Below are 57245 nucleotides of genomic sequence, written 5' to 3'. Positions count from 1 at the left end.
ACCAGCCACCAGACCGCGATCCGTACGCCTTCGTCCGCCCACTCCATGGCAGAGCCCCCGCCCTCGACTGGCGGCAGTGTGCCCCGCCCGGCGCTCGTCTATGCCACCCGGAAGCGGAGCTCGCACGTCAGTCGCCGCCGCCACCTCCGCCCCCACAACTGCTGCCGCCTCCGCCGCAACTGCTGCCGCTCCCGCACGAACTCGACGAGTCGTCCGACCAGGAGCCGCCTCCGCTGTGCGAAGAGTCCGATCTGGAGGAACTGCCCCGGGAACCCGCGGGCCTGCGCGGAGCGGGCGGCTCGACCGCCCCCCTGTCCACCTTTGCGCGTACCTTGTCCGGAAGCCCGTCCAGCACCCTGTCGACCCGCTGTTGGCACTGCCGGTTGAAGCGCCGCCAGCGCCGGGTGTACGCGCGCGGCCAGGCGAGGGCGCAGAGGGCGAACACCCCCCAGACCGGGATCCACAGCAGGACCCACCAGCCGTAGCCGCCACCCGGCGGGACCGGCGCCTGCGCCCACAGGCCATGGACGGACATCCCGGCGCTGAGCACGAACCCCGCGATGACGACGAAGACCCGGTTCCGCCGGTGCCAGCGCATACCCGGGGTGCGGTCGCAGAGCCGGTTCCGGTACTCCTTGAAGACCGGCTCGCCTCTGTACGCGTACATGTTGGCGAACTCGTACACCTTGGCGCCCTTGCTGCCCCGCTTCCGGATGCCGTCGAGCAGCGCGGCCAGCACCGGGTCGGACGGATTGCGGGCACCGCGGACGATGGTGAGCAGTCCCCGGTCCGATACGTCGACCGCCCGCTTCAGCACCAGGATGTACGCGGCCGTTCGCGCCGCATACTTGTCGAGGTCGGCATAGCAGGCCGCCTCCACCGGGCCGATGCCCTCTTCCCTGGCGCGGCGGATGGCCTCGCGGTGGGTCCGGTCCTTGTACCGGTTCCACCCGCCCAGGGCGGCGTTGACCGCGAGAAAGCCCAGCACCCACAGGAACGCTATGCGTCCGCCTTCGTTTGCCCACCCCATGACGGTGCCCCCTGCTCTTGACCGGCGATTGTCCGCCTGGACGGAACCTTCCCAGGCCGCAGAGGTGATGTGAAGGTGCCGCACTCGACGGAAGTGCTGTGAACTTCGTTTTCAGAGCTTCCTTTGAGGTATGCACGGGCCGTTGTGCGCCGGGCGCGCGTCGGGCAGCGTGTGCCCTATGCCGAAGCAGTCGTGGACAGCGGACCGAGTGGCCGACCAGACCGGGCGGTTCGCCGTCGTCACCGGGGCGAACAGCGGCCTCGGCCTGGAGACGGCGAAGGTCCTGGCGGGCCGGGGCGCGGAGGTGGTCATCGCCGTACGGAACAAGGAGAAGGGGGAGCGCGCCCGCGCGGAGATAGCCGCCGGGCTCTCGGCCGGACATCTCGACGGGCGGCTCCGGCTCCGTACGGTCGACCTCGCCGACCTCGACTCGGTCCGCGCCTTCGCGGACGGGCTCCGGGGCGAGTGCGACCGGATCGACCTGCTGGTCAACAATGCGGGCGTGATGGCCCCGCCCCGGTCACTCAGCCCCCAGGGACACGAGACGCAGTTCGCTGTGAACTACCTGGGCCACTTCGCTCTCACCGGCCTGCTGCTGCCCCTGATGACCGGCGACAACGCCCGTGTCGTCACGGTCGCCTCCGTCGTGCACCGCTTCGGCCGGATCCACTGGGACGACCTCACCGGCGAACGCGCCTACTCCTCCGCCGGTTTCTACTATCAGTCGAAGCTCGCCAACGCGGTCTTCGGCACCGAACTCCACCGTCGTCTGGAGAGCGCCGGGAGCCCGGTCCGGAGCGTCCTCGCGCACCCCGGCTACACCTCGACCAACCTCCAGCTCGCGGGCCCCAGTGGTCTGATGCGGGTCCTGGGCAGACTCGGCGCACTCGGCCGGGTCGGCCAGACTCCGGCACAGGGCGCGCTGCCCCAGTTGTACGCGGCCACCGAACCCGATGTCCGGGGCGGCGAGTACATCGGCCCGGACGGACTCCTCGAACTCCGCGGCGGCCCCACCCGCGTCCGCCTGGCGAAGGCCGCGACGGACGCGGAGACCGGCCGCCGGCTGTGGGAGCTGTCGGAGCGCCTGGCGGACGTACGCTTCCGGATCCCGGCCCGCCCCGGGAAACCGGACGCCCCCGGGGTGTGAGCCCGGGGGCGTTGCGGTGGTGAACCGTCAGTTGTGCGCGGCGTAGCCGATGAACCGGGTCCAGGCGGCGGTGCCGACGGAGAAGTGCGGCCGGGTGATGTCCTTGGAGTCGCGGACATGTACGGCGGCGGTGCCGGCGCAGACCTCGACGCAACTGTCGCCCTGTGCGCTGCTGTGGCTGGACTTGGTCCAGCCGACCTCGACGCAGTTGTCGCCTTCCGAGCCGCTGTAGCTCGACTTCACCCAGGCAACCTCGATGCAGTTGTCCCCCTGCGACCCGCTGTAGCTGGACTTGAACCAGGCCAGTTCGGTGCTGTCGCTCATAGTGCTCCTCGGATGCGGTTCAGCAGGCCCACGGAGTCCGGTGGGTTGAGGGCCTGTGAGCGGAGTGTCGCATACCGTTGATGGAGCACGGCGGCTTCATTTGAGTCGGAGATGAGGCGCCCGTTCCGCTGGCCTTCGGAGTACGCCAACCGCTTGCCGTCGGGTAGCTCCATCACGGCAATTGGCCCATCGAGGGCCGCATGGATTTCGGTTTCCGTCGGCATGATCTGGATGGTCACATTGCGCAGCTCGACCAGTTCAAGCAGCAGGTCGAGTTGCTCGCGCGCTACATCGTTCCCACCAAGACGGCGACGAAGTACGTGTTCCTCGATGATGAAGCTGAACTCGGTGTTGGGGCGCTCACGGATCAGTCGCTGTCGGTCCATCCGGGCATCGAGCCAAGCTTCCATCTGCTCGTCGGAAGGTGGTGGAAGCAGATTGGCGATCACGGCCTTGGCGTACGAGCGCGACTGGAGCAGCCCCGGTACCAGCCGGCATTCGTAGGTGCAGAGGATCGTTGCCTTCTTCTCCAGCCGTGCCCACTGGCGGAACCATGCCGCAATCCCAGGTTCCCGCCGCGTCAGATACTTCGCACCTTCCCTCAGTGCGCCCGTGCTCCCCGTCGCCTCTTCCCCGCGCTCCACATACGCCTTGTCCGGCATCCTGCGGCCCAGTTCGACAGACTCCACCGTGTGCTTCGAGAAGCGCACCACCTCGGCGAACTCCGCCCTCGTGTAGCCCGCGTGTTCTCGCAGGGCCTGGGCAACGGCTCCGAAAGTGCGCAGACTGTCGGACGGGTCCGGTTCCCGCTCCCAGTCGTCATCCTCGTGCGCCGGAGTCTCGTCGGCGTTGGTCATTCGCGGCCACCTCCGTGGTGCGTGACTGCGCGGGACGGAATGAGCCGCGCTGAACTCACCCAGCGTGACCAGGGCTTCACCGTACCGTCCATCGAACAGCTCCGTACGGTGAATCCGCGTACGGAGGTAACCCCTGGTAGGCGGCGGCATATGCCCGTCACCGTAGCCTCCATGAGCGCATCTGCCACTGGACTCCCGGTTACCGTACGTATGTTCGCGCAGCGGCTGATCTGTACGCCGCGCGGGGCGCGGCGGGCGCGGGTACTCACCCGGGACCACCTCCGGGACTGGGAGGTCCCGCACGATCCGGCCGAGCGGGCGGAGCAGGTCGTCGCCGAGCTGGCGTCGAACGCCGTCCGGCACGCCCGGGTGCCGGGGCGGGGGTTCAGGCTGGGGCTGCGGCTGGACCGGGTGGCGGGGGTCGTCCGGGTCGAGGTGACCGACGCGCGCGGGGAGCGGTTGCCGGAGCTGCCGCGGGAGGGTGTGGACGGCGAGGGGGAGTCGGGGCGCGGGCTGCTGCTGGTGGTCGCGCTCGCCGACCGCTGGGGGTGGGAGCCGTATGCGCCCAGTGGGAAGACGGTCTGGGCCGAGATCGACCTGAAGGCGCCCCCGGCAAGGGTATGACCTGCCATTTCGCCAGTCGTATGAAATCTCGGTACTGACCCTTTACGTGCATGCCCATGACAATCTACGGTGCTCCGCGTACACCCCCACCTCCACGTGAAGGAGTCGGCGATGGCCGGACTGCTGAGTGTTCTGACGGCGACACAGAAGCCACGAGTCCACCCGTACATGCGACAGCTTCTCGCCAAGGCCGAGGAGCTGCACGGCACGGACTCCGGGCCCTACCGGGGCATCCACAATCAGTACTTCCGGATGCCCGCCCAGGTGCCGGGCGCGGCCCGGAGCGAGCGGCACTACGACGCGCTCGGGGACTTACCCGCCGGGCTGGAGCGGTTATACCGGCGGGTCGTGGTGATCGACCTGCTCTCCGCCTGCTCCAGCGAGTGCGTCTTCTGCATCCGGGGGCTCTACGATCCGCACACCCGCAGCGGGTCGGAGCTGTCGGCCATCGTCGACTATCTGGCCGGTGACCCCCATCTCACCGAGGTCCTGATCACCGGCGGGGATCCGCTGATCTCGCCGAGGAAGCTCGGTGAACTGGTGGACGGGATCGCCGAGTCCGCTCCCGGGATCCAGGTGATCCGCATCGGCACCCGGCTTCCGGTGCAGAACCCGGCCGCGTTCGGCGAGAGCACCTACGACATCTTCCGCCGCCACGCGGACCGCTTCGCCTTCGATATCGCCGTCCAGGTCAACCACCCCTTTGAGCTTCAGCCCGAGGCGGTCGACGTCCTGCGGGAACTGAGCCGCTGCGGCGTCCGGCTCTACAGCCAGAACGTCCTGCTGAAGGACGTCAACGACGATCTGGAGACGCTGACCGAGCTGTACGACCGGCTCAGGACGCTCAGGGTGATCCCGCACTACCTCTTCCATGCGGTGCCCATGGTCGGCACCGACGACTTCCGGACCTCCGTCGCCCGCGGTATCGACCTGGCGCGGCAGCTCACCGCCAACGGGCGGATCAGCGGTCTGGGGAAGCCGATGTTCGCGCTGATGACGGCGGTCGGCAAGGTCGTGCTGTACGAGGGCAGCATCCTCGGCACGGAGGGCGGTGAGCTGACCGTCCGCACCGGGTACCGGCTGGACGACCGGCAGAAGTGGAATCCGGGCTACCAACTGCCGGACTCGGCCACGGTCAACGCCCGGGGGACGCTCGACGTGCGATACGTCGACGGCACCGGCTGACCGCCCCCGGCCGATGGCCGGAAGGACCGGACGACCGGGCGGCTCGTCCGGCCGGCCGGGCGGGCCGGCGGCGGGCCGCAACGGTCGCCGTCCCGCCTGGAACCGGCGGTCAGAACCTGATCCTGGCCAGCACCGGCAGATGATCGCTGCCGGTCTCCGCCAGAGCCCGGATATGGGTGACCTCCGCCTTTCTGGCCAGGACCTGGTCGATACGGGCCAGCGGCAGCGACGCCGGCCAGCTGAACGCCAGGGCGCCCGCCGGGGCGTGGAGCTGGGAGGTCAGCGGGGAGAGGCCCCGGTCGGCCACCGTGGAGTTGAGGTCGCCCATCACCAGCACCCGGTCGATCTCCTCGTTCTCGACGGCCCGGCCCAGATAGCGGGCGCTCTCGTCGCGGCGGGCCGTGCCGAAGCCCGAGGCGGGGGACATCCGGACGGACGGGAGATGCGCCACGTACACCGCGATCTCGCCCTTCGGGGTGTGCGCCGTGGCGCGCAGGCCGCGCCGCCACTCCTTGGGGACGTCGCGGGGACGGATGTCGACCGGGCGGATATCGGTGAGGGGATGGCGGGACCAGAGGGAGACCGTGCCCTTGACCGCGATATGCGGATGGGTGTCCGAGAGCACCTTGCGGTAGACGGGCAGGGCGGCGGGGGTGATCTCCTCCAGGGCGATCAGATCCGCGTCCGCGTCGGCCAGTCGGCGTGCGGTGCCCGCCGGGTCCGGGTTGACGTCGCTGACATTGTGCTGGAGCGCGGTCAGGTCGTACGGGGCGTTCTCGTCCACGACGAGGGCGCCGCCGTGGGCGACCAGCCAGGCCGCGCCCGGCAGCAGACACGCACCCAGGGCCAGGGCGTCGCGGCGCCACAGGGCGGCCAGGGCGAGCGGTACGGCGGCCAGCGGCAGCCAGGGCTGGAAGGTCTCCAGCAGACTGCCCAGCCGGGGCCCGGCGTTGGGGACCGGATCCGGGAAGAGGGAGACCAGGGCCAGCAGGGCGGCGAGACCGGTGAGGACCCACCCCCGGCGCCACGCGCCCCGGACCGGCCGCCACTTCCGGGCGGCGGGCTCCGGGGCCGTACCGTCAGGTCTCATACGCCACTCCTGTCACCGGGCTGCGGGATCCACGGAGACGACGAACCGCACGGGCGTGCGGTTCCCGGGGGTGGGGCGGGTGCGATGAGCGGCGGGCCGGACGCGGTGAACGGTCCGGGCGGGGGAGTGTTCCGCGCTCCGGGCCGGGGCCCGGCCGCGCCCGGCTCCCGCGCCCGGCTCCCGCCCCCGCGCGGGAGCGGGCCGCGCTCAGCCCACGTGGATCCGGGGGCGCCGCGCCGGGTCCGGTTCGGCGCGGCGCAGGACCTCGCGGACCACCGGTGCCGTCTCGCCCTCGCCGAAGACCAGGAACTGGAGCAGATGGCTCACCGGATGGCCCTCGGTCCAGGTGAAGTAGGCGTGCGGGATCTCCCCGGTCTCGTCCCGGAGCCGCATCAGGACCGCCGCGATGGTGTTGGGCACGGTCGGGCCGGTGACCCGCAGCCGCCGTACGCCGTACCGCTCGGAGCCGTGGACCTGGAGGTCCTCGGTGAAGTCCGAGGAGTCCCGGATCACGACCTCCAGGAAGAGCACCGGCCGCTTCCCGGGGATATGGGTCTCCAGCCGCTTGCGGTACTCCTTGGCGCGGTACTCCGCCTTGGTGTGTTCGGTGGGATCGCTGGCGACGATCAGCAGCGGGCCCTTGGCCGCCGCCTCGTGGACCAGGCGCTCCGCCGTGCTGTCGAAGACGACGTCCGCCGCCCGCAGCTCGAACGCCCGGTGGATCCGGGAGGCGAAGGAGGTGGTCACGATGGCGAAGATGAACAGCCCGGCGATTTTGATGCCGTCGGGGCGTTCGATCACATTGGTGACCGTGGTGTAGAGGAAGACGGCCGTGATGGTGCCGAAGCCGAGCACGGCCCGGCGGTCCCCGGCCTGGTGGGCGAAGACGGTGACCGCGAGGGCGGCCGAGAGCATCAGGACCAGCACCCCGGTGGCGTAGGCGCCGCTCTGCTTGTCGACATTGGCGTCGAAGTAGACCGTGATGCCGACGGCGATGGCCATGAACACCAGGACGAGCGGGCGGACCGCTCTGGTCCATTCGGGTGCCATGCCGTAGCGGGGGAGGAAGCGGGGCACCAGGTTGAGCAGCCCGGCCAGGGCCGACGCCCCGGCGAACCAGAGGATCAGGATCGTCGAGATGTCGTAGACGGTTCCGAAGACCTCGCCCAGCTCCTGATGGGCGAGATAGGCCAGGGCCCGGCCGTTCGCCGGACCACCGGACTCGAACGCCTGCTCGGGGATGAGCATCACCGTGCACAGGCTGGAGAGCAGCAGAAAGCTGCTCATGATCAGCGCGGCGGTGGTCAGCAGCTTGCGGGTGTCGCGGATCCGCCCGGCCGGGTTCTCGTACGTGTCCCCGGGATCGCCTTTGATCTGCGGCATCACCGCCACCCCGGTCTCGAAGCCGGACATGCCGAGGGCCAGCTTCGGGAAGACGATCAGCGCCACCCCGACGGCCGCCAGGCCCGAGGAGTGCTCGGCGAGCATCGCGTGCCACCAGTCGCCGACGACCACCGGTTCCGTGGCGATCCGGGCCGCCGACGCGGCGACCACCACGAGGTTCAGCGCCAGATAGACGGCGACCAGCGGAACGGCGACCCCGATGGCCTCCCGGAAGCCCTTCAGGAAGACGGCGCCGAGGAGGCCGATGAGGCCGAGGGTGATCCACAGGTTCTCGCCGTGCAGCCAGGCGGGGGCGTACGGGTTCTCGACGATATGCGCCGACGCGTCGGCGGCCGACAGGGTGATGGTGATGATGAAGTCGGTCGCCGCGAACCCGAGCAGCACCAGGACCAGCAGTTTCCCGGTCCACCAGGGCAGCATCCGCTCCAGCATGGCGATGGAGCCCTCGCCGTGCGGACTGCGGCGGGCCACCCGGCGGTAGACCGGCAGGGCGCCGAAGAGGGTCAGGGCGATCAGTACCAGGGTGGCCAGCGGGGAGACCAGTCCGGCGGCGAGGACCGCGATACCGGGGGCGTAGCCGAGGCTGGAGAAGTAGTCGACACCGGTCAGGCACATCACCCGGTACCAGCGGTGGCCCCCGCCGTCCGGGTGCGGGGTGCCGTGCGGGCCGGGGTGGCGGGCGGTCTGCTCGCTCAGCCCCTGGAGCAGCCAGGCACGGCAGCGGGCGGCGGGGGTGCCGGGGCCTCCGGACGGGCGTCCGGCGGGGCCTCCGGCGGCGCTCGCGGCAGGGCTTCCGGCGGTGCTCCCGGCGCGGCCTTCGGCGGCGGCGCGGGACCGCTCGCCGCCCCTGTCCGCTCCGCTCATCAGCGCTCCCGTGATCTCCGGCCGGATCACGACGTTCCGGGTGCCGCCGTCCGGTCCCTGACATCCTCACCCGCCCCGCTGTTCCCGGCAGCCCGTAGGAACCCCGTACAGGACGCGTCAAGAGCGGTCACCGGGACGTAAGGGACGTGTCAACGAGGGCGGCAAAACGTTCGGAAAGGGGTTTGCTCGAACAGTCCGAAACCGAGCAGTTCCCAGCAGAAACCAGGAGCTCACGATGGCCGATGTGGCCTTCGTCGTCACCACGATCGCGGTGTTCGCGCTGGTGGCCGTCATTGCCAAGGGGGTGGCGAAGCTGTGACCGCAGAAAACATCGTCGGCCTGATCGTCGCCGTCGCCCTTCTGGGCTATCTCGTCCTCGCCCTTCTGTACCCGGAGAGGTTCTAGCCCAGACATGAGTTCCGTACTTGCCGGCGTGCTCCAGCTGCTGGCGCTGATTGCCGCGCTCGCCCTGGTGCACCGTCCCCTCGGCGACTACATGGCCCGGGTCTACTCCTCCGACAAGCACCTCCGCGTCGAGAAGTGGATCTACCAGGGCATCGGGGCGAACCCGAACACGGAGATGCGCTGGCCCGCCTACCTCCGCGGGGTCCTGGCCTTCTCCGCCGTCTCGGTCCTCTTCCTCTATCTGCTCCAGCGGGTGCAGGGGTCGCTGCCGGGTTCGCTCGGGTTCGCGTCGATCGACCCGGACCAGGCGTTCAACACGGCCGCCTCCTTCGTCTCCAACACCAACTGGCAGTCCTACTACGGCGAGCAGGCCATGGGCCATGTCGTCCAGACGGGCGGCCTCGCGGTCCAGAACTTCGTCTCCGCCGCCGCCGGTATGGCGGTCGCGGTCGCGCTGGTCCGCGGCTTCGCCCGCAGCCGCACCGGTGAGCTGGGCAACTTCTGGTCCGATCTGGTGCGCGGTGTGGTCCGGATCCTGCTGCCGATCTCCGTGATCGGCGCGCTGGTCCTGGTCTCCCTGGGCGCCATCCAGAACTTCGCGGGTATCCACGAGGTCGGCCAGTTCATGGGCGGCACCCAGCAGTGGAACGGCGGCGCGGTCGCCTCCCAGGAGGTCATCAAGGAGCTGGGCACCAACGGCGGCGGCTACTTCAACGCCAACTCCGCCCACCCCTTCGAGAACCCCAACCCGGTCTCCAACCTGCTGGAGATCTTCCTCATCCTGCTGATCCCGTTCTCGATCACCCGCACCTTCGGCCGGATGGTCGGCAATGTCCGGCAGGGCTACGCGATCCTCGGCACGATGGTGCTGATCTGGGTCGGCTTCACCGCCCTGATGATGTGGACCGAGTTCGCGCACCAGGGTCCGGCCTTCCAGGAGGCGGGCGGCGCGATGGAGGGCAAGGAGGTCCGCTTCGGCATCGGCGGTTCGTCGATCTTCGCGGTGGCCACCACGCTTACCTCCACCGGAGCGGTCAACAGCTTCCACTCCTCCTACACCGGCTTCGGCGGCGGTATCACGATGCTGGGCATGCAGCTCGGCGAGATCGCCCCCGGCGGCGTCGGCTCCGGACTCTACGGAATGCTGATCATGGCGATCATCGCGGTGTTCATCGCCGGACTGATGGTCGGCCGCACCCCCGAGTACCTGGGCAAGAAGATCGGCACCCGCGAGATCAAACTCGCCGCCTGCTACATCCTCGTCACCCCGGTCCTGGTCCTCGGCTTCACCGCCCTGGCGATCGCCCTGCCGACCCCGCCGGACTCGATGACCAACACCGCCGCCAACGCGGTCGCGGGCTCGGGGGCGCACGGATTCTCCGAGATCCTGTACGCCTACACCTCCGGCGCCAACAACAACGGCTCCGCGTTCGCCGGGCTCAACGCCGACACCCCGTGGTTCAACACCACCATCGGGCTCGCGATGCTCTTCGGCCGCTTCCTGCCGATGGTCTTCGTACTGGCACTGGCCGGCTCGCTGGCCGAGCAGAAGCCGGTACCCGCCACCGCGGGCACCCTCCGCACCGAGAAGCCGCTCTTCACCGGGCTGCTCGTCGGCACGATCCTCATCATCACCGGACTGACCTACTTCCCGGCGCTCGCGCTGGGCCCGCTCGCCGAAGGGCTTGCGTCATGAGCACGATAACTCCCACCCGGGCGCCCCATTCGGACGTGCCCACCGGCCACAAGCCGGCCGACGGACGGGTCGGCGGAGGCTTCTTCGACCCCCGGCAGCTCCTGTCCTCCCTCCCCGGCGCGCTGCGCAAGCTCGACCCGCGGACCATGGTCAAGTCACCCGTCATGTTCGTGGTGCTGATCGGTTCCGTACTCACCACCGGGCTCTCGCTCGCCGACCCCGGTGACTGGTTCGGCTGGGCGATCACCGCCTGGCTCTGGCTCACGGTGATCTTCGCCAATCTCGCCGAAGCCGTCGCCGAGGGCCGCGGCAAGGCCCAGGCCGACACCCTGCGCAAGGCCAAGACGGACACCGTCGCCCGCCGGCTCACCGGTACGACGGAGGAACAGGTCCCCGGCACCGACCTGCGGATCGGCGATCTGGTCGTCTGTGAAGCCGGGGACGTCATCCCCGGCGACGGCGATGTCGTCGAAGGCGTCGCCTCCGTCGACGAGTCCGCCATCACCGGCGAGTCCGCGCCCGTCATCCGGGAGTCCGGCGGCGACCGCAGCGCCGTCACCGGCGGCACCAAGGTCCTCTCCGACCGGATCGTCATCAAGATCACCACCAGGCCCGGCGAGACCTTCATCGACCGGATGATCAACCTGGTCGAGGGCGCGGCCCGGCAGAAGACCCCCAACGAGATCGCCCTCAATATCCTGCTGGCCTCGCTGACCGTCGTCTTCCTGCTCGCCGTCGTCACCCTCAAGCCCTTCGCGGTCTACGCGGGCGCCGACGACCAGACGTCGATGATCGTGCTCAGCGCCCTGCTGGTCTGCCTGATCCCGACCACCATCGGCGCGCTGCTCTCCGCCATCGGCATCGCGGGCATGGACCGGCTGGTCCAGCGCAATGTCCTCGCCATGTCCGGGCGGGCCGTCGAGGCCGCGGGCGATGTGTCGACCCTGCTCCTGGACAAGACCGGCACCATCACCCTCGGCAACCGGCAGGCCGCCGAGTTCGTCCCGGTCCGCGGCTGCACCGCCGCCGAACTCGCCGACGCCGCACAGCTCTCGTCGCTCGCCGACGAGACCCCCGAGGGCCGGTCCATCACCGTCCTCGCCAAGGAGAAGTACGGGCTGCGCGAGCGCCACCAGGGCGAACTCGACGACGCCGAGTGGATCGCCTTCACCGCCCAGACCCGGATGTCCGGAGTCGACGTCGACGGCCGCAAGATCCGCAAGGGCGCCACCGGCTCGGTCGTGAAATGGGTGAAGGAGCAGGGCGGCGAGGTCGCCGCGGACGCCGACCGGCTCACCGACGAGATCGCCAACGCGGGCGGCACCCCGCTGCTGGTCGCCGTCGAGGACCGCGACGGCGCCCGGATCTTGGGCGTCATCCACCTCAAGGACGTCGTCAAGGAGGGCATGCGCGACCGGTTCGAGGAACTGCGCCGGATGGGCATCAAGACCGTCATGATCACGGGTGACAACCCGCTGACGGCCCGCGCCATCGCCGAGGAGGCCGGCGTCGACGACTTCCTCGCCGAGGCCACCCCCGAGGACAAGATGGCCCTCATCAAGCGGGAGCAGGCGGGCGGCAAGCTGGTCGCCATGACCGGCGACGGCACCAACGACGCCCCGGCGCTCGCCCAGGCCGACGTCGGCGTCGCGATGAACACCGGCACCTCCGCCGCCAAGGAGGCCGGGAACATGGTGGACCTGGACTCCAACCCCACCAAGCTCATCGAGATCGTCGAGATCGGCAAGCAGTTGCTGATCACCCGCGGCGCGCTGACCACCTTCTCCATCGCCAACGACGTCGCCAAGTACTTCGCGATCATCCCGGCGATCTTCACGGCCGCCTACCCCGGCCTCGACACCCTCAACATCATGCGGCTGGACTCGCCGGAGACCGCGATCCTCTCCGCCGTGATCTTCAACGCGCTGATCATCATCGCGCTGGTGCCCCTCGCCCTCCGCGGCGTGCGCTACCGGCCGACCAGCGCCGACCGGATGCTCCGGCGCAACCTCGGGATCTACGGATTCGGCGGACTGATCGCGCCCTTCATCGGCATCAAGCTCATCGACCTGATCATCTCCGCTATCCCTGGCATCGGGTGACGACCATGAACACCTCCGTACGGAACACGGGACGGCTCCTCTCGGCCGGCCTGCGGGCCCTGCTCGTCCTGACCGTCGTCTGCGGCGTGCTCTACCCGCTGGCGGTCACCGGCGTCGCCCAGACCCTCTTCAACGACCGGGCCAACGGCTCCGAAATCACCTCCGGGGGCAAGGTCGTCGGCTCCTCCCTGATCGGCCAGCAGTACCACCTGCCGAAGCAGAACCCCGACGACCCCGAGGAGGCCCCCCGGCCCGACCTCCGGTGGTTCCAGCCCCGCCCGGCCAACGGCCTGGGCAGCAACAGCGTCAACACCCAGTACTCGCTGATCCTCTCCGGCGCCACCAACCGGGCCGGGAACAACACCGAGCTCATCCAGTGGGTGAAGGACGCCAAGGCGGCCGTGATCGCCGACAACACCACGGCCGGCTACCGCCCGAAGCCCTCGGACGTCCCGGCGGACGCCGTCACCTCCTCCGGCTCCGGACTCGACCCGCATATCTCCCCCGAGTACGCGGAACTCCAGGTCCAGCGGGTCGCCGAGCGCAACAAGCTCGACCCGGACCGGGTGGCGAAGCTCGTGAATGACCACACCGGCGGCCGGATCCTCGGTTTCGTCGGCGAGCCGAGGGTCAATGTCCTCGAACTCAACGTCGCCCTGAAGGAACTGGGCGGCAAGGGCTGACGGACCGCCTCCGGCGCGGCCGCCCGCAGGGGCTGCCGGGCCGTGGCGCCCCCTTCGAACGTGCCGGAGCGGTGCCGCCCCCGGGTGCAGGGATTCCCCCGCACCCGGGGGCGGCACCGCTCCGCCGTGACCACCCCGCGGCGGCCGCGCGGGGCCGGAACCCGGGGCCGGGCGGAAGTGTGACGTGCGTCACGGCAACTGTGAAAACGGTTCGTTCCCGTCCGCCTCCGCCTCCTACTGTGCCCCCCATGCGCATGCCCCGAAGAACACGGTCCGGAGCCGGAGACCGCACTCCCGTCGGAGGGGCGGGTGCCGATCCCGACCCGGGTACCCCCGACCGCCGCGGCCCGGTCCGGTATCTGCGGTGGGCCGCGGCCCGGCAGCCCCTCAGGATCGCCTCCGGAACCCTCTACGCCACCCTCTGGCTCGGCGGACTCATCCTGATGCCGTATCTGATGTCCCGCGCCGTCGACGACGGCCTGGCGCACGGCGACAGCGGCACCACCGCCGCCTGGGTCGCCGCCCTCCTCGCCGCCTGTGCGCTCACCGCCCTCCTCGGCACCCTGCGCCACCGCACCATGAGCGGGGTCCGGATCGACGCCGCCTTCCGGACCGTACGCGTCGTCGTCCACCACTCCACCGCGCTCGGCGCCGCCCTGCAACGACGGTTCGGCGCGGGGGAGATGGTCACCGTCGGACTCGGCGACGCGGCCACCATCGGCAACGCCCTCACCTTCCTCGGCCCCGGCATCGGCTGCCTCATCGCCCTCGGCGCCGTCGCCGCCCTGCTGCTCGCCGTCTCCCCGACCCTCGCCGCCGTCGTCCTCCTCGGCGTACCGGTCATCGCGCTCAGCGTCGGCCCTCTCCTCCGCCGTCTCCAGAGCGCCGAAGCCGTCTACCGCACCCGGCAGGGGGAACTCGCCGCCCGCTTCGGCGATATCGCGGGCGGGCTGCACGTCCTCAACGCCATCGGCGGCAAGGAGGAGTACGCCGCCCGCTACCGGCAGGACTCCCGCGCCCTGCGCGACGAGGGCTACCGCATCGGCACCGTCACCAGCTGGATCGGAGCCCTCGCGGTCGGGCTGCCCACCCTCTTCCTCGCCGTGATCACCTGGATCGCCGCCCGGATGACGGCCCAGGGACAGCTCACCACCGGCGAACTCGTCGCCGTCTTCGGCTACACCGCGGTGCTCAACATCTCCGTCTCGTACCTCATCGAATGCGGCGACGACATCAGCCGGGGGCTCGTCGCGGCCCGCCGCGTACTCGCCTTCCTCGCCCTCGAACCCGACACCCCGCACGGCGAACCCGCCCCCGGGGACGCACCGCCGGACCGGCCCGCCGCCCTCCACGACCCCGGCTCCGGCGTCACCGCCGTCCCCGGCACCCTCACCGCGCTCGTCTCCGACCGGCCCGCCGAAACGGCCCTCGTCGCCGACCGCATCGCCGGATTCACCGCCTCCGCCGCCACCTGGGGCGGGGTCCGCCTCGACGGGATCCCCTCCGGCGCCGTACGCGAGCGGATCCTCGTCGCCGACAACGACGCCGCGCTCTTCGCCGGGCCCATAAGGAAGGTGGTCTCCGGCCGCCACGACCGGACCACGGACGACCGTATCGCCGCCGCCCTGGAGGCCGCCTTCGCCCACGACATCGTCCGCGGGCTGCCCGGCGGCCTCGACGCCCCGGTCCGCGCGGGCGGCCGCAATCTCTCCGGCGGCCAGCGCCAGCGCCTCCGCCTCGCCCGGGCGCTGCTCGCCGACCCAGAGGTCCTGGTCGCCGTCGAACCCACCTCCGCGCTGGACGCCCACACCGAATCCGCGGTCGCCGGCCGGCTCGCCGCCGCCCGGCGGGGCCGCAGCACCGTCGTCACCACCACCTCCCCGCTGGTACTCGACCGGGCCGACACCGTGCACTACCTGGTCGACGGCAAGGTCGCCGCCACCGGCAGCCACTGCGAACTCCTCGCCCGCCAGCCGGGATACCGCAGGCTCGTGGCCCGCGGCGGGGACGAAGAAGCGCCGTACACGCCGGATCCGGCGCTCCCGGCCGGGGCGGCCGCACCGGCCGGGCACCCCGGCGGGCGCACCACACCGGACGGGATCCCGGGTACGGAACCCGCGTCCGACGGGGCCGGCCGCACGGACGGCGACCGTACGGATGGCGACCGGACGGGGGCCGCCCGATGAGCGCCCCCGTAAGGACCGCCCCGAGCGGTGCCAACGCCGCCCTGCCCATCGCCACCGGCGCCGAGGTCCGGCGGGCCGCCCTGCGGCTGATCCGCGCCGACCGGCGCGCCTTCGGCACCGTACTGCTCCTCAACTTCCTCGCCGCCGGGACCGGCCTCGCCGCCCCCTGGCTCATCGGCCGGATCGTCGACGAGGTCCGCGGCGGGGCCGGGGTCGCCACCGTCGACCGGCTCGCCCTCGCCATCGTCGGCTTCGCCGCGGCCCAACTGCTGCTGATCCGCTGGGCCCGGCTGGCCGGCCACCGGTTCGGGGAACGCAGCCTCGCCCGGGTCCGCGAGGAGTACGCGGAACGCGCCCTGGCCGCCCCCGCGTCCGTCGTCGAACGCGCCGGAGCCGGCGACCTCACCAACCGCGGCACCACCGATGTCGCGATCGTCGGCGCCACCTTCCGCGACGCCGTCCCCGACGTCCTCGTCAACGGCGTCCAGTCGCTCTTCGTCATCGGCGCCGTCTTCGCCCTCGACCCCCTGCTCGGCACCGTCGGGCTGCTGAGCCTGATCGGCGTCTGGGCAGCCACCCGCTGGTATCTGCGCCGCGGCGGGACCGCCTACCACGAGGAGGGCACCGCGAACTCGGCGCTCGCCGAGGAACTCGCCGCGACCGCCGCCGGATCCCGCACCGTCGAAGCCCTCGGCCTCCAGCGGGAACGCACCGAAGCGGCGGAGACCGCCGTCCGCGAGTGCCTGCGCACCCGCTTCCGGACCCTCTTCCTCCGGAGCGTGTTCTTCCCGAGCATCGATATGGCGTTCCTTCTTCCGGTGGCGGTCGTCCTGCTGCTCGGTACCGCTCTCGTCGACGCCGGGACCGTCACCCTCGGCGCCGCCGTGGCCGCCGCGCTCTATCTGCGCCAGCTCGCCCAGCCGCTGGACGCCGTCCTGATGCGGGTGGAGCAGATCCAGGGCGGTGCGGTGGCCTTCGCCCGCGTCGAGGGACTCGGCCTGGTCGCCCCGACCGCCCCCGACGGGGACGGGGACGGCGCCGGGGTGCCGGACCCCGACGGCGACCGGATCGTGGTGACGGACGCCCACTTCGCGTACGACACCGGCGAGGACGTCGTCCGGGGCGTCGGACTGACCGTGCGCCCGGGGGAACATCTGGCGGTCGTCGGACCGTCCGGCGCCGGGAAGACCACGCTCGGACGGCTGCTCGCGGGCCTCGAAGCGCCGCGGCGCGGCTCCGTCACCGTCGGCGGGGTCCCCGTCGCCCGGCTCGGCCCCGAGCAACTGCGCCGCCATATCGCGCTCGTCACCCAGGAACACCACGTCTTCCTCGGTACGGTCCGCGACAATCTGCGGATCGCCGCCCCCGGCGCCGACGACGAACGGCTCCGGGCCGCGCTGGCCGCCGTGGGCGCCGCGGAGTGGGTGGACGCCCTGCCCGACGGCCTCGGCACCGAACTCGGTCCCGGCGGCCTGACCCCGGACGGTGCCGGGTCCCAGCAGCTCGCGCTCGCCCGGGTCGTCCTCGCCGACCCCCACACCCTGGTCCTCGACGAGGCCACCGCCCTGCTCGACCCCAGGACCGCGCGCCGTACCGAACGCGCCCTGGCCGCCGTCCTCACCGGCCGTACCGTCATCGCCGTCGCCCACCGGCTCCAGACCGCCCATGACGCGGACCGGGTCGCCGTCATGGAGGACGGCCGTCTCACCGAGATCGGCACCCATGACGAACTGGTCGCGGCGGGCGGCGCCTACGCGGCCCTGTGGGAGTCCTGGCACGGGGGACCGGCCGAGGCGCCCGAGGAGGAGCCGGTGCCCGGGCCGCGTCCCCGCTCCCGCCCGCCGCTCACGGCCGATCAGTAGGAGTCGACACGCTCGCCGTCCGGAACCCGGTAGCAGCCGGAGAGCACCCGGACGGCGAGCTTCGGCCGGTCGTTCTCCGCCATATGGACGATGGTGACGCCGAATTTGAGCCCGTCGTTGTCGGCGGTCAGACTGAGGTTCCTGTTCCGGCTGCTGTCGCGCTCGTACCCGACGACCTTCCAGCCGTTCGCCGGCAGCTCGGCCCTGAGCCGTTCCATGACACCCGCCAGCTCCGCGGGGGTGGCCGGGTAGAAGCTCCACGGGTGGAGCGTCTGGAAGTACGTCTCCGGATCCTTTCCGTCACCGCATTCGGTGATCCGCACCCCGGTCTCGGAGGCATCCCCCTTGACCTTGATGAGGTCCAGCAGACCGCTGGAGACCTGTTTCGTCTCCGTGACGGCCTCGGTGGTGGTCCTCGTGCCCGCCGGGGGAACAGGGTTGTCCGGCTTTCCGGAGTCGCTCATACCGCATCCTGTGATCAAGGTGAGTGCCAGTCCCAGCGCGAGGGCCGCGGGCCCTTTCTCAGTCTTCAAGCTTCACATTCCCGTGTCGTCCGGCCACGACCTCGGCCTGGTTGAAGAGCGAATCCTTCTCGGCCTTCCAGTAGTCGCTGTGGCCCTCCGTGTCCGTGGTCATCTGGTTCGCCCCGAACGCGGGGTCGCTGGGAATGATCCACGGAACGGATTCGGAGGCGAGCCGCTGGCTGCCGCCGTGTCCGTAACGGCCGATGTCCGGCACCATGTCCCCGGGCGCCTCCTGGTTCCAGACCCGCCCCTTGGGCACGTCCAGCTCCTCCGCGGAGCCCACCTGCACCCCGGGGCTGCCCGCGAAGACGACGTCGTCGGCGTTGAGATCGCCCTGGCGGGCCGCGGAGCCGATCAGGGTCGACCCGTACGAATGGCCGATGACCGTGGTGTGACCCGGGCCGTCCGCGGTCCTGGCGGCTTCGAGCCCGTCGAGGAACCGGTTGAAGCCCGGCGCCCCGTCGTCCGCGTAGTGCCGGAAGGGGGCGTCCTTCACGGGGCTGTCGGGTGTGTCGTACCCCAGCCAGGTGATCGTGGCGACGGACTCGCCGTCCGCGGCGTCGCTGGCGGCTCCCCACAGGGTGGTCATCCGGCTGATGTCGCCGCCGATCTTCTCCAGGCTCGCGCCGGTCCCGGGGACGTACACCGCCGTATGGTCGGCCGTGTCCGGGTTTCCGTTGGCGATGATCGCCCGGCCGTCGTCGTCCGTGCTGAAACCGAGGAGGTACGCCTCCGGGAGACCCTCGGTGCCCGTGGCGTCGAAGCGCTCCTCGATCCGCCGCATCCCCTTGAGCCCCTGGTTCAGCCGCTTCTCCTCGCCCTCGTACTTCCGGACCCACGCCAGGTACTCGTCGGAGTACACCTTCACCGGTCCCCGGGCCGTGTTTATCCAGGTGTGCTTGTTCTCCGGCGCGGGCGGGATCGCGTTCAGCGCGAGCTGGTACTCCCCGTGCTTCTGGGCGAGGACCGTGCGGTTCGCCTCGTCGCGGACGGCGGCCGGGAGGCCGTCCAGGGCTCCGGCGCTCGCCGGGTTCAGGGTGACGAAGGCATTGCGCTCGTCTTCGGAGAGGCCCTTCCACCAGGCCGCGTTCTCGGCGGGCGAGGCGCCTTCCGGCGGGCCCTGGAGGGCCGCCGGATAGGTACCGGCGGCGTCCCGCACCCCGCGGGTGTCGGAGCCGGTGTCCGCCCAGTCGCGCGCGGAGACGGTGAGATCGTCGTCCGCCTTCAGGGCGCGGAGCTTCGGGGCCCACTTCTCGTCGGCTGCCGTCGCCTCCGCCAGCGCGTCGACGACGCGTTCCGCGATGGCCTGGGCATGCGCCGCGTGCGGGTTCGGGTCCAGGTTGGCGGCCTGCCGCCCGACGGACCGGGCCTGCGGGCTGTCGGCGCCGTAGCCCCGGGCGGAGCCCGCCCCGGGGATCCTGCCGTCGACCGGGTCCGGGCCCGCCGGATAGCTCACCGTCCCGTCGGGGTTCACCGTGAAGCCCCGGGCCCCGGCGTCCGCGAGGGCCGCGTCCAGCTTCCGCTTGGCCGCGCCGAGATCGAAGGCGAAACCGTTCAGCGCGGTACTGATCAGACCGCATTCGACCTGGGTGTACTGGAAGTTCTTGGCCAGCTCCCGCACCTCGCCCAGCGCGGCGTCGAAGGCCTCGCCCTGGAGGCGCGCCTTCCGCATCCCGCCGATCACGGAGGCTTCGAGCCCGTCCTTCGAGGCCTGCGCCATATCGGCGACGGCGCGGTAGCCGTCGGCGGCGTCCTCGAACTCGGCGGGCTTCAGATTCCTCAGGGTCGTCAGATCCACTGCGCCGTCACCGGCCCGCCGGGACGCAGGCGACATCGTCGCGGTCCGAGAACTCGGCCCGGAGCTTGTCGATTTCGCCCTGCACGGCCTGGTCGGTGAGGAGCAGGTCCCGGCCGACCTGGTCCAGGATCCGCTGGAGACTCCCGCAGCGGCGGCTCACCTCCTCGGCGTACTTCTTCCAGGAGCCGTGGAGTTCCTTCTGGGCCGCCGCGCCGAGGCACCCCTCGGCCGTCCCGAGGCCCGACTGTCCGTCTTCCAGCTTGCCGAGCGCGGTGCCGATGCCCTTGCGCAGCGAGCCGACGCCTTCACCGGCCGCGAGCCAGGCCTGCCGGCTGGACTGCACCCCGCCGGTGACCGAGCTGCCGGCCGGGCCGGTGTCCTCCGGCGGCAGCCCGTTCAGCCGCATCCCGGCGGCGTCGCGTGCCGCCACATCCGCCTTGATGTGCTCCCACTCGTCCCATGCCATGCGCATCCCCCCGGTTGCGGTCTTCCGACCTGTGGACTTTGCCAAGACCCTACCTGCCGGGGAGAAGTGACTACGGGTCAGTCACGTGATGCCACGGGCCCGCCGGATGCCGGACGCCGGGGACGACCGGAGCGGCCTCGGGCCTGCCGGGTGGTGCCGGGGACGACCGGAGACGACCGGGGACGACCGGAGCCGCTTCGGGCCCGCCGGGTGGTGCCGGGGACGACCGGAGGCCGCCGCCCCAGGGTTCCTGGAACGGCGGCCTCCGTATGCGCTGACCGACGGCTGTCGGCTGTCGGCTGCCGCGTGCTAGCCGGGCTCGGCGGGCGACTTCGCCGCGGGCCCCGGAGCACCGCCCGGGGCCGCGTCCGCCGCCGGGCCCGCGACCGGGTCCTCCACGGCCACCGGGTGCGCGTGCGGCTCCACCACCGAGACCGGCACCTCCTTCAGCGCGGGAACCTTGCCCGCGTCCGTGAACCGCAGCAGCAGCGGCTCGGTCCAGCGCGCGGCCAGCGGCCCCAGGATCACCAGGATCAGGACGTACGCCGTGGCGATCGGACCGATCCTCGGCTCCGAAGCCACCGCCAGACCGGCGATCACGATGGAGAACTCGCCGCGCGCCACCAGCGCGCCGCCCGCCCGCAGCCGCCCCTTCGGGCCGATGCCCGCGCGCTTGGCCGCGTACCAGCCGGTCCCGATCTTGGTGGCGGCCGTGACGACGGCCAGCAGCAGGGCGGGGAGCAGTACCGGCGGGATCTCGGTGGGGTCGGTCGAGAGGCCGAAGAAGACGAAGAACACGGCCGCGAACAGATCCCGCAGCGGGGTGAGCAGCTTGCGGGCGCCCTCCGCGACCTCGCCGGACAGCGCGATACCGACGAGGAACGCACCGACGGCCGCCGACACCTGGAGCTCCTGGGCGACCCCCGCGACCAGCAGGGTCAGCCCGAGGACCACCAGCAGCAGCATCTCCGGATTGTCGGAGTTCACCGCTTTGCTGATGACCCGGCCGTGGCGCAGCGCCAGATAGAGAACGATGCCGACCGTACCGAGGGCGATGAGGAGGGTGACGCTGCCGCCCGCGAGGCCGACGCCCGCCAGCAGGGCGGTCAGCAACGGCAGATAGACCGCCATCGCGAGATCCTCCATCACCAGGATCCCGAGGATGACCGGGGTCTCCCGGTTGCCCAGCCGCTCCAGATCGGTGAGGACCTTGGCGATGACCCCGGAGGAGGAGATCCAGGTGACACCCGCCAGCGCCACCGCCGCCACCGGGCCCCAGCCCAGCAGCAGCGCGGCCACCGCGCCCGGCAGCGCATTGAGGACGAAGTCCACCAGCCCCGACGGGTACTGGGTCTTCAGGCTGCCGACCAGCTCGGAGGCGCTGTACTCCAGACCGAGCAGAAGCAGCAGCAGGATCACGCCGATCTCCGCGCCCACGGCGACGAAGTCCTCACTGGCGCTCATCGGCAGCAGCCCGCCGGTGCCGAAGGCCAGCCCCACCAGCAGATACAGCGGAATGGGGGAGAGCCCTATCCGGCCCGCGAACCGGCCTATCAGACCCAGCCCGAGGATGATCGCCCCGAGTTCGATCAGCAGGGTCGTGGTCTCGTGCACGGCTCAGCCTTCCGCGATGATGTCGCAGAGGGCGTCCACACCCTCACGGGTGCCGACGGCCACCAGGGTGTCCCCGAGCGCGAGCCGGAAGTCCGGCGCGGGGGACGGATGGGCCGAGGTGCGCCGCAGTACGGCGACCACCGAGGCGCCGGTACGCGACCGGGCCCGGGTCTCGCCGAGCAGCGACCCGATGTACGGGGAGCGCGGGCCGATCTGGATGTGCTCGGTCACCAGGTCGATGCCGTCGGTGCGGACGGCGTCGATCGGAGCGGGGTCGATGAGATGCGCCAGCGCGGTGGCCTCCTCGGAGGAGAGGGGGACCTCCACCACACAGGCGTCGGGGTCGTTCGACTTGTAGAAGCCCAGGAACCGGCGTCCGTCGTGGTGCACGACGACGGAGATGTGCCGACCCGCCTCGGTGGTGAAGTCGTATTGCGTACCGACTCCCGGCAAAGGGGTCCGACGGGTGCCCATGGTCGCCTCCCGGGGCGTGGCTGTGCCGCCCGGCGGCCGGAGTGCCGGCGGGCGGCGGGAAAGTGCTGTACCCCGGTATTTTACGGTGTACGTGACAACAAGCCCCGGGCGCGGTGCGGCCCGGGGGTCCGCCGGGCTCCGGAAGGCCGCCGCGGCGGTCCGTGCCGGCCGGCCTGACGCCGTCTCAGCCGCCGCCGGAGCCCGCCTCCCGGGCCGCCCCCGCACTCTGCCGCCGGTCCCCGGCCGGCAGACCGGGCACGGTCTCGTCCCGGAACCCGCCCGGCACCCGGGCCGCGGAGCGCGGCACGCCCTCGCGGCGGCGTCCCTCCACGGTCCGGGGTGCATTCCCGTGCGTCACACGGCGGAACCGGGCGCAGAGGCCCGCCGTGACCGGTCCCGCCCGGCGATGGCCGCGGCGACCTCTTGGACAGCTCTGCGAACAAGGTCGCTGTAGGGATCCTGAGGAAGCCCGGCGGCGTGCGTCCCGGCGGCATCGATATGTTCGGTGGCGGCTTCGAAGGAGCCGAGCCGACGGTAGTCGTCGGCGAGGTTGAGGTGCAGGGAAGGAAGGAAACCGGAGATCTGGAGGCCGGCGTGGTGCTCCTGGACGCGCTGCTCGGTCACGGCGCCGGCAGCGTCCAGAGCCCGGATGTTCCAGGCGAGGGCCTGGGCGGGATCTTCGTAGAGATCTGCCAGATAGTGGGCCAGCGAGCAGCGGTGCAACGGGTCGCCGGTGACACCGATCGCGGACCACAGGGCCAGCAGTTTGCGGCGGGCGGAGGCGCTGTTGCCGGCCTGTCCCTCGGCGACGGCGTGGCCTATCGCTTCCATCGTCGGGTCGGGGGCGGCGGGTGCGGTGGTCATGGACTGTTCCTCGTCGTTCTTCTCAGGCGGAGTGGCCGGACTTGACGGGCATGGCGAGGGTGGTGAGATCGCCGCGGTCGGCGGAGCGGATCGTGACGGGCTGATCGTGTCCCCGTAGGTCGAGCAGTACGTCGGGGCCGATCGCGGTACTGACCGCGGGATAGAGCGTGGTCAGCTCGAACCGGATCCGGAGCGCCCGGCCTGTCACGGTGGCCCCGAGGGGGATGCCGGGGTGCTCGTCGTCCGCTGCCGTGACGCTCACTCCGTGGGAGGTGAGATGCAGCCCGAGACGCTCGCCGGGGTGTTCCTCCAGGGCTTGCAGGAGGAGATCCTTCGAGACCGTCGCACGAGTGCTGACCTCGCCCAGTGACGCGAGCATCAGCCGATGGTCGGGATACTCCCCGGGCAGCAGCCGGCAGTGCCGGTCCTCCTGGCCGGCCACGCGGAACCAGATCCCGTTCGAGGCCGCTTCGAGTCGCACCAGCGGGCTGCGGCGGCACGCCGCGACCGCGGCCCGCAGCTCGTCGCCATGGACCGTGCCGGCCCATGTCCGGCCCGGTGGTTCAGCCGGTACCAGGGTTCGGGTGGAGAGCCGGTACCGATCCGTCGCGGTCAGGGTGACCGCCGCGGGATCTGCCTCGATGCGCAGACCGGCGAGTCCCGGCGGCCCGGGCTCGTACGCGGCCGCGGTCAGGACCTGTTCGACCGCGGCCGCCAGCACGGGACCCTTCACGGCCGCGATGGGAAGACCTGGGGCATTGCCGAGAGCGGACTTGATGACGGCAGCCTTCCGCTGCACGGCTGCCGCGTCCCCGATGACCTTGGCGACATGCTCATCGAGGAGCCGGGCAGCCTCGTCGGCCCCGGAACCAAGGACAGCACCGACATCGGCCAGAGGCATGGCGAGCTCGCGAAGCCGGCGCAGTGCGGTCGCCCGGGCCACCTGCCCGGCGCCGTAGTAGCGGTAGCCCGAGACCGGGTCGACTTCGGCAGGGGTCAGCAGCCCGGCGTCGGCGTAGAACCGCAACGCGCTGGAGGTCAGACCACTGCGCCGGGCGAAGGCCCCGATCGGCATCAGTTCATCTTCTGGCACCGCTCCATCATCAAGCTTCGACCAACTTGAAGGTCAACGCCGACGAGCAGCGGCATCAACCGAGCAGCGGCATCGACCGGGCAGCGACTTCAACCGAGTAGCGACTTCACCCTCATGCCAGGAGCAACCAGGGCTTACGAGGGCTGCTGCCGGGCGAGGGCGTCCACCGCCGCCGACACCCGGTCCCAGGTCTCCGTGTCGCGTTCCAGCGGGGGGAGTTCCACCGGGGGAGGGGCCGCGGCGGACCAGGCGCGGGCCACGGCGACCGGGTCGGCGCCGGACCCGGCGGCCGCCGCGGCGAGGGCGGCGGCGCCGAGGGCCGTGAGATCCGCGTCGGCGGGGACGATCAGGGGGCGGCCGGAAAGGCGCCGTACCGTCTCCACCCAGTGACGGCCGCGGGCCCCGCCGCCGATCAGCCGCAGCGGCACGGCCGCGGGGTCCGGGGCCGGGCAGGTGCCGGTACCCGCTTCCGGGCCCGGGCTTGTGGGCGCACCGGCTTCCGCCTCCGGGCCCCGGCCCGTGCCGGTGCCTGCTTCCGGGCCGCGGCCCGTGCGCGTACGGGCCTCCGCTTCCGGTCCGCGCCCCGGACCCGTCGGCGCACCCGGGTCCGGGCCCGTGCCCGCCTGGTCCGTCCGTGCCCCCGGGGCGCTGCCCCCGCCCGGTGGGACCGCCGCGCCGGATCCGCAGACCGCGAGGACCTCGTCCAGGGCCCGCAGTACGGTCACCACCGCGCCCTCGTAGGCCGCCCCCAGGATCTGCTGACGGGTGGTGGTGTGCCGCAGCCCCGTCAGCAGCCCGGAGGCCCCCGGCAGATCCGGGGTGCGCTCGCCGTCGAGATACGGCAGCAGCACCAGGTCCCCGCCCGCCTCGGCCGCGTCCCGCCCCAGGCCCAGCAGGGCCGCGATCCGGTCCACGGCGAGCGTGCAGTTGAGGGTGCAGGCCAGCGGGAGGTACGTGCCGTCGGTCGCCGCGAAGCCCGAGAGGGCCGGGGTCACCGGCCGGGCGCGGGTCGCCGCGTACACCGTGCCCGAGGTGCCGAGGCTCAGCACCGGCCGGTCCAGCAGCCCCGCGCCGCCCAGCCCCAGCCCCACCGCCGCGGCCATGTTGTCGCCCGTGCCCGCGGCCACCGCGATCCCCGCGGGCAGCCCGAGGGCCTCCGCGGCGGCCGGACGGAGGGAGCCGATCCGGGTGCCGCCGGTGGGTGCGACCCCGGGCAGCAGACCGGCGTCCAGACCGGTGAGGTCCAGGAGCTCCGGGTCGTAGGCCCCGGTCGCCGTGGCGTACCAGCCCGTCCCCGAAGCGTCGCCGGGATCCGTCGCCGCGACTCCGGAGAGCCGCTCGGTGAGGTAGTCGTGGGGGAGGCGTACGGCCGCCGTGGCCGCCGCCGCGCGCGGTTCGTGCTCCCTCAGCCAGCGCCATTTGGCGGCGGTGAGCGCGGCGACCGGCGCCGAGCCGGTCCGCCGGGCCCACTCCCGCGCCCCGCCCGGCAGCGCCCCGGCCAGCGCGGCGGCCTGCGGTGCCGGCCGGGTGTCGTTCCACAGCAGCGCGGGCCGGACCGGCCGCCCGCGCCCGTCCAGGACGACCAGCCCGTGCTGCTGGCCCGCGACCGCGATCCCGGTCACCGCCGAAGGCCGTACGCCCGACTCCGCCAGCCCCTGCGCGACGGCCTCGCGGAGCGCCCGCCACCACCCCTCGGGGTCGCTCTCCCGGGCCCCGGCCGTGCCGGTGACCTCATGGGCGGCCCGGCCGACCGCGAGGGTGCGGCCGGTGGCCGCCTCGGTGAACACCGCTTTTGCCGACTGGGTCGAGCTGTCCACACCGATGACGACGGCCTGAGCGGGCATCGCCCCACCTCTCCGGGTCGCCGACAGAGCCGGCCCTTGATTTGGAGTTCCGGCGAACAAAATACGGCAACCCCTGTTCAGCCAACAGATGTTGGAGGTCTTCTGTAAATCTCGTGCCGTCTGCATGATTAGTCAGTGGTACGAACAAATCCCGGCAGCCCATGATCCGAGGTGGTCAGCGCCATGACGGAGTTCCTTCCCACCCCCGACGACCGGTTCAGCTTCGGCCTCTGGACCGTCGGCTGGCAGGGCCGCGATCCCTTCGGCGACGCCACCCGCCCGGCCCTGGACCCCGCCGACACCGTCCACCGGCTGGCCGGACTCGGCGCCTACGGCGTCACCTTCCACGACGACGACCTGATCCCCTTCGGGGCACCGGAGGCCGAACGGGAGCAGCGGATCGACCGCTTCCGCGCCGCCCTGGACGCCACCGGCCTGGTCGTCCCGATGGCCACCACCAACCTCTTCACCCACCCCGTGTTCAAGGACGGCGCCTTCACCGCCAACGACCGGGACGTCCGGCGGTACGCGCTCCGCAAGACGATCCGCAACATCGACCTCGCGGCCCGGCTCGGCGCCCGGACCTATGTCGCCTGGGGCGGGCGGGAAGGCGCCGAGTCCGGCGCGGCCAAGGACGTCCGTGCCGCGCTGGACCGGCTGAAGGAAGCCTTCGACCTGCTCGGCGAGTACGTCACCGAACAGGGCTACCCTCTCCGGTTCGCCGTCGAGCCCAAGCCCAACGAGCCCCGCGGCGATCTGCTGCTGCCGACCGTCGGCCATGCCCTGGCCTTCGTCGAACGCCTGGAGCGGCCCGAGCTGTTCGGGATCAACCCGGAGGTCGGCCACGAACAGATGGCGGGCCTGAACTTCCCGCACGGCGTCGCCCAGGCGCTCTGGGCCGGAAAGCTCTTCCATATCGACCTCAACGGTCAGAGCGGCGTCAAGTACGACCAGGACCTCCGGTTCGGCGCGGGGGATCTGCGCTCCGCGTTCTGGCTGGTCGACCTGCTGGAGTCGGCGGGCTACGAGGGGCCGCGCCACTTCGACTTCAAACCGCCGCGTACGGAGGACCCGGCCGGGGTGTGGGCATCGGCGGCCGGCTGTATGCGGAACTACCTGGTCCTGAAAGCCCGGGCGGCCGCCTTCCGGGCCGATCCGCGGGTACGGGACGCGCTGCGCGCCGCCCGCCTCGACCAACTGGCCGTACCCACCGCCCCGGACGGCCTCGCGGGGCTGCTGGCCGACCCGGCGGCGTACGAGGAGTTCGACGCGGAGACGGCGGCGGAGCGGGGGATGGCCTTCGAGGCACTGGACCAGCTGGCGCTGGACCACCTCCTCGGCACGGCGTAGCGGGCCGGGCCGGGGGATCCGGGCGGGCCCGGGGCTCCGGACCGTGGCCGGATCCCGGCCACGGTCCGGCCGGGGTCAGCTACCGGCCGCCCGGGGGCCGTACGCCAAGGGGTCGGTCAGCACGTCCTGGACGACCATCGCCGCCGCGCCGCGCACCGCGTCCGTCGCCGGGGAGGCCGCGCGCAGCCGCGCCGCCGCCACCGGCCACAGCCCGGACACCACCCGGGCGGCCAGCTCCCGGGCGGCGGGCGGCGCCAGCCAAGGACTCAGCGGGCGGTAGATACCGCCGAGGACGACCGCGTCCGGGTCGAAGAGATTGACCGCGCCCGACAGCACCCGGCCCAGCATCATCCCGCCCCGGGCCAGGGCCAGCAGGGCCCGTTCGTCCCCGCAGCGGGCCCGGTGCGCCAGCTCCGAGACGGCCGTCGCGCCGTCCGACTCGTCGAGCCCCGCGGCCCGCAGCAGCGCCGACTGGCCCGCGTACTGTTCGAGACAGCCCCGGGAACCGCACCGGCACTCGGGGCCGTCCGGCGCCACCAGGGCATGGCCGATCTCCCCGGCGAACCCGTGCGCCCCGCGCAGTAGTTCACCGCCGAGCACCAGCGCGCCGCCGACCCCGATCTCCCCGCTGACGTACAGAAAGGTCCGGGCGTCCCCGAGCCCGCCGAACCACAGCTCCGCCAGCGCCGCGAGATTGGCCTCGTTCTCGGCGCGCACCGGCAGGACCGGCCGGTGCGGGCGCTGCGCGGTGAGGGCCTCGGCGAACAGGCTCTCGGCGAGCACCCGGCTCCAGCCGAGATTGGGGGCGGAACGGACCGTACCCGCGGACACCAGGCCGGGCAGGGCCAGCGCCGCGCCGACCGGGCGCAGCTCCTGCTCGTCGGCCGAGGCCAGGGCGCGGGCCGCGATCCGGGCGGCCCGGGCCAGCACCCGGGCGGGCGCGCCGCCGCGGTTGTCGAGGTGTTCCACGAGCCGTACGCGATCCGTGCCGGCCAGGTCGACGACGCAGACGGAGACATAGTCGACGTTGATCTCGACGCCGAGGCCCGCGACTCCGGTTCTGGCCATTTTGAGGACCGTGCCGGGCCGTCCGGCCTGACCGCTGAAGGTCTTCCCCGACTCGGAGAGGAACCCGGCCTCCAGCAACTGCTCCACCAGGGAGGAGATCGCGGCCCTGGTCAGGCCGGACCGGGCGGAGATCCCGGCCCGGGTGGTCTCTCCGGCGTCGCGGACCGCGCGCAGCACCAGGCTCAGATTGTGGCGCCGTACGGTGTCCCGGCCCGCCTTGGGCTCCAGCGGATCACGGCCCGGGCGGACCGGGGAACGGCCCGGGGCGAGCCTCAGCCGTTCGAACGCCTCCGGTACCGGCGGCGGGCCCGCGGCGAGCGGGTGGCCCCGGTCCTGGCCCGGCCGGTGCGGCGGCACGGGCGCGGTCCCCGCCCGGAGGCCGGGGCCGCGGTCGTCGGCGGTTTCGCGCGCGGCTGCCGCCCGGGGCGCCGCGGCGCGGACGGCCGGGGTGTGCTCGGGTCCCGCCGGGCGGACGGCGGGGGTGTGCTCGGGCCCCGCGGCGCGGACGGCGGGGGAGTGCTCGGCGGTGCAGCGGTCGGCCGGGAAGCCGCTCCGGGCCGGTGGTATCCGCTCCACGGCGAGCGGGAGGCCGGTCGGTATCCGCTCCACCGCGGGCGGGAGGCCGGTCGGTATCTCCTCGGGTACGCCGTCGCCACCCGGCGGCCGGTCCTCCGGGCGCCCGGAGGGATCGGGGTGATCGGGCCGCGCAGGGCGCGCGGTGTCGTCCACGCGGCCTCAGCCCTGGGGTCCGCGGTAGCCGAGGCCGAGGGATGCCTCGATGCGGCCGGCCAGTCCGTCGCGCGGCGGAGCGGTGCGCCCGGCCGCGCCGGCCCCGGCCAGCCAGGTGCGGCAGCGGCTGCCGAGCAGGACGCCGAAGCTCTCCGCCTCGTTCTCCTCCGCCTGGTCGAACCGGGTGCGCGCGGCGACCCTGAGGACCGTGTCCCGCAGGTCGGTGTCGTCCGACAGCAGCCGCGCGGCGACGGCCGCGCCGTCCACGTGGTGCGTACAGTGGCCCGCTTCCATATGCCACAGCTCATGGCCCAGGATGACGAGCTGATGGGCGGGCGCGGTGCGCTCCTCGATGACGATCAGGTCCTGGTCGGCCATGTCGAGCCAGAGCCCGCTCGCCGTGCCCGCGGGAAAGGCGGCCGTACGGTGGCGGACCGGGCGGCCGCGGTGGGCGCTCATCGCCTCGCACAGGGCCGTGTAGAGGTCCCCGGGCCGGGCGGCGGGGGCGGGCAGGTCGATCGCGCCGACCAGTTCGCCGCAGAGCCGACGCATCCGCTTGCCAATGCTCACCGTTCTCCTCCCCTCCCGACCGCTCCCGTCGGTGCCGGCCGCGTCCGCGCGGTGCCGCCACCGGCCTCCGTGCTCCCTATCGTCGCGCGGAAAGGGGCCGGGAATGAAGTCACGTTTCCGTCTGGTTCGCGCCGCCGAAGGCGCCGGAATCGGCCGATTCACTCGGTCGGGCGGGCTTGACGCTCTCCAGGAGCATGTCCAGCCACTCCGTGACCTTGTCGCGGTGCTTGTCGGTGGGCAGTTGCGCGGCGCGCCAGGCGATACCGCGGACCCCGTGGTCGAGAAGGAGCCGTTCCAGCGGATCGCCCTCGCCCGACCAGTCCTTGAGGAGCTTCTGCTCGGTGCGGAGCAGGGCGTCGTTGAGCGCCTCGCAGTCCTCGGCGGTGAGGAAACCGGCATGGACGCCGAAGAACCGCTGGATGGCGTCGCAGTGTTCCATCGTCGGGCGGCGGTCGCCGTTGATCAGGGCGCCCGCCTGCTGCCGGGACATCCCGGCGCCGTCGGCGATCTCCTGCTGGGTGTAGCGGCGGCCGTTGGGCTTGAGCCGGGTGCGGCGGAGCAGGTCGAAGCGCTGGAGGAAGCGCGCCTGGAGATCGGGTTCCCCGGCCGGGCGGCCGTCGAGGAGCGCGGCGGCCACCTCGGGCGGCACACCGGACGCCTCCGAGAGCTGCTGGACGTCGAAGACCTCGCCGTGGCTCAGTCCCAGGCGGTCCGCGAGTTCGGCGACCCGGGAGACCGACGCCGCCAGAGTGTCTGCGGCTGCCGGACCCGGAACCGAGAAGCCGTCTGTCACCAGTAGGTCTCCTAGATCACGCGAGAGGGCTCCGCACACAGTTGGCTGCCCGGAGATTAACGGTTCCGGAGCCGGGCAACCAGCTTTTGCCACATCTGTGGCGAGAATCCTTCGGTCGGGGGCGCGGAATGCCACGATAGTTGACATGCTCTGCCGAGCAGGAGCAGGATCGCGGGGCGGGGTGAAGATCAGCAGACGCCGCCGCGGCGGGAAATTCGAGAAGGGTGGCGTTCTCGATGACACATGAGACGGGGGCCGACCGTCCTGGTGTCCACGGGCGTCGGGGGTGCACGGCGGCCGGTGGCGGCCGGGGCACGCTCCGCGCGAGGAGATTCGCCGATCTGGTGCGCGGACGCCGTGAGGAACTCGGGCTCAGCGTGGCCGATGTGGCGGCGCGCCTGGACATCAGCATCCGCACCTACGGCTCCTGGGAGCGCACCCCGGCCAACGAGTGGTCCGAGGAGCGGCTGCACGCCCTGGTGAAGGCGCTGGAGATGACGGACCAGCAGGGCGGCTGGCTGTTCCGGCTCGCCGTGGACCGGGAGATGCCGGCGCCGCAGCACACCCCGCCCGCCCGCCGGAAGGACATCCTCCCGCTGGGGCCCGCGCGGCCCTCGGGCGCCGCCTTCCCGCGCCGTACGCCGGTCGGTCCGCTGCTGCCCTTCCCGCCGTCCACCGGCTCGCTGCCCAAGTCCGCCGCGCCGGAGCCGCCCGGGGACCCGGCCACCCAGGCGTATCTGCGGGACTATGCGGTGATGATGGACGCCGTACCGCTGCCGTCGGTCCTCTTCGACCGGCGCTGGGACGTGACCCACGCCAACCCCGCGTACCAGGAGCTGTTCCGGGACGTCAGCCCGCATCCGACGGCGATGCCCGAGCAGAACTTCCTGCGGTTCGTGCTCTTCCACCCGGACGCGGGCGCCGTGCTCGGCGACCGCGAGACGGGCTGGTGCCTGCCGCTGCTCGCCCAGTTGGAGACCGCGCTGGAGCGGTACGCGGACGACAGTGTGCTTCAGGCCATTCGCCAGGAGATCGAGGACGACCCGATCATGGACGCGGCGTACCGCTGCGGTCTGCCGCACTGGGTCCGGGCGACCGGCGCCGCCGCCGTCCACCACGACGGTGCCGTGCGGACGGTGTACCACCCCGACCCCCGCTGGGGCCGGGCCGAGTGCCGGATCGTCGACGAGACCCCGGCGACCCTGGAGGACTGCGGCTTCACCCGGATGACGATGGTGCTCCGCGAGCACCGGGCGCCGACCCCCGGCGCCCCGGAGGCGCGGCGCAGGGTGTCCCGGCCCCATCTGAGGGCCGTCGGAGGGGCCTGACCGCCCCGGCGCCCCGCCCGGGCGGCGGGGCGCCTTAAAAGTACTGACAGGGCGTCCGGAGCCGCGGCGGCAACCGGAATTGGACGTTCCGTAGTGGGCGGGCCTTGTCAGGACCGGGCCCTGGCACGAACATGTCCGCATGTCTCAGCAGCTCCCCGCCGCAGTGGTGCGGGCCCGCCGCGCGCCCGGACGGTGCATGTGGCCGGCGCGGACCCCCTGAGAGCCGCGCGGCCGGCCGCGCCCGGTCCGGGCCCGCGACGCTGCCCCCGGCGTTTCCGAGGTCCGGGCCCCCGTCTTCCCCAAGCAGGGGCCCGGACCTCTCCCCCTTCCCCATTCCCCCCGTTTCCCCCGTCCGCTGCGGATCACCGTGTCTGCCCGGGCGCCGTCGTCGCCCGGGACGGTTCATCGCAGCGAAGCCACGGCCCATTCCGCGGCGAGCACCAGGGCGACCCCGGCGCCGAGGACCGCCGTGGCGACTCTGGTCCGTCCGGCCTTGCTGAGCACCAGCGCGCTGCCCGACATGATCAGCGCGACACCGTAGAAGCCCATCGTCAGTACCGAATGCGTGCTGCCGAGGCGCAGGGTGAGAACCGTCCCCACCGCGATCATGATCACGGTGGAGAGGACGATGCGGACCCGGCGGGCCTGGCGTGGTGTGAGCCCCTCGTGTTCGGGGGCCGGACTGGCTTCCGACTTGGCTTCCGACATGCGCGGAAGCCTATCCGTCCGGCCTCCGCCGGGGGGCCGGGCGAGCGGATCCGCGGTGATCGCCGGGGCAGTCGCCCGGACGGTCGCCGAGTCCGGCACGGCGGCGGCCGCGCCGTGGCCCCGTCCGCCGCGGGACGGCACCGGCCGGAGCGTACGCGGCCGTCCGGCGCCCCGGCTCCGGCCCCGCCCCGGGCCTTGAGGATCATGGTGCCCATGAGTGACGACGCCGGGGGGACCGGCCGGGCCGCGGAGAGCCGTGAAACGCGTCAGCACACCCCCTCCGCCCCCCGCGGAAAGGACGCTCCGTACGGCACGCTCGCATGGGCCAGCTCGGCCCAGACCGTCCGGCCGGAGCCGTACTGGGCGGAATGCGCCCCCCAGGCCCGGGAGACCGCCTCCACGAGCAGCAGCCCCCGTCCCCGCTCCTCCGCGTCCCGCGAGTGGCAGACCTGGGGGCCCGAGGGCGCGCATCCCTGGTCCCGCACGCTGATCCGCAGATGCTCGACGTCGTTGAGCAGCTCGCAGGAGATCAGATGGCTGCCGCTGTGCACCACGGCATTGGTCACCAGCTCGGACATCACCAGCATGGCGGTGTCGTGCGCATCCCCGCCGATACCCCAGCAGCGGAGCCGGTCGCGGGTGAGCCTGCGGGCTCTGGAGACGTACTCGACACGCGCCGGCAGCTCGAAGCCGTACCGATGGTGGTCGGCTTCCGAGCACGGATCCAGGAGGGGGACATGGCGCGTGTCGTGGTTCACACCAACACTGTCCCGCTGCAATCGACATTTTGGCAAGGGTCACTGTGAATTTTTCAGAGTGGGCATATTCAGCGACACTGGGTGCGTGGCACACTGCTCGCACCAGCACTTGGGGAGGTCTTCGAAGTGAGTGAACCGCGGTCCGCCCCCACGGTGGGGCAGGTCGTTCTCGGCAAGCGCCTGCAGGATCTGCGCGAGCGCGCCGGGCTCAAGCGCGAGGAGGCCGCCAAGGTCCTCCGCGTCGCCGCGGGCACCATTCGCCGCATGGAGACCGCCGAGGTCGCGCTGAAGATCCCGTACGTCCAGCTGCTCCTGGACGCCTACGGCATCAGCGAGGAGGAGGCACGCGGGTTCATCGAACTGGCCGAGGAGGCGAACAAGCCCGGCTGGTGGCAGCGCTTCCACGATGTGCTGCCCGGCTGGTTCAGCATGTACGTCAGCCTGGAGGGGGCCGCCAGCCTCATCCGGGCGTACGAACCGCACTTCGTCCCCGGCCTGCTCCAGACCGAGGACTACGCCCGGGCCATCATGCTCAGCGGTGCCATCGGGCAGACCGACCCCGAGGACATCGAGCGCCATGTGGCGCTGCGGATGGAGCGGCAGTCACTGCTGCTCCAGCCCGATGCTCCCCGGCTTTGGGTGATCATGGACGAGACGGTCTTCCGCAGGCCCGTCGGCGGTCCCGGCGTGATGCGCGAGCAGGTCGAGAAACTGCTCGAAGGCGCCGAACTGCCCCATGTCACCCTTCAGATCGCGGAGTTCGCTTCCGGACACCACCCCGGCACCTACGGGCCGTTCGTGCTGTTCCGGTTCGCGGTCCCCGAGCTCCCGGACATGGTGTACAGCGAGTACCTCAGCGGTGCCGTCTATCTCGACGCCCGGCCCGAGGTCGCCTCGCACCTTGAGGTCCTGGACCGCATGGCGGCCCAGGCCGCGACTGCACAACGCACGAAGGAGATCCTCAACGATCTCCGCAAGGAGCTGTGAATGGATCACATATACAACGGCATGCCGGCCACCGAGCTGGGCGAGGCGGGCTGGCACAAGCCGTGGAGCGGCGGGAACGGCGGCAACTGCTTCGAGACCATGAAGCTGGCCGACGGCCGGGTGGCCGTGCGGCAGTCCGCCGACCCCGACGGCCCGGCGCTGATCTACACACCCGGCGAGATCGCCGCGTTCATCCAGGGCGCCAAGTCCGGGAAGGCCGACTTCCTGCTGACCTGAGCGGACCCGGCGGGGCGCGGGCGCGGGTGCAGCCGCGGAGCGCGGCCGGGACACGGGCCGAACAACGGCGTGCGGGCGGAAGCCGCGCACGCCGTTCGTCATTTTCCGGGGGCGGTACGGGGCCGTACCGGGCCGTCCGGGGCCCTACTCGCCGGTACCGGCCGGGAACGGGGCGCCCCGCGGGCCCGGCGCGTCCACTCCCCGGGCGCACCGCGTGGCCGGTACAGCGGTCACCTAGGGTTCGCTCCGTGCCCGACGACATATCACTGACCACACTGGTACTGCTCGCATTCGCCGCCGCGGCGGCGGGGTGGATCGACGCGGTCGTGGGCGGCGGCGGACTGCTGCTGCTCCCCGCACTGCTCCTCGGACTGCCGCAGGTCCCCGCCGCCCATGTCCTCGGCACCAACAAGGCCATCGCCATCGTGGGCACGGCGGGCGCCGCCACGACCTATCTGCGCCGGGCCGCGATCGACGTACGGACGGCGGTACGCATCGGACTCGCGGCCCTCGCCGGATCCATGGCGGGCGCCTTCTTCGCGGCCGGCATCAGCAGCGCCGTACTCCGCCCCGTCATCATGGCCGTCCTGCTCGCCGTAGCCGCGTTCGTCCTGCTCCGCCCCCGCTTCGGCAGCGCCCCCGACGGCCCCCGGCCCGAGGTGACCAGGGCCCGGACGGTGGCCGCGATCGTGCTGGTCGGCGGAGGTATCGGGTTCTACGACGGGCTGATCGGCCCCGGCACCGGGACCTTCCTGGTGCTGGCGCTCACCGCCGTACTCCATCTCGACCTGGTCGGGGCGTCCGCTACCGCCAAGGTGGTCAACGTCTGCACCAACGCGGGCGCGCTGGCGATGTTCGCCTACCAGGGCGCCGTGATCTGGCAGCTCGCGGCGGTCCTCGCGGTGTTCAACCTGCTCGGCGCCACCGTCGGCGCCCGGATGGCGCTGAGCAAGGGCAACGGCTTCGTCCGGGGCGTCCTGCTGACCGTGGTGCTGCTGCTGGTCGCCCGGCTGGCCTTCGACCAGTGGGCCTGACCGTGCAGGGCCCGGACGGCACAAGGCCCGGACGGCGTAGTGCCCGGACGGCGTACGGTGAGGAAGATCGTCCGGCGCAAGAAGGGAAAACACCATGGACACGGCGGAGAACGGGCACCCGTCCGGAGGCGGTTTCGTCCGCGACGGCGTATGGCACTCCGTGCCGCGCCGGGAGACCCCGGACGCCCCCGCCGAGGCCCTGATCCTGGTGGACGTCCAGACCGCATTCCTCACCGGCCCGGACGCCGTCCCCGGCGCGGCGGGGCTCGTCACCCGGCTGTCGGCGCTGCTGGAGCGCGCCCGGGCGGCGGACGCCGTCGTCGTCCACCTCCGCAACGACGGCGAACCGGGCGCCCCGGACGAACCCGGAACGCCCGGCTGGCAACTGCACCTCCCGGTCCGGGAGTCCCCCCGGGAGAGCGTCGTCCGCAAGGAGAGCGACGACGGCTTCGAGGACACCGGCCTCGGTGAACTGCTGGACGGACACGGAGTGCGCAGCGCGGTGATCGCGGGAGTGCTCTCCGAGATGTGCGTGAGCGCGACGGCCCGCGGCGCCCTCGACCACGGCCTGCGGGTAGTTCTGCCGCACGACACCCATACGACGTACGCCCTGGACGACCTCCCGGCCCCGGTCGTCTCCCGCGTCGCGGAACACGCCCTGGGCTCGGACCCCGAGTTCGTCACCACGGCGGCCGCCGTCCCCTTCACCGCCCCGCGGGGCGCCTGAGGCCGGACCCCCCGGCCACGACGGCCGGGGGCACGGACGAGCGGGGCCGGGGCATTCTCGCTGCGCCGACGGGATGCTCCTACAGCTGTCAGAGGGCGACGTTCAGGCCCCGCGGGATGGAGTCGAGCACGATGTCGCGGACCGACTGGATCTTGTTCCCGTCGAACTGGTATTTGCTGAAGGCCGGGCCCGTGATCCCCCGCTTCTGGCCGCCCGTGAGCAGCCAGACCGTGTCCGAGGACGGTGACGTGATCAGATGGGCGTCGTGGGTCAGATGGCCGCCGACCGGGATGTTCTCGAAGTCGTACACGACCTGGATGTTCCAGTTGTAGAACAGGTTGTTGTACGTGACCATGTTGGGGACCCCGTAGCGCTTGTTGTCGATCATGACCCAGACGCCACTGCTTCCCGAGAGGTTCTGCACCCGGAGGCCGTTGACGATCTCGTTCTGGGCCTTGAGCTGGGCGAAGGTCTTGGCGGTGGCGGTCTTGGCAGCGGCGGACTTGGCGGCGGGCTTCTCGGCAGCCCCTGCCGTCGGGGCCGCGAGACCCAGCGGCACGGCCAGCATCAGGCTGATCGCACCAATGGTGGCGCGGCGGCGAAGGGTTCCGGGCATTTTTTCCTCCCCAGGAAATCCACGCGGGGGCGACCGGGCCCGTGGTGCGCCCGGCCCCCGCGGTTCTCGTTGACGGGCTTCATGCTGGTCGTCCCGGTGTCCCGGGCACATGAGGCAGCGGTCCCGTTCCGCAGGGAGACCACGTGTCGGACCGGGCGACGATCCCCGCCGGACAATTCGGGCAGCCATTCGATCGCCGGTACCCGTCCGTGGTAGACCGGACGCGGACAGTGGGCCGGAAGATCGACGGGGGAGCCGGTGCGGGGACGACGGCAGCTCAACTACCGCGACGCGGTGGCCATTCTGACGGGGGACAGCGCGGGGCTCGCCGCCGCCGACCGGGCGCTCGGGGGAGTGCTCTCGGTGGCGACCGGCGGAGTCAGCGACGCCGTACTCAATCTGCTCGACGCCCAGGGTCGGATGCTCCGGATGGGCCGCGAACTGACGGCCGGTCTGCGCGGCGGCCTCACCGAGGCGGACCGCGCCACCCGGTCGGAGCGCATCACCGCGGCGCACACCGTCATCGTGGTCACGGCGTGGTTCGAGACACTCGGCGAGGCCGAACTCCCTTTCAGGCTCCAGGACCTGGAGCTGACCGGAAGGGAGCAGGTGGCCATCACGGGCGGGGGCTCGCCGGGTGACGACTTCTTCCGGGCCTTGGTGGAGTACCCGATCGGCCCGCCCGCGCCGCATTCCCCGTACGAGGAGAACCTCCGGGGGATCCGGATCCAGTACGTCGGATTTCAGGCGTCTCTGGTCCGGTTCGTACAGGGACTCGCCCTCTACGAGCAGCTCGACGACAGGGCCCGGAACCTGGTGGCGCGGATCGACGACACCCTCATCGCCCGGGCCGTCGACCGCTATGAGGAGCTGTACGCCCAGCTCGCCCAGGAAGTCCCCGAATTCGGCTTCTGGTCCGGCCAGACCGACCACCAGGCCACCCGCAGCACCGTCCGCCGCTCACTCGACGGTATCGAGGCCGCGCTCACCGGCCTCAGCGCCGCCGCGGCCCCCGGCCATGCCGCCGCCGCTCTCACCACCGGCTACCACGCCGCCCTCACCCGGCCCATCCTCTCCGAGGGCAACGCCCCCGCCGGAGTGACCCTGCCCAGCCTCGCCGAGGGCTATATCGACCCCCTCTTCCGGCTCCGTGAGGTCGTACCCGGCGCCTCGGACCCTGCGGACGAGGACTGGTGGTCGCAGACCGGGGTCCGGGCCGATCTCACCGAATGCCTGGCCGGACTGCTCACCCAGCCCGCGTACACCCGCACCCCCCTGGTCGTCCTCGGCCAGCCCGGCGCGGGCAAATCCGTCCTCACCAAGATCCTCGCCGCCCGGCTGCCGTCCGCCGGATATCTGCCGGTCCGGATCCTGCTCCGCGAAGTGCCCTCCAACGCCGAAATCCAGGACCAGATCGAATACGCGATCCGCGCCGCCACCGGCGAACGCGTCACCTGGCCGGAGCTGATGCGCGCCGCCGGGGACGTCGTCCCCGTCCTCCTCTTCGACGGCTACGACGAACTCCTCCAGGCCACCGGCGTCAGCCAGTCCGACTTCCTGGGCCGGGTCGCCCGCTTCCAGCAGCGCGAGGCCGACCAGGGCCGGCCCGTCTACGCGATGGTCACCAGCCGTACCGCGGTCGCCGACCGCCCCCGCTACCCGGAGGGCACGGTCGCCCTCCGCCTGGAGCCGTTCAGCGATGTCCAGGTCGAACTCTGGCTGGAGTGGTGGAACCGGATCAATGCCGGCTATCTCGCGAGCCGGGGTCTGAACCCGCTGCCCGCCGAGGTCGCCGTCCGCCACGGCGAACTCGCCTCCCAGCCGCTGCTCCTGCTGATGCTCGCCCTCTACGACGGCACCGACAACGCCCTCCAGCGGGCCACCGGCGGCGGGGTCGCCCTCAACGAGGCCGCGCTCTACGAGGAGCTGCTGACCTCCTTCGCCACCCGCGAGGTCCTCAAGTCCGCCCCCGGGATCGGCGAACGCGCCCTCGCGGACCGGGCCGAACAGGAGTTGCAGCGGCTCTCCCTGATCTCCTTCGGCATGCTCAACCGCCGCCGTCAGTGGATCACCTCCCAGGAGGCAGAGGCGGACCTCACCGCTCTCCTCGGCCGTACCGCGGCCGCCGGGGACGATTTCCAGGCGCCCCTGAACCAGGGCGAGATCGCCCTCGGCCGGTTCTTCTTCGTCCAGCGCTCCCAGGCGTACCGCGACACCGAACGGCTCGCGACCTACGAGTTCCTCCACGCCACCTTCGGGGAGTACCTCGTCGCCCGGCTCGCCGTCCAGCTCCTGGAGGGGCTGCTCGGACACCGTCCGGCACTCGCGGTGGGCCGTACCCGGGTCGACGACGACCTGGTGTACGTCATCCTCTCGTACGCCACCCTCGCCTCCCGGCAGATACTCCGCTTCGCCGCCGCCCGGATCGACCGCATCGCCGCCCCGGACCGCGAACGCCTCGGCGAACTGCTGCTGACCGTGCTCGCCGACCACCGCACCCGCACCGAGCACCGCTACGCCGACTACCGCCCCGAGACCCGCGCCACCTCCTCCCGCCACGGCCTCTACTCGGCGAACATCGTCCTGCTGACGGTCCATGTCACCGGCGGCCTGCGGGGCCGGGAGCTGTTCCCCGACGCCGACAAGCCCGAGGCGCTCTGGCACCGCCGGGTCCTGCTCTGGCGGGCCGCGTTCCGCGAGGGCGAGTGGACCGACTTCGCCATGGCCCTCCGGATCCGCGAGACCTGGCACGGCGACCGGCAGGACCTGGAGATCGAACCCGCCTACGGCTCCGCCCCGGAGTGGCGCTCCGTCGACGTCCACTGGCTGTTCAACCGGAGCGGACGCGACCGGGAGGGCCAGACCCTCGGGTTCATCCGCTCCCGGCCGGAGCAGATCCGCCACAAGATGCTGGTCTCGGGCGGCGCCAGCGATGCCATCGTGCTCCATGCCGCCGATCCGTACTTCGAGGCCTTCCCGGAGGCGGTGACCACGTTCATCGACACGGCGGACGGGCCCGCGGTCTCCCTCGCCCATGCCCTGACCAGCCTGCTGCTCGCCGGAGTGGAAGGAGGTAGGGACCTGGCCGCCGAGTACGAACGCATCGAGGAATACCTGAAGCGTGGCTCCCGGTCGCCGGCCTGGGACGTGATACGTGCGCTCGTCCTGCGCCAGTTGGAGACGGATGTGACGCGGCTTCCCGCCGAGCTGGTGCTCCGCCTGACGGATCCCGCCAATCTCCAGTGCTGCAGGGTCCTGCTGCGCGGGCTGGACCAGCACAACGGCCACGACGTGTACCGGCAGCGGCTCCTGGAGCTGCTCGGCATTGTGATGGAGTACGAGGCGGCGGGACTGGTGCAGCTGTGCGAGGAGCCTCAGGGGCCCAAGGCCCGTGCCGTGCTGTGCGAAATCCTTCACCGGGAGCTGGAAAGCGGGCGGTCTCCGGTCTTCGAAGGTGAGGACGGGGCATCTCTCAGAAGCCGCGCCGAGAGGTTCGTCGGAGAGATCGTTCCCTACGGGGAACTCATCGACCGGCCGCAGGGCTCCCCCGCCCCCGCCGATTAGTCCCCCGCCCGCCCCCGCCCGACAATGGACCCATGGCCTCTCGATCCGCGCGCTCCCGGCGCGCCCCCGCCCCCGGTGAGCTGACCGCCGCCACGCTCTGTCCCTGCGGGCTGCCCGCCGTCTACGGCGAGTGCTGCGGGCGGTTCCACGCGGGCGAGGCCCAGGCGCCCACCGCGGAGCTGCTGATGCGCTCCCGCTACAGCGCGTTCGTCGCCGGGGACACGGCGTATCTGCTGCGGACCTGGCACCCCGCCACCCGGCCGCCGCAACTGGAACTGGACCCCCGGATGGTCTGGGAGGGCCTGGAGATCACCGGCACCACCGACGGCAGCGCGTTCCACACCGCGGGGACGGTCACCTTCCGGGCCCGCTACCGGCAGCGCGGACAGCGCGGCGAGCTGCACGAGCGCAGCACCTTCGAGCGGGTGGGCGGGGCCTGGGTCTATGTCGACGGGACGTTCATCGAATAGCGCGGCCCCCGGCACCCCGGGGGATCAGTGGACGCTGCCCGGCAGGATCATCAGCCGGGGGTTGTAGGCCGCCAGCACTTTGTTCGCGCGGGCCACCGCCGACAGCAGCTTCTCCCGGTCGGCCGCCTGCGAGCCATGGAACGGACTGCGCAGCAGGCCCATCTCCCGCGCCGCGCTGTCGGCTTCCATCTCGGCCATCAGTACGCGTTCGGGCATACAGGAACCGATCAGCGCCGCGACACGGTCGGGAATCGGTACGGGAACGAGCGGCGACGCGGTCACGGTGTCCAGTCCTTCTTCTGCTCCGGCCGTCACCGGCCGCCCCATTGAATTCGCCCCGTACGCGGGCGCGTCGGCGCCCGGCCACGGGGAAGGCGATGCCGGAACCCGGCCGGCCCCCCGTCCGCGCGGTGCGGAGCGGGAGCCGGCCCGCGGGTGGGTGCAAGGACCTGAGACGGGCGGAGCGACGCGACGGCCCTCGCCCGCCGTGCCCCGGTCCGGTCCGGGAACGGCCGGAGCGAGGCTGTCGTACGGGAGATGCGCACCGCGGGGCCCGCCCGGGCCCGTGCCACCGGCAGTACCGGCGACATACCTTACGACAATGTGCACCGCACACCCGAATCGATCATCATACGACGCCGGGGAGTTGACGGCCAAGGGCGCCTCGCCGGTGCGCCGGGCGGTCCGGCCGGAACGTGCCGGTTCAGCGGCCGCCCGGTACCGAGAGCGTGTGCCGGAACACGCCGAGCGGATCCCAGCGGGCCTTGGCCCGGCGCAGCGCGGCGGCGTTCTCCTTGAAATAGAGCGTCTGCCAGCCGGTACCCGAGGTGTTGAGGGCGGGGTCGGCGAGATCGGTGTCCGGGTAGTTGATGAACGTGCCGTCGCTGTTGCCGCCCGGGGCCGGGACACCGGCGGTGTCCGCGTACACGTCCCGGTAGAACGCGCGGATCCAGTCCAGGCCGGCCGCGTCGTCGGCCGGATCGTTCCAGGCGGCCAGGTAGAGCAGTTTGAGGACGGAGTCCCGCTGGGCGGCGGCCGTGGCGGCCGGGGCGACCGCATTGACCTGCCCGCCGTAGGTGCAGAGCGCGACACTGCCGTACGGCGCGGTGCCCGGAAGGCTCAGATGGCGGTGTACGGCGGCGAGCTGACGGGCCGTGAAGCGCCGCCGGAGATAGCCCGACTTCACTTTGATCCGCAGATCGCCGACGGAGTTCTCGCCGGAGCCGCGCAGGGCGGCCGTCAGCCAGGGCAGCCGCCGGGAGCTGCGGGAGACGGGCGGGGCGGTGCCCTCCGACATCGCGGTGACGAGTCCGTCCAGCAGCCGTTCGGCCTCCGGGCCGTCCATGGCGACCTGGCCGAAGAGGAACGGCCCGCCCCCGGCGCTCCGGCGGCCGAGGGCGAGTTCGGCGTACAGCGCGGCGGCGGGAATGCCCGGGGCCGCGTTCCGTTCGGCCCAGCGGCCGTAGTTGTCGGCGAGCCGGACGAAGGCGGCCTCGTCCAGCGCGGCCCAGTCCCAGTGGGCCGAGAAGGTGAGCGCGGTCGCGGGCGGTACCGGCAGCAGGCGTTCCGGCGGGGTGGCCGCCGTGGTGCCGGGGGAGCGGAACCAGTAGCGGGTGGCGATCCCGAACGTACCGCCGCCCCCGCCGGTGTGCGCCCACCACAGATCGCGGGCCGGGTCGCCGGGCTCCCGGCGGGCAACCACGGCCCCGGCCCGGCCCGCGCGGTCCACCACGACCGTCTCCACCGCGTACAGATGGTCGGAGAGCAGTCCGTACAGGCGGCAGAGCGGGCCGTACGCCCCGCCGGGGACATGGCCGCCGACGCCGACGTCGGGGCAGTAGCCGCCGGGTACGGTGACGCCCCAGCCCAGGTGGAGCAGCCGGTACACCTCCTCCAGCGTGGCCCCGGGCTGCACCGCGAAGGCGTGCATCGCGGGGTCGTACGCCACCGAGCGCATCCGGGAGGTGTCGACGAGGATCCGCACCCCGGGATGGTCGGCGAAGTCCTCGAAGCAGTGGCCGCCGCTGCGGACCGCGATCCGGCGTCCGCCGCGGACCGCCTCCCGTACGCAGCGGACGACCTGCTCCGTGGTCTCCACCGGGCGCACCTCGTCGGGTGTGCCGCGGAAGCGGTTGGCGCCCCGGGCGACGAGATGCCCGTACCGCGGATCGCCGGGGACGACCCGCGGGGCGTCGGGGGCGGCCGGGGCGCGGGGGGTGTCCGCCCGCGCGGTACCGGCGGGGAGGGCCGCCGCGGCGCCGGTTAGGGCCGCGGTTCCCAGTAAGCCCCGGCGGCTGGGGCGCGGCGGGGCCGGGTGGCCGTCGTACTCCGTCATCGTGCCGTCCTCTCCGGGGGAGCGCGGCGGTGCCGTGACCCGGTCCCGGCGGCGCGCCACCGTTGCCTGTCGAACGATCGTTCGGCGAGGGTAGCCGCGGGGGCCGGAACAGGACAGGGCGCGGATCCCGGAATCCGGTCCGTGCTCAGCCGGTGCCGCCGTCCGACAGCACCTCGGAGAGGTCGTACCCGGCCGGCTGCTCCAACTGCGCGTAGGTGCAGCCGGACGGGTCACGGTCCGGCCGCCAGCGGCGGAACCGGGCCGTGTGCCGGAAGCGGGTGCCCTCCATATGGTCGTACGCCACCTCCAGCACCCGCTCCGGCCGCAGCGCCACCCAGGACAGGTCCTTCTTCCCGGTCCACCGGCTGACCGCGCCCGGCAGCCGGGAGGACTCGTGGGCGCTCGCGTCCGTCCAGGCGGCCCAGGGGTGGGCGTCCGGCGGGTCCATCCGCAGCGGTTCCAGTTCGGCGATCATCTCCGCCCGCCGTTTCATCGGGAAGGCGGCGCAGACGCCGATGTGCTGGAGCGTTCCGGTGTCGTCGTAGAGCCCCAGCAGCAGTGAGCCCACCACCGGTCCGCTCTTGTGGAAGCGGTAGCCCGCGACCACCACATCGGCCGTCCGCTCATGTTTGATCTTGTACATCAGCCGGGCGTCCGGGCGGTACGGCAGGTCGAGCGGTTTGGCGACGACCCCGTCGAGTCCGGCGCCCTCGTACCGGTCGAACCAGACCAGGGCGGTCTCCCGGTCCGTGGTCGCGGGCGCCAGGTGCACCGGCGGCCGGGCCTCCCGCAGCGCCCCGGCGAGCAGCGCCCGGCGTTCGGCGAGCGGGGTGTCCAGATGGGAGGTGGAGCCGAGGGCGAGCAGATCGAAGGCGACGAAGCTCGCCGGGGTGCGCTCCGCGAGGGTCCGCACCCGGGACTCGGCGGGGTGGATGCGCTCGCTGAGCCGCTCGAAGTCGAGCCGGCCGTTGTGCGCGATCACGATCTCGCCGTCGACCACGCAGCGGTCCGGCAGTTCGGCGGCCAGCGCGGTGACCAGTTCGGGGAAGTAGCGGGTGAGCGGCTTCCCGGTGCGGGAGCCGATGACGATCTCGTCGCCGTCGCGATGGACCACCGCCCGGAAGCCGTCCCACTTGGCCTCGTACTGCATTCCGGGCGGAATGGTCTTCACGGACTTGGCCAGCATCGGTTTCACGGGCGGCATCACCGGGAGGTCCATAGGAGGATTGTCCGGTATGCGGGGAAAGTCGGCTCGGCATACCCTGACGCACATGGCCGCCCGAGCGCTGGAACTGGAAGTGGGGGAGCGGACCGTCAAGGTCTCCAACCCCGACAAGGTCTACTTTCCCGAGCGCGGGTACACCAAGCTGGACCTGGTCCGCTACTACCTGGCCGTCGGCGACGGGATCACCCGGGCCCTGCGGGACCGCCCGACCACCCTGGAGCGCTACCCCGACGGGGTGACCGGGGAGTCCTTCTTCCAGAAGCGGGCGCCCAAGTACCTCCCGGAGTGGATCCCCACCGCCCACATCACCTTCCCCAGCGGCCGGTCCGCCGACGAGCTGTGCCCCACCGAACCGGCCGCCGTGGTCTGGGCGGCCAATCTGGGCGCGGTCACCTTCCACCCCTGGCCGGTGCGGCGGGCCGACACCGACCACCCCGACGAACTGCGCATCGACCTCGACCCCCAGCCGGGCACGGACTACGAGGACGCGGTGCGCGCCGCCCATGAACTGCGGGACGTCCTGGACGGTGTCGGGCTGCGCGGCTGGCCCAAGACCTCCGGCGGCCGCGGGCTGCACGTCTTCGTGCCCATCACCCCCGACTGGACCTTCGTCCAGGTCCGGCGGGCCGCCATCGCCTGCGGCCGGCTGCTGGAGCGGAGGATGCCGGACCGGGTGACCATCAAATGGTGGAAGGAGGAGCGCGGCGAACGGATCTTCGTGGACTACAACCAGACCGCCCGCGACCGGACCATCGCCTCCGCCTACTCCGTCCGGCCCCGCCCGCACGCCCCGGTCTCGGCCCCGCTGCGCTGGGAGGAGATCGACGAGGCCCGGCCCGAGGACTTCGACATCAGGACGATGCCGGCGCGGTACGCGGAGCAGGGCGACGTCCACGCCGATATGGACGACCACCGGTTCAGCCTGGAGCCGCTGCTGGAGGCGGCCCGGAAGGACGAGGCCGACCACGGCCTGGGCGATCTGCCGTATCCGCCGGAGTATCCGAAGATGCCCGGGGAGCCGAAGCGGGTCCAGCCGAGCCGGGCGAAGAAGAAGCCGGCCGGTGACGCCGCCGCGGACGAGCCCGGATAGCCCCGAGGCAGGGGGCGGGGCCGCCGGGAGGCCCGGACCCGCCCGTGGGTCCCGCCCGGGTGCGGCCGGGCGGGACCCACGGGGTTTCAGGAGCCGGGTGTCACAGCTCCTGGATCCGGATGTTGCGGTACGAGACCACATCGGTGGTGCCGTGGACCTGGAGCCCCAGATATCCGAGGGCGTATCTGCGGCCGTCCGTGCCCACGTCGCCCGCGCGCGGCGGGGCGAAGCTCTGCCCGGCCGTGTTCTCGAACGTGTTGACCAGCGCCCCGTTGCGGTACACGGAGTACGTCTGCCCGACCACCCGGATCTCGTAGTCGTTCCAGGTGCCCTTCGGTACCACCCCGGCCCCGGCGAGACCGACGCGGTCGAAGCCGTACACCGAACCCGTCTTGTACATATCGCCGTCCGGCCGGTCCAGGACCTGCACCTCGTGGCCGTACTTGATGGCGACCCACTCGGGGCGCGGCTCCTCCGGGTTCTCGTGGACGTACGGGAAGCGGACGAAGACACCGCTGTTGGCGTTGGCCGTGCCGGGCGCGTCGTCACGCCACTGGAGCTTCAGCGAGAAGTCCCCGAACGGGGACTGCGGGAACCAGAGCATGCCCAGCCCGCCCCGGGTGGTGCCGCTGGTCATCGACCCGTCCTCGTTGAGCGCGAAGGAGCCGCCGCCCACGTGCTGCCACCGGTCGAAGGACTTCCGCGTTCCGTCGAAGAGATCGCGGTAGCCGGTGTTCCGGCCGGGCTTGCCGATCCCGGACTGCTTCGCGGCCGCATAGACCTTCCGGTGCTCCCTGGTATCCACCACTCCGTCCGCCAGCAGCCCGTCGAGGACCTTGTCGACGTGCTTGAGGAAGAGCGCGTGCGACGACCACGCCTTCTCGTCCTCGATCAGCTCGTTGACGGTGCAGCGGGAGCGGGTCATCCGGTTGGGCACCCCGGTGTCGACCGTGCCGACGATCACGGTGAGCCGTTCGTCCCACTCCGGACAGGAGGGCGACGGGACCCCGCCGCCCGCGGCGAGGGTGAAGGCCGTCCGCAGCGCGGCCGAGGTGTTGCCCGCCCGGTCCGTCGCCCGGTAGTGGACGGTGTGATAGCCGGTCCGGTCGACCACGACCGGTGCGCCGTAGAGCAGATAGGGACCACCGTCGAGGGAGTACTCGATCCGCTCGACGCCCGAGCCGCCGTGGTCGGTGGCGCTCACGGTCACCGTGGCCCGGTCCAGATAGGCCCCGTCGGAATTCCGCTGCCCGGTGACCTCCGCGCCCGTCACCGGCGGGGTGGTGTCCGGCGACGGCGGGGTGACGACGGTGAACTCCACCGACTTCGCCGCGGCCGCGTTGCCCGCCCGGTCGGTGGCCCGGTAGCGGACCGTGTGCGTGCCCGCCTGGTGGACCATCACCGGCGCGGTGTACGGCTGCCAGGCGCCGTCCGCGCCGAGCGCGTACTCGACCGTGTTGACACCGGAGCCGGTGTCGGACGCGGTGACGGTCACCGTCGCCATATCCAGATAGCGGCCCTGCCCGTCCCGTTCGCCGCCGACCGTCGCCGAGGTCTCCGGCGGGGTCCGGTCGTCGGTCGGCGGGGCCGCCACCCGGAACGAGACCGACTTCTCGGCCGCCGTGTTCCCGGCCCGGTCGGTGGCCCGGTAGCGGATCCGGTGCTCGCCGACGGTGTTCACCACAACGGGCGCGGTGTACGCCTGCCAGGGGCCGTCGGCACCGGCCGCGTACTCGGTGCGCTCCACGCCCGAACCGTCGTCCGTCGCGGTCACCGCGACCGTGGCGGTGCCGACGTAGGCGCCGTCGGCGTTCCGGTCGCCCGTCACCTTCGCCTCGGTGACCGGTGCGGTGGTGTCCTCCCCGGCCGGGTCGGAGACGGTGAGGATGCCCTGCATCGTGCCGTGGCCGGGGATCGTGCAGAAGAACCGGTAGCGGCCGGGGGTCAGCACGACCTCGGCGGTGTGCTTGCCGCCGCGGTCGTCGTTGGGGTTGGCCAGGATGTTCAGCGGGACGTCGTTGTTGTACTCGGGGTCCGACAGGTCGAAGGTGAGGGTGTGGGGCATCCCGGTGGTGTTGCCCGAGGCCCGGCTGTTCTCGAAGACGACCGTCGTCCGGCCCGCCACCGCGGTGGCGGGGAAGGTGAGATAGCGGTCGATCGGATCGCCCGCCGTCCAGGTCAGGGTCTGTGCCGCCGCGGGCGCCGCCTTCGCCGCCCGGCCTGCCGGAACGGTGTCCGCGGTATTGTCCGCGGCCCGGACCGCCGTACCGCCGCCGGCCGCCGCGGCGGTCCGGGCCGGTCCGCCCTGCCCGTAGGCGACCGCCGACAGCAGCCCGACGACCATCGCCAGCGATGCCACCAGGGCCGTCCACAGCCCGGCCGTGCCGCGTGTTACCGGTTTCCGCCGCATGGTTCTCACCGCGCCGCCTTCCGTGCCAGTCGGTCCGCGGACGGGGTCGCTTCGCCGCCCTTGTACGTGATGTGCCAGAGCGCCGAACGCGCGTCGGAGGTGAAGAAGCCGCGCCCGTAGTCGAGGACGTACAGCGAACCGTCCGGGGCGAACTTCCAGTCCATGAGGTTGCGGATGCCGTCGGCACCGACCGGGACGATCTTCTTCAGGGATTCGGCGTGCACCGGGATCCCGCCCCTGCCGACGGTCTTCGGATCGGTGAGGACCGCGTGCCGCGGCTGGTCGCCGTCGTAGAAGTCGCCGACGAACCACTTGCCGTCCCAGTAGGAGGGCCACTTCACCGCGGAGGTGCTCGCCGCGTCGTAGCGGTAGACCGGTCCGGTCATGGTGGCCTGGGCGCCGCCCTTGAGCCACGGCATCAGCAGCTTCTGCTCCTCGGGCTTGTAGCTGGGCACCCCGTTCGCGTCGCGGGGGAAGTCCGGGCCGCCGCCCTGGGGCGAGTACCAGATGGTGTTCGGGGTGACCGGCGGCAGATTCACCAGACCGTCGTTGTTCGGGGAGTCGTTCTTCGGCGCCGAGCAGTCGTACCAGCCCAGCGGCTTCGTGGGATCGGCCGGATCGCGGTCCCGGTAGGGCTGGTTGTTGCCCATGCAGAACGGCCAGCCGTGGTTGCCCGCCTTGGTGATGGCGGCGAAGGTGTCGTACTTGGCCGGGCCCCAGGTCGTCGACGGTGCCCCGGCGTCCGGGCCGACCCAGCCGGCGTACAGGATGTCGGTCTTCCGGTCGACGAAGATCCGGGAGGGGTTGCGGACACCCATCACATAGATCTCGCCGCGGGTCTTGCCGCCGCCCTCGTCCGCCTCGTCACCGGTGAACAGATTGCCCGCGGGCAGGGTGTACGTACCGTCGGGCTTCGGGGTGATCCGGAGGATCTTGCCGTTGAGGTTGTTGGTGTTGCCGGAGGTGCGGCGCGCGTCCGCGAACGAGAGGCCCTTGTAGTTCGGCTGCGGGTTGTTGCCCGAGTAGCCGTCGCTGAACCGGGAGGAGTTGTTGTCGCCGGTGGCGATGTAGAGATTGCCCCGGGAGTCCCAGGCCAGCCCGCCGCCGGAGTGGCAGCAGCTGTGGATCTGGACGGGCCACTCCAGCAGCACCTTCTCACTGGCGAGGTCCAGTCTGCGGGTGGTGAAGTCGTAGACGAAGCGGGAGACCCGGCGGTCCGCGGTCCGGTTCTCGCGGTTGATGTCCGCATGGGGTGTGTAGTGCAGATACACCCAGCCGTTGGACGCGAACCGGGGATCCAGCTCGATACCGAGCAGCCCCTCCTCGTTCTTGATCAGCTCGTCGCCGCCGCCCTTGTTGCCGAAGACGGTCAGCGCCCCGGCCAGGGTGGTCTGCCGGGTCCTCGGATCGTAGACATGGATCTCGCCGCTGCCCTTGCCGATATCGGGGTTGTTCCAGTCGGTCACCACCGGGCTGCCGCTTCCGGCACCGCCGCGGCCGATGTAGAACACCGTGCCGTCGGGGGCGGTGACCAGGCCGTGCGGCTCGCCGATCTGGTCGTTCCGACCGGGCTGGTTGGGACGGGTGACCCGCTCGGCGGTGTAGTTGGCGGTGACGGTGGCCTTGCAGTCGGCGCGGGAGAGCCGGGACGTCCAGGCCAGCGCGCCGCGCAGATGGTCGCGGAAGTCGGTCTCGGCGAAGCTGTCGACCGTACCGCCCATACCGGTGTAGAAGGACCGGCCGCCGTCGTAGTCGCGGCACCAGGAGACGGGGTGGTCCCAGCCGTTGGGCTTGGCGGCCGGGGTGATCGAACTCTCCTTGAGCCGGGCCACGGTGTGCACGCTGCCGGACGGGTTGACCGACCAGTTGAACCACTTGTCCGGCCGCTTCCACTGCAACGGCAGGGACTTGGTCGCCGGGTGCTGCCGGTCGCCCACCTCGACCACGGCCCGCTGGACCGGGCTGGGCGCGCCGGTCGGCCGGGCCCCGATGAGCCCGGTGAACCAGCTGGAGTACGGCTCCGTACGGGCCGCGTCATGGACTCCGAGAAAGCCGCCCCCGGCCTCCATGTACGTCTCCAGACCCGCCTCCTGCTCCGGGTCGAGGACATCGCCGCCACCGGTCAGGAACACCACCGCGTTGAACTTCCCGAGCCGGGCGGCATCGGTGAACACGGCGGGATCGTCGGTGGCCTCGGTGGCGAACCGGCCGGCCGCCGGACCGGTGAGACCGATCGTCTCCACCGCCCGGATCCCGGCGTCGACCAGGGGGGATTCGGCGGTCGCCGAACCGTGGAAGACCAGCACCCGGACGTTCGCGCCGCCCGGTGGGGAAGGGAGGGACATCGTTGTCGCACGGGGTTCCGGCGGAGTGCCCGCGGTGGCGGTGTCCACTCCGGTGAGCAGGGACGCGGTGAGGGCACCGGCCCCGAGGGCCGCGGTGAGGGCGCCCCGGAAGGCGCCGGTTCGGGATCTGGTCCGGTGGTGTGGTGCGCGCTGCATGGGGTCACCCACTCCTCTGTGGTCATGACGGCAGCCGACAGCAGCCGACGACAGCTGACAGCAGCCGACGACAGCAAAGGAAGCTAGACCTCTTTTCGTGGTTCGCCAAGAGGTATGACCGCAATACAACAAACTTTGTCCTGAGTGTGGATAAACGCTGCGCCCCGGGCTACGGTTCAGCGGTCCCGGCAGTGACCCGTCCCGGCGGCAGCGCTCCGGCCCGTTCCGGCGGTGGGCCCGGCCCGCCCCGGCGGCAATTCCGGCAGGTCCCGGCGCGGCAGGGTCCGGCGCGGCTTCGGCATGACTTCGGCATGGCTTCGGCAGAGCGGAGAGTGCGGCATGGACAGACGGAGCTTCAACCGGCGGGTGCTGGCCGGGAGCGCGGCGGCCGGGGTGGGCGCGGTCCCCCTGGCGGCGGGCGGTGCCGCCGCCCGCGCCCGCCCACTGGCCGTGACGCCGCCCCGGACCGCCCCGGCAGGCGGGAAAGTGCGCCATATGAAGCTTTTCGCCGAGAAGCTGGCGGACGGTCAGCTGGGGTACGGCCTGGAGAAGGGCAGGGCCGTGATCCCCGGGCCGATGATCGAAATCAACGAGGGCGACACCCTCCATATCGAGTTCGAGAACCTGCTGGACGTCCCGGTCAGCCTGCATGTCCACGGTGTCGACTACGACATCGACAACGACGGCACCAAGCTCAGCCGCAGCCATGTGGAGCCCGGCGGCACCCGTACCTACACCTGGCGCACCCATGCCCCCGGCCGCCGCGCGGACGGCACCTGGCGCGAGGGCAGCGCGGGCTACTGGCACTACCACGACCATGTCGTCGGCACCGACCACGGCACCGGGGGCATCCGCAAGGGCCTCTACGGTCCGGTCGTCGTCCGCCGCAAGGGCGACATCCTCCCGGACAAGCAGTTCACGATCGTCTTCAACGACATGACCGTCAACAACCGGACCGGACACGCGGGTCCGGACTTCCGGGCGACCGTGGGCGACCGGGTGGAGGTCGTCATGATCACTCACGGCGAGTTCTACCACACCTTCCATATCCACGGTCATCGCTGGGCGGACAACCGGACCGGCCTGCTGACCGGGCCGAACGACCCCAGCCGGATCATCGACAACAAGATCACCGGCCCGGCCGACTCCTTCGGGTTCCAGATCATCGCGGGGGAGGGGGTGGGCGCGGGCGCCTGGATGTACCACTGCCATGTGCAGAGCCACTCGGACATGGGCATGGCCGGTCTGCTGCTCGTCGCCAAACCCGACGGCACGATCCCGGGCTACGACCCGCCGCACCACTGATCCGGCGCCGGGTCCGGTCCCGGGTCCCGGGCGGGCCCCGCCCGGGACCCGGATGCGAGCGGCCCGGCGCGGGGGGAGACTGGGGGCGCGGGGGGTCGTCCGACGCGCGGGAGGCAGCGCCCCATGCTCAGCACGGATTACGTCCCCGGGTCACCCGTGTGGATCGACCTCGGCAGCCCCGATATCGATACCGCCGCGCGCTTCTACGGCACCGTCTTCGGCTGGGACTACCGGCCCGGCGGTGCGGAGGTCGGCGGCTACGGCCTGTTCCAGGCGGACGGCGGCACCGTCGCCGGCGGGATGACCGTCCCGCCCGACCAGGGCCCCACCTCCTGGAACATCTACTTCCAGACACCCGACGCCAATGCCACCGCCGCGGTCGTCCGCGACGGCGGCGGCAGCGTGCTCGTGGAACCGATGGATGTGATGGAACTGGGCCGGATGGCGCTCTTCGCCGACCCCCAGGACGCCGCCTTCGCCGTCTGGCAGCCCGGCACCAACAAGGGCCTCGACCAGGTCAACAAGCCCAACACCCTGTTCTGGACCGAGCTGAACACCACGGATGTGCCGGGCGCGCTCGGCTTCTACTCCGAGGTCTTCGGCTGGGGTACGACATCGATGCCGATGCCGGGCGGCGAGGGTGCCGCGTACACGATGATCCACCCGGCGCGGAAGACGCCCGACGATATGTTCGGCGGAATCGCGCCCCTCGGCTCCGAAGGAATCCTGGACCGGCCGTGCTGGCAGCCGTACTTCTGGGTGACGGACTGCGACGCCACCGCCGCCAAGGCCGCCGACGCGGGCGGTACGGTACGGTTCCCGCCCACCGATCTGGAGGGCATCGGGCGCTTCGCGAGCATCGCGGATCCGGCGGGCGCCCAGTTCTTCGTGATGACGCCCTCGCGGCCCGAGTGATCCCGCCGGTGACCCGCCAGGACCGCCCCGCCCCCGCGGGCCCGTGCCCCGCGGTACCGGGCACCGCACCCACCAGGCGCGATGCCACCGGAAGCGCCTGTTGATGCGTCATTGATCAGGTGTTTATCGGCATCCGTCACCGTGGTCCGTATGCAGAACAACACCACCGTGATCGTCGAGGACCTCTCCTGGCAGGAGACGGCCCTCTGCGCCCAGACCGGCCCCGAGTTCTTCTTCCCGGCCCCCGGCTCCTCGACCCGCGAGGCCAAGCAGCTGTGCCGGGCCTGCCCGGGGCGGGTCGCGTGTCTGGAGTACGCGCTGGAGCACGACGAGAAGTTCGGCGTCTGGGGCGGGCTCTCCGAGCAGGAACGGCACCGGCTGAAGACGGGGCGGGCGGCCTGATCCGGCCACCCGCCCCGGCACTCCGGCAATCGGCCCGTCCGCCCGTCCCCGGCGAACGGCCCCCGGCGCGTGCGCGCCGTCAGCCGGCGGCGCGCGCCGCCAGCCGGGCCTTGCGCGCGGCGAGCTTCTCGTCGAACTTGACGGCCTCGTCGTTCAGGCCGCCCATGTAGAGACCCAGCTCCTCCTGGGCCTGCAGCCCCTCCGGGCCCAGGCCGTCGATCTCCAGGACCCTGAGGAAGCGCAGGACCGGCGCCAGCACGTCGTCGTGGTGGATCCGCAGGTTGTAGATCTCGCCGATCGCCATCTGGGCGGCGGCCCGCTCGAAGCCGGGGATGCCGTGACCGGGCATCCGGAAGTCGACCACCACGTCCCGCACGGCCTGCATGGTCAGATCCGGGGCCAGCTCGAACGCCGCGCCCAGCAGGTTCCGGTAGAAGACCATGTGCAGGTTCTCGTCGGTGGCGATCCGGGCGAGCATCCGGTCGCAGACGGGGTCGCCCGACTGGTGGCCGGTGTTGCGGTGGGAGACCCGGGTGGCCAGCTCCTGGAAGGCGACGTACGCCACGGAGTGCAGCATCGAATGCCGGTTGTCGGACTCGAACCCCTCCGACATGTGCGACATCCGGAACGCCTCCAGCTTGTCCGGGTCCACGGCGCGGGAGGTCAGCAGATAGTCCCGCATCACGATGCCGTGCCGGCCCTCCTCCGCGGTCCAGCGGTGCACCCAGGTGCCCCAGGCCCCGTCCCGGCCGAAGAGGCTGGCGATCTCGTGGTGGTAGCTGGGGAGGTTGTCCTCGGTGAGCAGGTTCACCACCAGCGCGATCCGGCCTATGTCGGTGACCTTGGACTGCTCGGGCTCCCAGGCGACGCCGTCCTCGAAGAAGCCCGGGAAGTTCCGGCCGTCGCCGAACGGCACGTACTCGTGGGGCATCCAGTCCTTCGCGGCCTTCAGATGGCGGTTCAGTTCCTTCTCGACCACCTCTTCGAGCGCGAACAGCAGCCGGGCGTCGGTCCACGCTTCCGAACTGCCGAGGTGGGGAGAGGTGATGGTCACGGAGTGCTCCAGGGGACGGGAGAAGACGCCTGTGCGCGCAGGCGATACCTACGGATTCGTAGGTTACGAGACCGTAGGTTAAGGGTGGGGTAAGCCTTCCACCAAGCCCGCTCCGAACCAAGTCGCTCACGCTGGGTGATATCCACAGGTGGTACGGGCTGTACGGATGACCCATCCAGGGAACCGGAGGGGCATGTCATGCGGTTCGCGCGCCCCTCCGGCCCCGGGATGCCCCGGAATGTCCACCCGGACGCCTCCCGTGTGGCCGCGCGCCCCCTTCCGCGCCCCCGGGCCCCGTGCCCTCCGGAACCGGCCCCGGACCCCGCCCCGGACCGGCTCCCGGATCCCGCCCCCGAACACGGTCCCGGCGCTACGTCCGCGGGGCGGTACCGAGATCGCGGCGGAGGTACTCGGCCGTGAACGACTTCGGATGCTCCAGCAGTTGCGCCGGAGTGCCCTCGAAGACCAGTTCCCCGCCGTTCTTCCCGCCGTCCGGCCCGAGGTCCAGCACCCAGTCGGCGCGCTTGACCACCTCCATGTTGTGCTCGACGCAGATCACCGAGTTCCCCGCGTCGACCAGCCGGTCCAGCAGTCCGGTGAGGGTGCCGACATCGGCCGTGTGCAGTCCGGTGGTCGGCTCGTCCAGCACGTAGACGCTGCCCGTCCGGTGCAGTCGGGTGGCGAGCTTCAGCCGCTGCCGCTCCCCGCCGGAGAGGGTGCTGAGCGGCTGACCGAGCGACAGATAGCCCAGCCCGACCTCGTCGAGCACCGCCAGCCTCCGCACCATCTGCTGCTCGTCGCCGAAGAGCGCGGCGGCCTCGGCGGCCGTCATGGCGAGCACATCGACAACCGACCGCCCGCGCACCCGGTGCGCCAGGACGTGGTCCTGGAAACGCCGCCCCTCGCAGACCGGGCAGACGGTGGTCACCGGATCCATGAAGGCGAGGTCGGTATGGATGGCGCCCCGGCCCGAGCACTCCCCGCACGCGCCCGCCGAGTTGAAGCTGAACAGCCCCGGGTCCACCCCGTTCTCGCGGGCGAAGACCTTCCGTACGGTGTCCATCAGGCCCAGAAAGGACGCGGGGGTCGAGCGTACGGAGGCGGTGATCGCCCCCTGGTCGATCACGATCGCCGCGGGGTACGCGGCCGTGAAGACCTCCGACACCAGGGTCGATTTGCCCGAGCCCGCGACACCGGTCACGGCCGTCAGCACCCCGGCCGGGAACCGTACGTCGATGCCCTTGAGGTTGTGCAGGTCGGCGCCGGTCACCGGCAGCCAGCCGGACGGTTTCCGGACCGACTCCTTCAGGGTGGTGCGGCGGCGCAGGGACCGCCCGGTGAGAGTGGGGGCGCGCCGCAGCCCGGCGACCGTTCCCTCGTAGACCACCCGTCCGCCCTCGGTACCGGCTCCCGGGCCCATATCGACGATATGGTCGGCGATCGCCATGACATCCGGGTCGTGCTCGACGACCAGGACCGTGTTGCCCCGGTCCCGCAGCCGGACGAGCAGATCGTTCAGCCGGCCCACGTCCCGGGGGTGCAGTCCCGCGCTCGGTTCGTCGAAGACGAACGTCAGCCCGGTCAGGGAGCTGCCGAGATGGCGCACCATCTTCAGCCGCTGGCCCTCGCCGCCGGAGAGGGTGGTGGTCTCCCGGTCCAGGGAGAGATAGCCGAGTCCGATCCCCACCAGCCGCTCCAACTGCTCCCGGGCGGCGGCCGCCACCGGGGCGGCCACCGGGTCGTCGATCCGGGCGAGCACCTCCACCAGGTCGGCAACCTCCATCCGGGTCCAGTCCGTGATGGTCCGGCCGTCGATCCGGGAGGCCCGCGCCGCGGCGTTCAGCCGGGCGCCCCCGCACTCGGGGCACGGCCTGCGGACGGTGAACCGGTCGGCCGCCTCGCGCCGCTTCTCGGACAGGGTGCCCGTGTCGCGCTTCAGGAAGAGCCGGGTGAAGCGGTTGACGATCCCCTCGAACTTCATGTCGGCCGAGCCCGACTTCAGGTCCAGCCGGACCGAGAAGCCGCTGCCGTACAGCAGCAGCTCCCGCTCCTCGGCGGTGTACGCGGCGAGCGGTTTCGTGCGGTCGAAGCGGCCGGACTCGGCATAGAGCTTCCACTCCCAGGAGCCCACGGAGAGCCCCGGCAGCAGCAGCGCGCCCTCGTCGAGCGATTTGGTCCAGTCGGCCGCCCGCTCCACCGCCAGCTCGACCGTCCGGCCGAGGCCGTCGCAGACCGGGCACATGCCCGAGGGGTCGTTGAAGGAGTACGCGGTCGCCGGGCCCGCGGGCGGGGTGCCGTGCCGGGAGAAGAGCACCCGGATCACGGAGTAGATGTCGGTCGCCGTGCCGACGGTGGAGCGGGCGTTGCCGCCGAGGGGCTTCTGGTCCACCACGATCGCGACGGAGAGGTCGTCGATACCGTCTGCGTGCGGCCGTTCGTACTTCGGCAGCCGGTTGCGGACGAAGGCGCTGAAGGTTTCGTTGAGCTGGCGCTGGGACTCCACCGCGATGGTGTCGAAGACGAGGGAGGACTTGCCGGAGCCCGAGACACCGGTAAAGACGGTGATCTTGTTCTTGGGCAGGGTGAGGGAGATGTCGCGGAGGTTGTTCTCGCGGGCACCGGTGATGACGATGGCGTTGTTCTCAGGCATACGGCCGACGCTAGGCAGTAATCCGGACAGCTTCTGTCGTGATTTCCCGGGAGGGAGGGGACGAGAGGGGCGGGGCCGGGCCGGACACCGCCCAGGACCCCGACCCCGACACCCGCGAGGAGCTGGCGAAGCTCCTCGACGGCTGGAAGCAGGCCGGACCCGGCCGGTTCACCGTCGCCGACGGCGAACTGCGCTCCGAAGGCGGGATGGGCCTCGACCCCGGGGCCGACCGGGACGCGGTGGAGGAGGAGCTGGCCGCGCTTCCCGGAATAGGCCCCGGCAC

The 57245-nt window shown here is 71.9% G+C and carries 49 protein-coding genes (1 of these 49 running past the window's edge); 22 read left to right on the top strand and 27 right to left on the bottom strand.

What is annotated here, in order from left to right; translation table 11 throughout:
• Together ACWDR0_RS09170 and ACWDR0_RS09165 are read right to left on the bottom strand one after the other, a co-directional pair.
• Positions 1-47, bottom strand: partial view of a hypothetical protein gene (locus tag ACWDR0_RS09170; RefSeq protein WP_456350999.1) — the beginning only. Its footprint begins 802 nt before the window's first position; the window shows 47 of its 849 coding nt (coding positions 1-47); it begins with the start codon at positions 45-47; its stop codon lies off the left edge, out of view.
• 80 nt (positions 48-127) lie between these two features.
• Positions 128-1030 (bottom strand): hypothetical protein, encoded by a 903-nt coding sequence (locus tag ACWDR0_RS09165; protein WP_456350998.1) that lies wholly within the window; start codon positions 1028-1030, stop codon positions 128-130.
• Positions 1031-1208: 178 nt separating this feature from the next.
• Between ACWDR0_RS09165 and ACWDR0_RS09160 the strand changes: the two genes are divergently transcribed.
• Positions 1209-2177, top strand: a complete 969-nt coding sequence (locus tag ACWDR0_RS09160; RefSeq protein WP_456350997.1) for an oxidoreductase — start codon at positions 1209-1211, stop codon at positions 2175-2177.
• Positions 2178-2204: 27 nt separating this feature from the next.
• On the opposite strand, the gene ACWDR0_RS09155 is transcribed toward ACWDR0_RS09160, so the two are convergent.
• Positions 2205-2501, bottom strand: a complete 297-nt coding sequence (locus ACWDR0_RS09155; protein WP_456350996.1) for a DUF397 domain-containing protein — start codon at positions 2499-2501, stop codon at positions 2205-2207.
• Positions 2498-3358: a helix-turn-helix domain-containing protein gene (locus ACWDR0_RS09150; RefSeq protein ID WP_456350995.1), complete on the bottom strand. Its 861-nt coding sequence runs from the start codon at positions 3356-3358 to the stop codon at positions 2498-2500. The genes ACWDR0_RS09155 and ACWDR0_RS09150 overlap by 4 nt, the downstream gene beginning before the upstream one ends.
• Positions 3359-3568: 210 nt before the next feature.
• Between ACWDR0_RS09150 and ACWDR0_RS09145 the strand changes: the two genes are divergently transcribed.
• Positions 3569-3982, top strand: a complete 414-nt coding sequence (locus tag ACWDR0_RS09145; RefSeq protein ID WP_456350994.1) for an ATP-binding protein — start codon at positions 3569-3571, stop codon at positions 3980-3982.
• 111 nt (positions 3983-4093) lie between these two features.
• Complete coding sequence (locus tag ACWDR0_RS09140) at positions 4094-5167, top strand: hypothetical protein (protein WP_456350993.1); 1074 nt, start codon at positions 4094-4096, stop codon at positions 5165-5167.
• Between the two features lie 109 nt (positions 5168-5276).
• Here the strand turns inward: ACWDR0_RS09140 and ACWDR0_RS09135 are convergent, their stop codons facing one another.
• The gene (locus tag ACWDR0_RS09135; RefSeq protein ID WP_456350992.1) at positions 5277-6257 is read right to left on the bottom strand and encodes an endonuclease/exonuclease/phosphatase family protein; all 981 of its coding nucleotides are present in this window, start codon (positions 6255-6257) and stop codon (positions 5277-5279) included.
• Positions 6258-6464: 207 nt separating this feature from the next.
• Positions 6465-8525 carry an amino acid transporter gene (locus ACWDR0_RS09130; RefSeq protein WP_456350991.1) on the bottom strand — a complete coding sequence of 687 codons (2061 nt, stop codon included), beginning with the start codon at positions 8523-8525 and terminating at the stop codon, positions 6465-6467.
• Between the two features lie 315 nt (positions 8526-8840).
• Between ACWDR0_RS09130 and kdpF the strand changes: the two genes are divergently transcribed.
• From kdpF to ACWDR0_RS09100, 6 genes are all read left to right on the top strand, one after another.
• Positions 8841-8930 (top strand): K(+)-transporting ATPase subunit F, encoded by a 90-nt coding sequence (kdpF, locus tag ACWDR0_RS09125; RefSeq protein WP_037701211.1) that lies wholly within the window; start codon positions 8841-8843, stop codon positions 8928-8930.
• Between the two features lie 7 nt (positions 8931-8937).
• On the top strand, positions 8938-10626 hold the full coding sequence (gene kdpA / locus ACWDR0_RS09120) for a potassium-transporting ATPase subunit KdpA (protein WP_456350990.1): 1689 nt from the start codon (positions 8938-8940) through the stop codon (positions 10624-10626).
• On the top strand, positions 10623-12728 hold the full coding sequence (kdpB, locus tag ACWDR0_RS09115; RefSeq protein ID WP_456350989.1) for a potassium-transporting ATPase subunit KdpB: 2106 nt from the start codon (positions 10623-10625) through the stop codon (positions 12726-12728). The genes kdpA and kdpB overlap by 4 nt, the downstream gene beginning before the upstream one ends.
• 5 nt (positions 12729-12733) lie before the next feature.
• Positions 12734-13411 carry a potassium-transporting ATPase subunit C gene (locus tag ACWDR0_RS09110; RefSeq protein ID WP_456350988.1) on the top strand — a complete coding sequence of 226 codons (678 nt, stop codon included), beginning with the start codon at positions 12734-12736 and terminating at the stop codon, positions 13409-13411.
• Positions 13412-13659: 248 nt separating this feature from the next.
• Positions 13660-15597, top strand: a complete 1938-nt coding sequence (locus tag ACWDR0_RS09105; protein WP_456350987.1) for an ABC transporter transmembrane domain-containing protein — start codon at positions 13660-13662, stop codon at positions 15595-15597.
• Positions 15594-17459, top strand: coding sequence for an ABC transporter ATP-binding protein (locus ACWDR0_RS09100; RefSeq protein ID WP_456350986.1), 1866 nt, complete (start codon positions 15594-15596; stop codon positions 17457-17459). The genes ACWDR0_RS09105 and ACWDR0_RS09100 overlap by 4 nt, the downstream gene beginning before the upstream one ends.
• Here ACWDR0_RS09100 and ACWDR0_RS09095 read toward each other — a convergent pair.
• From ACWDR0_RS09095 to ACWDR0_RS09060, 8 genes are all read right to left on the bottom strand, one after another.
• Positions 17453-17923: a hypothetical protein gene (locus ACWDR0_RS09095; protein ID WP_456350985.1), complete on the bottom strand. Its 471-nt coding sequence runs from the start codon at positions 17921-17923 to the stop codon at positions 17453-17455. The two genes, ACWDR0_RS09100 and ACWDR0_RS09095, sit on opposite strands and share 7 nt — an antisense overlap.
• Positions 17924-17981: 58 nt before the next feature.
• Positions 17982-19781 (bottom strand): alpha/beta hydrolase, encoded by a 1800-nt coding sequence (locus ACWDR0_RS09090; protein WP_456350984.1) that lies wholly within the window; start codon positions 19779-19781, stop codon positions 17982-17984.
• 7 nt (positions 19782-19788) lie between these two features.
• The gene (locus tag ACWDR0_RS09085) at positions 19789-20247 is read right to left on the bottom strand and encodes a hypothetical protein (protein WP_456350983.1); all 459 of its coding nucleotides are present in this window, start codon (positions 20245-20247) and stop codon (positions 19789-19791) included.
• A gap of 309 nt (positions 20248-20556) precedes the next feature.
• Complete coding sequence (locus ACWDR0_RS09080) at positions 20557-21861, bottom strand: cation:proton antiporter (RefSeq protein ID WP_456350982.1); 1305 nt, start codon at positions 21859-21861, stop codon at positions 20557-20559.
• A 3-nt stretch (positions 21862-21864) separates the two neighbouring features.
• Positions 21865-22335 carry a cation:proton antiporter regulatory subunit gene (locus tag ACWDR0_RS09075; RefSeq protein WP_456350981.1) on the bottom strand — a complete coding sequence of 157 codons (471 nt, stop codon included), beginning with the start codon at positions 22333-22335 and terminating at the stop codon, positions 21865-21867.
• Between the two features lie 354 nt (positions 22336-22689).
• Positions 22690-23199, bottom strand: coding sequence for a hypothetical protein (locus ACWDR0_RS09070; protein WP_456350980.1), 510 nt, complete (start codon positions 23197-23199; stop codon positions 22690-22692).
• 22 nt (positions 23200-23221) lie between these two features.
• Positions 23222-24292: a DNA polymerase III subunit beta family protein gene (locus ACWDR0_RS09065; RefSeq protein WP_456350979.1), complete on the bottom strand. Its 1071-nt coding sequence runs from the start codon at positions 24290-24292 to the stop codon at positions 23222-23224.
• A 134-nt stretch (positions 24293-24426) separates the two neighbouring features.
• Positions 24427-26136 (bottom strand): FGGY family carbohydrate kinase, encoded by a 1710-nt coding sequence (locus ACWDR0_RS09060; RefSeq protein WP_456350978.1) that lies wholly within the window; start codon positions 26134-26136, stop codon positions 24427-24429.
• Positions 26137-26319: 183 nt separating this feature from the next.
• Between ACWDR0_RS09060 and xylA the strand changes: the two genes are divergently transcribed.
• On the top strand, positions 26320-27486 hold the full coding sequence (xylA, locus tag ACWDR0_RS09055) for a xylose isomerase (RefSeq protein ID WP_456350977.1): 1167 nt from the start codon (positions 26320-26322) through the stop codon (positions 27484-27486).
• A gap of 75 nt (positions 27487-27561) precedes the next feature.
• On the opposite strand, the gene ACWDR0_RS09050 is transcribed toward xylA, so the two are convergent.
• The 3 genes from ACWDR0_RS09050 to ACWDR0_RS09040 form a co-directional block, all read right to left on the bottom strand.
• Positions 27562-28830: an ROK family protein gene (locus ACWDR0_RS09050; protein ID WP_456351046.1), complete on the bottom strand. Its 1269-nt coding sequence runs from the start codon at positions 28828-28830 to the stop codon at positions 27562-27564.
• Positions 28831-29289: 459 nt separating this feature from the next.
• Positions 29290-29835, bottom strand: coding sequence for a toxin-antitoxin system, toxin component (locus tag ACWDR0_RS09045; RefSeq protein ID WP_456351045.1), 546 nt, complete (start codon positions 29833-29835; stop codon positions 29290-29292).
• A 127-nt stretch (positions 29836-29962) separates the two neighbouring features.
• Positions 29963-30646: a helix-turn-helix domain-containing protein gene (locus ACWDR0_RS09040; protein WP_456350976.1), complete on the bottom strand. Its 684-nt coding sequence runs from the start codon at positions 30644-30646 to the stop codon at positions 29963-29965.
• 344 nt (positions 30647-30990) lie between these two features.
• On the opposite strand from ACWDR0_RS09040, the gene ACWDR0_RS09035 reads away from it, so the two are divergent.
• Positions 30991-31974, top strand: coding sequence for an MmyB family transcriptional regulator (locus ACWDR0_RS09035; protein ID WP_456350975.1), 984 nt, complete (start codon positions 30991-30993; stop codon positions 31972-31974).
• Between the two features lie 402 nt (positions 31975-32376).
• Here the strand turns inward: ACWDR0_RS09035 and ACWDR0_RS09030 are convergent, their stop codons facing one another.
• Positions 32377-32682, bottom strand: a complete 306-nt coding sequence (locus tag ACWDR0_RS09030) for a hypothetical protein (RefSeq protein ID WP_456350974.1) — start codon at positions 32680-32682, stop codon at positions 32377-32379.
• Positions 32683-32948: 266 nt separating this feature from the next.
• Positions 32949-33440 carry an ATP-binding protein gene (locus tag ACWDR0_RS09025; RefSeq protein ID WP_456350973.1) on the bottom strand — a complete coding sequence of 164 codons (492 nt, stop codon included), beginning with the start codon at positions 33438-33440 and terminating at the stop codon, positions 32949-32951.
• 126 nt (positions 33441-33566) lie between these two features.
• Between ACWDR0_RS09025 and ACWDR0_RS09020 the strand changes: the two genes are divergently transcribed.
• From ACWDR0_RS09020 to ACWDR0_RS09005, 4 genes are all read left to right on the top strand, one after another.
• Positions 33567-34427: a helix-turn-helix domain-containing protein gene (locus tag ACWDR0_RS09020; protein WP_456350972.1), complete on the top strand. Its 861-nt coding sequence runs from the start codon at positions 33567-33569 to the stop codon at positions 34425-34427.
• Positions 34428-34664 carry a DUF397 domain-containing protein gene (locus tag ACWDR0_RS09015; RefSeq protein ID WP_006345481.1) on the top strand — a complete coding sequence of 79 codons (237 nt, stop codon included), beginning with the start codon at positions 34428-34430 and terminating at the stop codon, positions 34662-34664. It abuts the gene before it with no gap.
• 248 nt (positions 34665-34912) lie between these two features.
• Positions 34913-35698, top strand: a complete 786-nt coding sequence (locus tag ACWDR0_RS09010; protein ID WP_456350971.1) for a sulfite exporter TauE/SafE family protein — start codon at positions 34913-34915, stop codon at positions 35696-35698.
• A 94-nt stretch (positions 35699-35792) separates the two neighbouring features.
• Positions 35793-36425, top strand: a complete 633-nt coding sequence (locus tag ACWDR0_RS09005; RefSeq protein ID WP_456350970.1) for an isochorismatase family protein — start codon at positions 35793-35795, stop codon at positions 36423-36425.
• Between the two features lie 88 nt (positions 36426-36513).
• Here the strand turns inward: ACWDR0_RS09005 and ACWDR0_RS09000 are convergent, their stop codons facing one another.
• A complete protein-coding gene (locus ACWDR0_RS09000; protein ID WP_456350969.1) occupies positions 36514-37041 on the bottom strand; it encodes a hypothetical protein in 528 nt (175 codons plus the stop codon).
• Between the two features lie 258 nt (positions 37042-37299).
• On the opposite strand from ACWDR0_RS09000, the gene ACWDR0_RS08995 reads away from it, so the two are divergent.
• The gene (locus ACWDR0_RS08995) at positions 37300-40605 is read left to right on the top strand and encodes an NACHT domain-containing protein (RefSeq protein ID WP_456350968.1); all 3306 of its coding nucleotides are present in this window, start codon (positions 37300-37302) and stop codon (positions 40603-40605) included.
• Positions 40606-40637: 32 nt separating this feature from the next.
• Positions 40638-41075, top strand: a complete 438-nt coding sequence (locus ACWDR0_RS08990; RefSeq protein ID WP_456350967.1) for a YchJ family protein — start codon at positions 40638-40640, stop codon at positions 41073-41075.
• A gap of 24 nt (positions 41076-41099) precedes the next feature.
• Here the strand turns inward: ACWDR0_RS08990 and ACWDR0_RS08985 are convergent, their stop codons facing one another.
• The 3 genes from ACWDR0_RS08985 to ACWDR0_RS08975 form a co-directional block, all read right to left on the bottom strand.
• Complete coding sequence (locus ACWDR0_RS08985; protein WP_456351044.1) at positions 41100-41357, bottom strand: hypothetical protein; 258 nt, start codon at positions 41355-41357, stop codon at positions 41100-41102.
• 421 nt (positions 41358-41778) lie between these two features.
• Positions 41779-43410, bottom strand: a complete 1632-nt coding sequence (locus ACWDR0_RS08980; RefSeq protein ID WP_456350966.1) for an FAD-binding protein — start codon at positions 43408-43410, stop codon at positions 41779-41781.
• A 145-nt stretch (positions 43411-43555) separates the two neighbouring features.
• Complete coding sequence (locus ACWDR0_RS08975) at positions 43556-44629, bottom strand: ATP-dependent DNA ligase (protein WP_456350965.1); 1074 nt, start codon at positions 44627-44629, stop codon at positions 43556-43558.
• Between the two features lie 52 nt (positions 44630-44681).
• Between ACWDR0_RS08975 and ligD the strand changes: the two genes are divergently transcribed.
• A complete protein-coding gene (gene ligD / locus ACWDR0_RS08970; protein WP_456350964.1) occupies positions 44682-45725 on the top strand; it encodes a non-homologous end-joining DNA ligase in 1044 nt (347 codons plus the stop codon).
• A 100-nt stretch (positions 45726-45825) separates the two neighbouring features.
• On the opposite strand, the gene ACWDR0_RS08965 is transcribed toward ligD, so the two are convergent.
• Together ACWDR0_RS08965 and ACWDR0_RS08960 are read right to left on the bottom strand one after the other, a co-directional pair.
• Positions 45826-48135 (bottom strand): OmpL47-type beta-barrel domain-containing protein, encoded by a 2310-nt coding sequence (locus tag ACWDR0_RS08965; RefSeq protein ID WP_456350963.1) that lies wholly within the window; start codon positions 48133-48135, stop codon positions 45826-45828.
• A gap of 5 nt (positions 48136-48140) precedes the next feature.
• Positions 48141-50636 (bottom strand): ThuA domain-containing protein, encoded by a 2496-nt coding sequence (locus tag ACWDR0_RS08960; RefSeq protein ID WP_456350962.1) that lies wholly within the window; start codon positions 50634-50636, stop codon positions 48141-48143.
• A gap of 339 nt (positions 50637-50975) precedes the next feature.
• On the opposite strand from ACWDR0_RS08960, the gene ACWDR0_RS08955 reads away from it, so the two are divergent.
• From ACWDR0_RS08955 to ACWDR0_RS08945, 3 genes are all read left to right on the top strand, one after another.
• The gene (locus ACWDR0_RS08955) at positions 50976-51941 is read left to right on the top strand and encodes a multicopper oxidase domain-containing protein (RefSeq protein ID WP_456350961.1); all 966 of its coding nucleotides are present in this window, start codon (positions 50976-50978) and stop codon (positions 51939-51941) included.
• Positions 51942-52064: 123 nt separating this feature from the next.
• On the top strand, positions 52065-52856 hold the full coding sequence (locus tag ACWDR0_RS08950; RefSeq protein WP_456350960.1) for a VOC family protein: 792 nt from the start codon (positions 52065-52067) through the stop codon (positions 52854-52856).
• 150 nt (positions 52857-53006) lie between these two features.
• Positions 53007-53258, top strand: coding sequence for a WhiB family transcriptional regulator (locus tag ACWDR0_RS08945; protein ID WP_456350959.1), 252 nt, complete (start codon positions 53007-53009; stop codon positions 53256-53258).
• A gap of 79 nt (positions 53259-53337) precedes the next feature.
• Here the strand turns inward: ACWDR0_RS08945 and ACWDR0_RS08940 are convergent, their stop codons facing one another.
• Both ACWDR0_RS08940 and ACWDR0_RS08935 read right to left on the bottom strand, forming a co-directional pair.
• The gene (locus ACWDR0_RS08940) at positions 53338-54312 is read right to left on the bottom strand and encodes an acyl-ACP desaturase (protein WP_456350958.1); all 975 of its coding nucleotides are present in this window, start codon (positions 54310-54312) and stop codon (positions 53338-53340) included.
• A 370-nt stretch (positions 54313-54682) separates the two neighbouring features.
• Positions 54683-56962 (bottom strand): ATP-binding cassette domain-containing protein, encoded by a 2280-nt coding sequence (locus ACWDR0_RS08935; RefSeq protein ID WP_456350957.1) that lies wholly within the window; start codon positions 56960-56962, stop codon positions 54683-54685.
• A gap of 38 nt (positions 56963-57000) precedes the next feature.
• On the opposite strand from ACWDR0_RS08935, the gene ACWDR0_RS08930 reads away from it, so the two are divergent.
• The coding region (locus tag ACWDR0_RS08930) for a hypothetical protein (protein ID WP_456351050.1) at positions 57001-57245 on the top strand (245 nt) is incomplete at its 3' end.

The sequence above is a fragment of the Streptomyces sp. NPDC003691 genome (genome assembly GCF_053981115.1).
Note: the sequence above shows the minus strand (reverse complement) of the source record. Positions and strands in the feature narration are given on the sequence as shown.

What these genes read in the sequence shown, in the direction of transcription:
- ACWDR0_RS08965 (WP_456350963.1), bottom strand. Translation starts at nt 48,135, where the DNA reads ATGCGGCGGAAACCGGTAACACGCGGCACGGCCGGGCTGTGGACGGCC.
- ACWDR0_RS08990 (WP_456350967.1), top strand. Translation starts at nt 40,638, where the DNA reads ATGGCCTCTCGATCCGCGCGCTCCCGGCGCGCCCCCGCCCCCGGTGAG.
- ACWDR0_RS08960 (WP_456350962.1), bottom strand. Translation starts at nt 50,636, where the DNA reads ATGCAGCGCGCACCACACCACCGGACCAGATCCCGAACCGGCGCCTTC.
- ACWDR0_RS09140 (WP_456350993.1), top strand. Translation starts at nt 4,094, where the DNA reads ATGGCCGGACTGCTGAGTGTTCTGACGGCGACACAGAAGCCACGAGTC.
- ACWDR0_RS09160 (WP_456350997.1), top strand. Translation starts at nt 1,209, where the DNA reads ATGCCGAAGCAGTCGTGGACAGCGGACCGAGTGGCCGACCAGACCGGG.
- ACWDR0_RS08935 (WP_456350957.1), bottom strand. Translation starts at nt 56,962, where the DNA reads ATGCCTGAGAACAACGCCATCGTCATCACCGGTGCCCGCGAGAACAAC.
- ACWDR0_RS09030 (WP_456350974.1), bottom strand. Translation starts at nt 32,682, where the DNA reads ATGTCGGAAGCCAAGTCGGAAGCCAGTCCGGCCCCCGAACACGAGGGG.
- ACWDR0_RS09095 (WP_456350985.1), bottom strand. Translation starts at nt 17,923, where the DNA reads ATGAGCGACTCCGGAAAGCCGGACAACCCTGTTCCCCCGGCGGGCACG.
- ACWDR0_RS09135 (WP_456350992.1), bottom strand. Translation starts at nt 6,257, where the DNA reads ATGAGACCTGACGGTACGGCCCCGGAGCCCGCCGCCCGGAAGTGGCGG.
- xylA (WP_456350977.1), top strand. Translation starts at nt 26,320, where the DNA reads ATGACGGAGTTCCTTCCCACCCCCGACGACCGGTTCAGCTTCGGCCTC.
- ACWDR0_RS08955 (WP_456350961.1), top strand. Translation starts at nt 50,976, where the DNA reads ATGGACAGACGGAGCTTCAACCGGCGGGTGCTGGCCGGGAGCGCGGCG.
- ACWDR0_RS09150 (WP_456350995.1), bottom strand. Translation starts at nt 3,358, where the DNA reads ATGACCAACGCCGACGAGACTCCGGCGCACGAGGATGACGACTGGGAG.
- ACWDR0_RS08950 (WP_456350960.1), top strand. Translation starts at nt 52,065, where the DNA reads ATGCTCAGCACGGATTACGTCCCCGGGTCACCCGTGTGGATCGACCTC.
- ACWDR0_RS09110 (WP_456350988.1), top strand. Translation starts at nt 12,734, where the DNA reads ATGAACACCTCCGTACGGAACACGGGACGGCTCCTCTCGGCCGGCCTG.
- ligD (WP_456350964.1), top strand. Translation starts at nt 44,682, where the DNA reads ATGGCCGCCCGAGCGCTGGAACTGGAAGTGGGGGAGCGGACCGTCAAG.
- ACWDR0_RS09015 (WP_006345481.1), top strand. Translation starts at nt 34,428, where the DNA reads ATGGATCACATATACAACGGCATGCCGGCCACCGAGCTGGGCGAGGCG.
- ACWDR0_RS08945 (WP_456350959.1), top strand. Translation starts at nt 53,007, where the DNA reads ATGCAGAACAACACCACCGTGATCGTCGAGGACCTCTCCTGGCAGGAG.
- ACWDR0_RS09155 (WP_456350996.1), bottom strand. Translation starts at nt 2,501, where the DNA reads ATGAGCGACAGCACCGAACTGGCCTGGTTCAAGTCCAGCTACAGCGGG.
- ACWDR0_RS08975 (WP_456350965.1), bottom strand. Translation starts at nt 44,629, where the DNA reads ATGGACCTCCCGGTGATGCCGCCCGTGAAACCGATGCTGGCCAAGTCC.
- ACWDR0_RS09005 (WP_456350970.1), top strand. Translation starts at nt 35,793, where the DNA reads ATGGACACGGCGGAGAACGGGCACCCGTCCGGAGGCGGTTTCGTCCGC.
- ACWDR0_RS09130 (WP_456350991.1), bottom strand. Translation starts at nt 8,525, where the DNA reads ATGAGCGGAGCGGACAGGGGCGGCGAGCGGTCCCGCGCCGCCGCCGAA.
- ACWDR0_RS09045 (WP_456351045.1), bottom strand. Translation starts at nt 29,835, where the DNA reads ATGCGTCGGCTCTGCGGCGAACTGGTCGGCGCGATCGACCTGCCCGCC.
- ACWDR0_RS09070 (WP_456350980.1), bottom strand. Translation starts at nt 23,199, where the DNA reads ATGACCACCGCACCCGCCGCCCCCGACCCGACGATGGAAGCGATAGGC.
- ACWDR0_RS09000 (WP_456350969.1), bottom strand. Translation starts at nt 37,041, where the DNA reads ATGCCCGGAACCCTTCGCCGCCGCGCCACCATTGGTGCGATCAGCCTG.
- ACWDR0_RS08980 (WP_456350966.1), bottom strand. Translation starts at nt 43,410, where the DNA reads ATGACGGAGTACGACGGCCACCCGGCCCCGCCGCGCCCCAGCCGCCGG.
- ACWDR0_RS09105 (WP_456350987.1), top strand. Translation starts at nt 13,660, where the DNA reads ATGCGCATGCCCCGAAGAACACGGTCCGGAGCCGGAGACCGCACTCCC.
- ACWDR0_RS09100 (WP_456350986.1), top strand. Translation starts at nt 15,594, where the DNA reads ATGAGCGCCCCCGTAAGGACCGCCCCGAGCGGTGCCAACGCCGCCCTG.
- ACWDR0_RS09075 (WP_456350981.1), bottom strand. Translation starts at nt 22,335, where the DNA reads ATGGGCACCCGTCGGACCCCTTTGCCGGGAGTCGGTACGCAATACGAC.
- kdpA (WP_456350990.1), top strand. Translation starts at nt 8,938, where the DNA reads ATGAGTTCCGTACTTGCCGGCGTGCTCCAGCTGCTGGCGCTGATTGCC.
- ACWDR0_RS09165 (WP_456350998.1), bottom strand. Translation starts at nt 1,030, where the DNA reads ATGGGGTGGGCAAACGAAGGCGGACGCATAGCGTTCCTGTGGGTGCTG.
- kdpB (WP_456350989.1), top strand. Translation starts at nt 10,623, where the DNA reads ATGAGCACGATAACTCCCACCCGGGCGCCCCATTCGGACGTGCCCACC.
- ACWDR0_RS09085 (WP_456350983.1), bottom strand. Translation starts at nt 20,247, where the DNA reads ATGGCATGGGACGAGTGGGAGCACATCAAGGCGGATGTGGCGGCACGC.
- ACWDR0_RS09060 (WP_456350978.1), bottom strand. Translation starts at nt 26,136, where the DNA reads ATGCCCGCTCAGGCCGTCGTCATCGGTGTGGACAGCTCGACCCAGTCG.
- ACWDR0_RS09145 (WP_456350994.1), top strand. Translation starts at nt 3,569, where the DNA reads ATGTTCGCGCAGCGGCTGATCTGTACGCCGCGCGGGGCGCGGCGGGCG.